Genomic DNA, 42,152 nt, shown 5'->3' on the forward strand with positions numbered 1-42,152 from the left:
CCGCGTAGGCCATGGGCCGGTCGGTAGATTTGCCGCTTCGGCTGGCAATCCTGCGTGGATTCTGGCCGGACTTTCCATCTCCATTCGATCCCAAAGCACATAGCACCATGCCCTTCGTCCACACCTATCTGCCCCAGTCCACCTCCACTTCCCAGCGCGATGCCGTCGTGCAGGGCATTCACCGGGCCCTGGTGGAGGGCATCGGCATGCCCGAGGACGAACTGTTCAACATGGTGCATCCGTACGCTCCCGGGCAGTTCGCGTTCAGCCGCAGTTTCAACGGGATGGCGCGTTCGGATGCGGTGGTGGTGGTCGAGATCACCATGCGGCGCGGGCGCAGCGATGCGATGAAGAAGGCCTTGTATGCGGCCATTGCGCGCAATCTGCATGAAGGGGCGGGGGTTGCGCCGGCCGACGTGTTCATCTTCATGCATGAGAACGACTACTCGGACTGGTCCGTGGGCCACGGGCGCTTCGCCATGGGCCTGGTGCAGCAGGTGGGCGCACCCGCCTGATCCGCACAACACCGCTGCAATGAAAAACGGGCCGCGATGGCCCGTTGTTCATGGCGTGGCGGCGGCTCTCAGCTGGTGCGCTGGCCGGTCTGGATCATCTTCATGGCCGAGGTGATCAGGCTGGAGACTTCGGTCATGTTGCTGGGCACGATCAGCGTGGTGGTGGCGTCAGAGGCGACCTGGCCATAGGCCTCGACGGCCTTTTCGGCGACCTTGAGCTGCACGGCCTGCTCGCCACCGGGCTGGCGGATGGCGTTGGCCACGCGTTCGATGGCCTGGGCCGTGGCGTCTGCGACCGCCTTGATGGATTCGGCCTCGCCCTGGGCCTTGTTGATGACGGCCTGCTTCTCGCCTTCGGAGCGGGCGATGAAGGCTTCGCGCTCGCCCGTGGCGATGTTGATCTGTTCCTGGCGGCGGCCTTCGGAGGCTGCGATCAGGGCGCGCTTTTCGCGCTCGGCCGTGATCTGGGCCTGCATGGAGCGCAGGATTTCGGCCGGCGGCGTCAGGTCCTTGATTTCATAGCGCAGCACCTTCACGCCCCAGTTGAGCGCGGCCTCGTCGATGGCGGAGACCACCTGGGCGTTGATCATGTCGCGCTCCTCGAAGGTCTTGTCCAGTTCGAGCTTGCCGATCACGGAACGCAGCGAGGTCTGGGCCAGCTGGGTGACGGCCATGATGTAGTTGGACGAGCCGTAGCTGGCGCGCATGGGATCGGTGACCTGGAAGTAGAGGATGCCATCCACCTGCAGCTGGGTGTTGTCGCGCGTGATGCAGACCTGGCTGGGCACGTCCAGCGGGATTTCCTTGAGGCTGTGCTTGTAGGCCACGCGGTCCACGAAGGGCACGAGGAAGTTCAGGCCGGGCGTGAGCGTGCCGGCGTACTTGCCGAGGCGTTCCTTGACCCAGGCGTGCTGCTGGGGCACGACCTTGATGGACCGTGCGATGAAGATGGCCGCGATGACCAGAATGACGATGGCGATTTCCATGGTGTCTCCAGGCCCCGGAGGGGCGTTCGGTGAAACAAGAGGGCGGCGGGACGGCTGGCGGATGGTGCCTGCCACTATGCCCGATGCAGATGCCCGCGCCGTGAAGCGCGGGCGTGGGGATGGGCAATCAGAGTTTGTCCACCAGCAGCCGGTTGCCGACGACCTCGGCCACGCGGTGCATGCCGGCAGAGGGCAGGTTGCCCGGACGGCTGATCACGGTCCATTGGGCTCCGCGGTAGCGGACCTGGGCCGTGCCGTCGGAGTTCCATTGCTCGACCATGACGGATTCGCCGACATCGAGGTTGACGTCGCGGTTGCTGGAGGCGGGCTGGCGGCTGGGCAGGCGCCGGCGCACCAGGTAGCAGGCCAGTACGAAGGCGCTGCCGAGCACGGCGGCAATGACGAGCTGGGCAATGGGCGCCAGGCCCATGTGGGCGCACAGCGCGCCGACGATGGCGCCCAGTGCCAGCATCAGCAGATAGAAGCTGCCGGTCAGCAATTCGGCGATGACCAATGCGCCGGCGACGAGCCACCAGATGGTGGAATATTCCATTCCCAGACTCCCTGTTTATGACGGTTGCTTGTGTTTAGTGCACCACATTCTGGGTGAAAAGCCGCACGCTTCAAAGGCGCAATAAGGATATTCCTTACACTTCGCGCCTGTTTCGTTTTTTAGGCCCGCTCAGGTTACGGAGGCTGCCCCCATGAAGTTTCGCTTTCCCATCGTCATCATCGACGAGGACTACCGTTCCGAGAACACCTCGGGCCTGGGCATCCGCGCCCTGGCACAGGCCATCGAGCAAGAAGGTTTCGAGGTGCTGGGGGTGACCAGCTACGGCGACCTGTCGCAGTTCGCGCAGCAGCAAAGCCGGGCCAGTGCCTTCATCCTGTCCATCGATGACGAGGAGTTCTCGCTGGGTGGCGAAAGCGATCCCGTGATCCACAGCCTGCGCAGCTTCATCGGCGAAGTGCGCCGCAAGAACGCCGATGTGCCGATCTACATCTACGGCGAGACCAAGACCAGCCGCCACCTGCCCAACGACATCCTGCGCGAGCTGCACGGCTTCATCCACATGTTCGAGGACACGCCGGAGTTCGTGGCCAAGCACATCATCCGCGAGGCCAAGAGCTACCTGGAAGGCGTGCAGCCGCCGTTCTTCAAGGCGCTGCTGGACTATGCGGAAGACGGCTCCTACAGCTGGCACTGCCCCGGACACTCGGGCGGCGTGGCCTTCCTCAAGAGCCCCGTGGGCCAGATGTACCACCAGTTCTACGGCGAGAACATGCTGCGCGCCGACGTGTGCAACGCGGTGGAGGAACTGGGCCAATTGCTGGACCACAACGGCGCCATCGGCGAGAGCGAGCGCAATGCCGCGCGCATCTTCAATGCCGATCACTGCTACTTCGTGACCAACGGCACGTCCACGTCGAACAAGATCGTCTGGCACCACGCCGTGGCGCCCGGCGACGTGGTCGTGGTGGACCGCAACTGCCACAAGTCCATCCTGCACTCCATCATCATGACGGGTGCGATTCCGGTGTTCCTCAAGCCCACGCGCAACCACTTCGGCATCATCGGCCCGATCCCGCAAAGCGAGTTCTCGGTGGAGTCCATCCAGGCCAAGATCGCGGCCAATCCGCTGCTCAAGGGCGTGGATGCCAAGACGGTCAAGCCCCGCGTGCTGACGCTGACGCAGTCCACCTACGACGGCGTGCTCTACAACACCGAGACCATCAAGAGCATGCTGGACGGCTATGTGGCCAACCTGCACTTCGATGAAGCCTGGCTGCCGCACGCTGCCTTCCACCCGTTCTATGGCAGCTACCACGCCATGGGCAAGAAGCGCGCGCGCCCCAAGCACTCGGTGGTGTATGCCACGCAGTCCATCCACAAGCTGCTGGCCGGCATCAGCCAGGCATCGCATGTGCTGGTGCAGGACAGCCAGACCGAAAAGCTGGACCACCACCTGTTCAACGAGGCGTACCTGATGCACACCTCGACCAGCCCCCAGTACAGCATCATCGCCAGCTGCGACGTGGCCGCCGCGATGATGGAGCCGCCCGGCGGCACGGCCCTGGTGGAAGAGTCGATTCTGGAGGCGCTGGACTTCCGCCGTGCCATGCGCAAGGTCGAAGACGAGTTCGGCGACGACGACTGGTGGTTCGAGGTCTGGGGTCCCGAGAAGCTGGCCGATGAAGGCGTCGGCTCGGCCCAGGACTGGATCATCCGCGGCCAGGACGCGGCGCCCAAGCGCTCCAAGGCCAAGAACGGCAAGGAGTTCGACAACTGGCACGGCTTTGGCGAGCTGGCCGACGGCTTCAACATGCTGGATCCGATCAAGTCCACCATCGTGACGCCGGGCCTGGACCTGGACGGCGATTTCTCGGACACGGGCATCCCGGCCTCCATCGTGACCAAGTACCTGGCCGAGCACGGCGTGGTGGTGGAGAAGACGGGCCTGTACTCGTTCTTCATCATGTTCACCATCGGCATCACCAAGGGCCGCTGGAACACCATGCTGACGGCGCTGCAGCAGTTCAAGGACGACTACGACCGCAACCAGCCGCTGGCACGCATCCTGCCCGAGTTCTGCCAGCAGCACCGCCGCTACGAGCGCATGGGCCTGCGCGACCTGTGCCAGCACGTGCACGAGCTGTACGCCAAGTACGACATCGCCCGCCTGACGACCGAGATGTATCTGTCGGACCTCAAGCCCGCGATGAAGCCCAGCGATGCCTACGCCCACATCGCGCACCGCAAGACCGAGCGCGTGGAGATCGACCACCTGGAAGGCCGCATCACCGTGGGCCTGGTCACGCCGTACCCGCCCGGCATTCCGCTGCTGATCCCCGGCGAGGTGTTCAACCGCAAGATCGTGGATTACCTGCTGTTCGCGCGTGAGTTCGCCAAGGAGTGCCCTGGCTTCGAGACCGACATTCACGGCCTGGTGGAGCTGGAGGACGCAGACGGCGAGGTGCGCTACTACGCCGACTGCGTGGCCCAGGCCGCTCCTGCCCGCAAGGCGCCGGCTGCCGGCAAGTCTGCGGCCGGAAAATCTGCAGCGGCCAAGGCTGCGGCCAAGCCGGCTGCCAAGGCTGCGGCAAAGCCCGCTGCCAAAAAGGCCGTGAAGGCTGCTGCCGTCAAGGCGCCGGCCAAGCGCCCCGCAGCGGCCCGCAAGGCCGGGTCGGCGCCGGAAGTCGGCACGGCTGCCAAGCCGGTGCGTGGCCGCAAGATGGTGCAGGTGGGCGATGATGGCCCCTTCGGCCGCACGATCTGATCGGCTGGCCGGCTGACGACGGCCCGTCAAAAAGGCGCGGTGCCCGCAAGGGGCGCCGCGCCTTTTTTCTTGCCCGCTGTTTGCCGCTCACTCCAGGCGGATCCTGGCATCGCGGATCAGCGCGGCCCAGTCCGTCTGCTCCTTGAGCAGGTACCGGGCCGCGTCCTGCATGCTGCCGCCCAGGGCCGTGCTGCCCTCGGCCTGCAGTTGCTGCTGCACGGCGGGCTGCTGCAGGGCCGCGTTCACGGCGGTATTCATCTTCTGCACGACGGCGGCCGGCGTGCCCTTGGGCGCGACGATCAGCTTCCAGTCCACGGCCTCGAAGCCTGCATAGCCCGACTCGGCCACTGTGGGCACCTCGGGCAGGATGGGCAGGCGCCTGGCCGAGGTCACGGCCAGGGCGCGCAGCTTGCCGCCCTTGAGCAGCGGATAGACGGCCTGGGGCGTGCCGAACATGTAGTGCGTCTGCTTGCCCAGCAGGTCGGTCACGGCCGGCGCTGCGCCCTTGTAGGGCACGTTGAGCACCTGGATGCCGGCCTTGAAGGCCAGCATCTCGCCGGCCAGGTGGCCCACCGTGCCCGTCGATGCCAGTCCCTGGCGGATGCCGCCCGGGTCGGCCTTGGCGGCCTTGACCAGGTCCTGCACCGATTTCCATGGCGAGTCCTGCGGCACGACCAGCACCGTGGGCTGGGCGGCGACCAGGGCCACGGGGATCAGGTCGGTGCGGGGGTTGAAGGGCATGCTGGGCAGCAGGGCGGGGTTGATGGCGAGGTTGGCGGTCTGGCCCATGCCGAAGGTATAGCCATCCGGCGCGGACTTGGCCACCGCATCCAGGCCGATGTTGCCGCCTGCGCCGGGCTTGTTGTCCACGACCACGGTCCATTGGTTCAGCGTGCCCACGCGCTCGCTGATCTGGCGCGCGACCGCGTCCGTGCCGCCGCCCGGCGTGTAGGGCACGACCATGCGCACGGCGCGCGAGGGCCAGTTGCCGGGCTGGGCCTGGGCCGCCAGGGGGAGCAGGGCGGCAGCCAATGCGGGCAGGGCGCACAGCAGCAACTGGCGGCGCGGGGCGGAACAGGGGCGGGCCTGGGTCAGTGTCTGAGTCCGGTTTTGGGCGGCCGGGTTGCGGTGGATGGCGGGCATGGTGTTGTCTCCGGGAATTTCTGGGAAAAGGCCTCCCCGCCGGGCGCGCGGCAAGCGTCGTCCGGTGTGGGGTGGATGGGGTGCAAGGTTGCAGGGGCGCCGCGCGTCGGGTGGACGGCGGCGGCTTCAGTGGCTCAGCCTGGCATCAATGGGAGGCCTTGGCGTGGCTGTCGGTGGCCTCGCCCTGGGCCAGGGCCAGGGCCTGCTCGCTGCTGTAGCCCAGTGCGGTGAGGATCTCCAGGCTGTGCTCGCCCAGGCGCGGGGGCGACAGGCGCACATCCAGGCGCTTGCCGTCCAGCGTGAAGGGCAGCAGCACGGTCTTGGTCTCGCGGCCATCGGGCAGGGTGATGGGGGCCAGCGAGCCCGTGGCGTTCAGGTGCGGGTCTTGCAGCAGGTCCTGCGGGCGTGCGATGGGGGCGAAGGGCAGGCCGTTCTTCTCGAAGACCTCGGCAATGTGGGCGGCGCTGTGCGGGGCCATCTTCTCGCGCAGCAGCGGCATCAGCCAGCTGCGCGCCAGCACGCGGTCGTTGTTGCTGCCAAGGCGCGGATCGTCGCGCAGCTCGCCCAGGCCGAAGGCATCGCAGAACAGGCGCCAGGCGCCGTCGCTGACCACGGCCAGGAAGATCTGCTCGCCGCCCTGGACCTCGAACACGTCGTAGATGGCCCAGGCCGAGATGCGTGCCGGCATGGGCGCGGCCGGCTTGCCGGTGACGGCGAACTGCATCATGTGCTGGGCGACCAGGAAGATGTTGTTCTCGAACAGTGCGCTTTGCACTTCCTGGCCGCGCCCGGTCTTCTCGCGCTGGGCCAGGGCAGCCATCGCGCCCATGGCGCCGAACATGCCGCCCATGATGTCGTTGACGCTGGCGCCGGCGCGCAGCGGGTCGCCGGGGCGGCCCGTCATGTAGGCCAGGCCACCCATCATCTGCACCACCTCGTCCAGCGCCGTGCGGTGCTCGTAGGGGCCGGGCAGAAAGCCCTTGTGGCTCACGTAGATGAGGCGCTCGAAGCGGTCCTTGAGGCTGTCGTAGTCCAGCCCCAGCTTGCGCATGGTGCCGGGCTTGAAGTTCTCGCAGACCACGTCGGCCGTGGCGATCAGGCGCAGCGCGGCCTGCTTGCCTTCCTCGGTCTGCAGGTCCAGCGTCACGCTCTTCTTGTTGCGGTTGAACAGCGGGAAAAAGCCGGAGCCCGAACCCAGCAGCTTGCGCGTGGCATCGCCGTCGCGGCCGTGGCCCACGGGCTCGACCTTGATGACTTCGGCGCCCAGGTCGGCCAGCATCATGCCGCAGGACGGGCCCATGACCATGTGGGTGAACTCGACCACGCGGATGCCTGCGTAGGGCAGTGGCGTGGCCTGGCCTGCGGCCGTGTCGGGGGAGGTGGGTTGGCTCATGGGAAAACGGTGAATGAATGTATGGGTTGTCGCCGCGGCTCAGGCCGGTGCGTAGGGGTGGGGCGCAAAGCCCTTGGGCAGTCCGGCCAGCGGCGTCATGCCGTGCAGCTCCTCGCCGGGCAGGCCTGCGGCCAGCGGCTGGCGGGCGGCGATCAGGCGATCGATGTCCACGCCGGTGCGGATGCCCATGGCCTCGAACATGAAGACCAGGTCTTCGGTGACCACGTTGCCCGAGGCGCCCGGCGCGTACGGGCAGCCACCCAGGCCGGCCAGCGAGGCATCGAAGGTGCGCGCGCCAGCCTCGTAGGCGGCCAGGCAGTTGGCCAGGCCCAGGCCGCGCGTATTGTGCATGTGGGCCGCGCCTGCCTGTTCGCCCAGCTCGGCGCGCAGCCGTGTGAACAGGCGCCGCACCTGGGCCGGGTTGGCCATGCCCGTGGTGTCGGACAGGCCCGATTCATCGGCGCCGGCTGCCACGCAGGCCAGGGCCAGTGCAATCACTTCGTCCTCGGGCACCAGGCCCTGCAGCGTGCAGCCGAAGGCCGTGGAGATGCCCGCCTCGATCAGGGCATGCGGTGCGATCTCGTCGCGCAGCGCGGCAATGGCCCGCACCTCGTCCACCATCTGCATGGGGGTCTTGCGCACATTGGCCATGGAATGCGCGGGGCTGGCCGATACGGGCAGGGTGACCTTGTGGACGCCGGCGCGCAGCGCAGCCTCGGCACCGCGCAGATTGGGGACCAGGGCCATCACGGTGATGCCGGGCAGCGTGATGGCGTGGGCGACCACCTCGGCCGCGTCGGCCATCTGGGGCAGCAGCTTGGGCGAGACGAAGGAGCCGACCTCGATCTCCTGCAGGCCCGCATGGGCCAGGGCGTCGATCCACGCCAGCTTGTGCGCTGTGGACATGGTGGAGGCCACGGACTGCAGGCCATCGCGCGGGCCGACTTCGCTGATGAGTACGTCAAAACGGTGGGAGGACATGGGCAGGGACATCCGGTGGTGGGTGGCGATGACCGCAGGATTCGCCTGTTGACATCGGTTGCTTGAGTTGTTCTAATAGATAGAACTTGATTCTCTCTATTGAAATATTCCCTGCTGCACGCGCTATCGTCAAGCCTGCGTGCCTGGGGTTTTCCCTTGGGTGCCTTCGATATGCCTCGCAAATCAGTGACGGAATCGGTAGCCGACGAGAACGCCGCGCCGGGCGGCGTGGCTGCGGTGGACCGGGCCTTGAGCCTGCTGGCCGCCTTTCGCGACGGAGATGACGGGCTGACGCTGGCCCAGCTGTCGGAACGCACGCGCCTGTACAAGAGCACCGTGCTGCGGCTGCTGGCTTCGCTGGAGCATGGCGGCTGGGTGCTGCGCATGGATGATGGCCGCTATGCCGTGGGCCCGGCCGTGGCACGGCTGAACACCGTGTATGCCCGGCATTTCTCGCTGGACAGCGTGATCATGCCCGTGCTGCGTACCCTGGTGCAGGCCACGGGCGAGAGTGCGGCCTACCACGTGCGCCAGGGGCAGGACCGGCTGTGCCTGTACCGCGTGGATTCGCCCCATCCCGTGCGCGACCATGCGCGCACCGGCGATCTGCTGCCGCTGGGGCAGGGTGCGGGCGGGCGGGTGCTGTCCGCGTTCGATGCCGAGCTGTACGCCGCATCGCGCGGCGGCAGCCGCACGCAGCTGGCCCGCGTGCGCGCCGATGGCTACTGCGCCATGGTGGGAGACAGGCACCGGGAGATCGCCGGGATTTCTGCCCCGGTCTTCAAGCGCGATGGAGAGTTGGCAGCGGCACTGACACTGACCATGCCAGCCCACCGCTACGAGGAGCGCCACGCCCGCCATGTGCTGGCGGCGGCGCGGGAGCTGGGGCTCTTGCTGCCCTGAGCCAGGCGTGCGCGGTGCGCGGACTCAGCCCAGCGCCGTGTCCAGCACCATCATCAGCACAAAGCCCAGCATGAGGCCGCCCGTGGCAAAGGCCTCGTGGCCCTTGCGGTGCGACTCGGGAATGATCTCGTGGCTGATCACGAAGAGCATGGCGCCTGCCGCAAAGCCCAGGCCCCAGGGAAGCAGCGCGGCCGAGCCGCTGACGATGACTGCGCCCAGCACGGCGCCCAGCGGCTCCACCAGGCCCGATGCCATGCCCAGCGCCACAGCAAAGCTGCGCTTGTAGCCCGCAGCCAGCAGGGCCACGGCGACCACCAGGCCCTCGGGCACATCCTGGATGGCAATGCCTGTGGCCAGCGCATTGGCGCGCAGTCCGTCGTTGCCCGCATAGCCCACGCCGATGGCCAGGCCTTCGGGCAGGTTGTGCAGGGCAATGGCAAAGACGAACAGCCAGGTGCGCTGCAGCTTGCGCGCGCCTTGCGGGTCCAGGCCTTCGCGGCCCTTGATGAAGTGTTCGTGCGGCAGCAGCCGGTCCATGAGCATGAGCGCCGCGCCGCCCAGCAGGATTGCCGTGCCGATGACAGCGCCTGCCGCCCAGCCCCCGCCCCCAAACAGGCCCTGCGTACGCACCGCTTCCAGCCCCGGCAGGATCAGCGAGAAGGCGCAGGCCGCCAGCATGACGCCGGCGCCAAAGCCGAACAAGGTGTCCTGCGTGCGCTCGGACAGGCGCTGGGACAGCATCACGGGAACGGTGCCCAGGGCTGTCGCCAGCGCGGCTGCCGAGCCGCCGGCCAGGGCCTGGAAGACCACCGGATGGTTCTGGGCATAGGCCCAGAACTGGCTGGTGAGCGCCCAGGCGCCGGCCATCATGATGGCCAGGCCGATCCACAGGCGGATGTTGGACCGTACGCTGGTCTTGGAGCGGAAGCGTTGTGGCAGATCCATGCTGGTCGGGAATGGGTTGGGGCGTTGGCGGGCAGGCTTGGCCGATCAGCCGCGGGCTGCGGCGTAGCGGCGGGCCACTTCGGTCCAGCTGACTACGTTGTAGAACGCCGCGATGTATTCGGGGCGGCGATTCTGGTACTTGAGGTAGTAGGCGTGTTCCCACACGTCCAGGCCCAGGATGGGGGTGGCTCCGGAGCCGATGCCGGCCATCAGCGGGCTGTCCTGGTTGCCGCTGCTTTCCACGGCAAGCTTGCCGTCCTTGCCCACCACGAGCCACGCCCAGCCGCTGCCAAAGCGCGTGAGCGCGGCCTGGGTGAAGGTGGCCTTGAAGGCATCGAAGCCCCCCAGCTCCCTGTCGATGGCCTGGGCCAGCTCGCCCGAGGGGGCGCCTCCGCCACCCTGGTCTGCCGGGGCCATCACGGTCCAGAACAGGCTGTGGTTGGCATGGCCGCCGCCGTTGTTGCGCACGGCGCCGCGCACGCCTTCGGGCAGCAGGGACAGGTCGGCGATCAGCTGCTCCACGGGCTGGCTGCCGTGCGGCGTGTCCTTGAGTGCGGCATTCAGGTTGTTCACATAGGCCTGATGGTGCTTGGTGTAGTGGATCTCCATGGTCTGCGCATCGATATGGGGCTCCAGCGCGTCGTAGGCGTAGTTCAGGGGAGGCAGGGTGTAGTTGCTCATGTGGTTTCTTTCAGGGACTACGGGGGAAATCGGTGCGTCGTAAGGCGTGTGGGGGGGCGAGACCTGCAGTCAGTGCGCCAGCCGCGAGGGCAGGGCCGTTGCCGCGATGTCGAAGACCCGGGACGAGGCCTGCAGTGCCGCATCGATGGGGGCTTGAACGGGAGAGGGCAGGCTGAGGTCAGGGGTTGCTTGCATCTCTGCTGGCTCCGAGGGTTTCAGAGATTCCTTGATATTGATCTGAGAATTGTATTATTCATGAGAATCATTCTCATTCAAAACAAAAATGACCTCAGTCAAGCCGATGTGTATTTCCTTGCGCGTGCAGGCAGGACCCGCAGTCGTGGGTTCCGGGCGAAAAAAAGCCCCGCAGGCGGCAATGCCTGCGGGGCCGGTCGGGTGGCGGTGGCCGCTTAGACCTGGTCGGCCGACAGGCCTGCAGTCTGGCTGAAGCCGCCGTCCACGTAGGTGATCTCGGCCGTCACGCCCGAGGCCAGGTCGGACAGCAGGAAGGCGGCCACATTGCCCACATCCTCGATGGTCACGTTGCGGCGCAGCGGCGATGCATCGGCCACGCGGCCCAGCAGCTTGCCGAAGTCCTTGATGCCCGATGCGGCCAGCGTCTTGATGGGACCGGCCGAGATGCCGTTGGCGCGGATGGCGCGGCCGTCTGCCGTGCGGCCCACGGCCTCGGCCAGGTAGCGCACCGAGGCTTCCAGCGATGCCTTGGCCAGGCCCATGGTGTTGTAGTTGGGGATGGAGCGCAACGCGCCCAGGTACGACAGCGTCAGCAGCGAGGACTTGTCATTGAGGTAAGGCAGGGCCGCCTTGGCCATCGCGGGGAAGCTGTAGGCGCTGATGTCGTGCGCGATCTTGAAGCCCTCGCGCGACAGGCCTTCCAGGAAGTTGCCGGCGATGGCCTCGCGCGGCGCGAAGCCGATGCTGTGCACGAAGCCGTCGAACTTGCCCCAGGTGGCGCCCAGGTCGGCGAACAGCTTGTCGATCTGGGCGTCGTCGGCCACGTCGCAGTCGAAGATCAGCTTGGAGTCGAATTCGGCGGCGAACTCGGTGATGCGGTCCTTGAAGCGCTCGCCCACATAGCTGAACGCCAGCTCCGCGCCCTGTGCGTGGCAGGCCTTGGCGATGCCGTAGGCGATGGAGCGGTTGGACAGAACGCCCGTGATCAGCAGTTTTTTACCGGCGAGAAAGCCCATTGTTGTTCTCCAGAGGAAGTGAGTGGAAGTGCGCAGCAGCTGGCGGCGAAGGCGGGGCCCCGCGTCAGCGTTTGCCAGCGGGCGGCTGGCTGCGTGGTGCAGAATTGTCGCATGCGCCATTGGATGATTTCTTCGCTGCTGCTGGCCTCGGCGTGTGTGCCGGCGTGGGGCTCGCATGCCTATGCCCTGTGGGGAGAGCCCCGCTATGCCGAGGGCTTCAGCCATTTCGACTATGTCAACGCCAAGGCCCCCAAGGGCGGCGAGCTGCGCCTGGTGAGCAACCTGCGCATCTCCACCTTTGACAAGTACAACCCGTTCACCATCAAGGGATCGTCTCCGGCCTATCTGGCCGAACTGATGTTCGACACCCTGCTGTGGCCCTCGCTGGACGAGACCGCCACGGGCTACGGACTGCTGGCAGAGGATGTGCAGGCTGCCCCCGACGGCCTGTCGGCCACGTTCCGGCTGCGGCCGCAAGCGCGCTTTCACAACGGCAAGCCCGTGCTGGCTGCCGATGTCAAGTTCAGCTATGACACGCTGGTGGGGCCGCACGCATTGCCTGGCTACCGATCGCTGTTCTTCGATGTGGCGGGGGTCGACGTGCTGGATGAACGCACGGTGCGCTTTCGCTTCAAGCAGCCGAACCGGGAACTGCCGCTGGTTGTGGGCGCCATTCCCGTCTTCAGCCGCGACTGGGGCATGGAAAACGGCAAGCCCAAGCCCTTCGACCAGGTGGTGACGGATACGCCCATCGGCAGTGGGCCCTACAGGATAGGACCTGTGCGCTTCGGCAAGGACATCACCTATGTGCGCGACCCGGACTACTGGGGGCGCGATCTGCCCGCGCGCGTGGGCACGGCCAATTTCGACCGCATCTCCGTCAAGATCTACCGCGACAACACGGCGAAGCTGGAAGCGCTGAAGGCCGGCGAGTTCGACCTGATGCGTTTTTACAGCGCCGGCGACTGGGCGCGGCGCCTGTACGGCAAGCGCTTCGACCGGGGCGAGCTGGTCAAGGGCGAATTCAGCAACAAGCTGCCCTCGGGGTTCCAGAGCTATGTGCTCAATACCCGGCGCCCTTTGCTGCAGGACGTGCGCGTTCGCCGTGCGCTGGACCTGGCCCTGGACTACGAATGGATGAACCGGCAGATGTTCTACGGCTCCTACCAGCGCGTGCGCGGGCTGTTCGGCAACACGGCCTGCGAGACCCATGGCGAGCCCTCGCCAGAGGAGCTGGCGCTCATGGAGCCCCTGCGCAAGAGCATTCCGCCGGAGGCTTTCGGCCCCATGGCCGAGCCGCCGCGCACCGATGGCAACAACTCGCTGCGTGCCAACCTGCGCCAGGCGCGGCAATTGCTGGCCGATGCCGGCTGGACCATTCAGGATGGCGTGCTGCGCAATGCGCGGGGCCAGGCCATGGAGCTGGAGTACCTGGACAGCAGCGAGTCGGGCATACGCCAGGTCTCGCCCTGGATACGCAATCTGGAAAAGCTGGGCATACGGCTGCGCTTTCGCTCGGCGGACTTTGCGCTGTACCAGCAGCGCGTGGAGAAGTTCGACTACGACATCATCTCCATTGCCTACCAGGGCACGAACAACCCGGGCCAGGAATTCGCCGACCTGTTCGGCAGTCGGGCGGCGGACACGGACGGCTCGGGCAATTTTCCCGGAGTCAAGAATCCCGCCGTCGATGCCTTGATCCGGCGCATGACCGAGGCCAAGACCGAGGCGCAGCTGTTGCCCGCGTGCCACGCACTGGAGCGTGTCATCGCGCATGGACACTACCTGATTCCGCAGTGGAGCGCGGGAACGCACCGCATGGTCTACGACTCCTGGCGGCTGGTGCGGCCCGCCGTGGTTCCCGCCTACGCGAAGGGCGAGAGCTGGGCCATGGATACCTGGTGGGCCCGCATGCCGGTGCTGACCGCGCCGCCTCCATGAGCGGGCGCTGCCGCCGCATCGTTGCGATCCGTTGCATGATGGGCACGCTCCCGGGCCGGGGTGCCCCCCGGCAATCGACATAATGCAGGACTTCTTATGTGGGCCTACATACTCAAACGCTTGCTGCTGATGGTGCCGACCCTGCTGGGCGTGCTGCTGCTGACCTTCGTGGTCGTGCAGTTCGTGCCCGGTGGCCCGGTGGAGCAGTACCTTGCCGAAGCCAAGGCCAGCGTGGGCCGTGGCGGCGAAGGCGGTGGCCTGGCCTACCGTGGCAACCAGGGGGTGGACCCCCAGCGCATAGAGCAGATCAAGGCACTCTACGGCTTTGACAAGCCGGCCCATGAGCGCTTCTTCCAGATGCTCGGGCAGTTCGCGCGGTTCGACCTGGGGCGCAGTTTCTTTCAGAACAAGGATGTCTGGCAGCTGATCAAGGAGAAGCTGCCGGTCTCGGCCAGCCTGGGCCTGTGGACCTTTTTCATCAGCTACCTCGTGGCCGTGCCCCTGGGCATTGCCAAGGCCGTGCGTGCCGGCTCGCGTTTCGACTTCTTCACCACGCTGCTGATCCTGGTGGGCTATGCGATTCCGGGCTTTGTGCTGGGCGTGGCGCTGCTGGTGATCTTCGGCGGGCAGCTGCAATGGTTTCCGCTGCGCGGGCTGACCTCGGCCAACTGGGATGAGCTGTCCTGGGGCGCGCGCATCGTGGACTATCTATGGCATATCGCGCTGCCGGTCACGGCCATGGTGGCGGGCAGCTTCGCCATCACCGCCATGCTCACCAAGAATGCCTTTCTGGAAGAGATCCGCAAGCAATATGTGCTGACAGCCCGCGCCAAGGGCCTGTCGGAGCGGCAGGTGCTTTATCGGCATGTGCTGCGCAATGCGCTGATTCCCATCGTCACCGGCTTTCCGGCCGCCTTCATCGGTGCCTTCTTCACGGGCTCGCTGCTGATAGAAACGCTGTTCTCGCTGGACGGCCTGGGCCTGCTCAGCTATGACAGCGTGATACGGCGCGACTATCCCGTGGTGCTGGGCACGCTGTACCTGTTCACGCTGATCGGCCTGGTGACCAAGCTGGTCAGCGATCTTTGTTATGTGTGGGTGGATCCGCGTGTACGGTTTGACTAGGTACCTTCCGAGCCGCTTCGCGGCTTGCCCGGTATGCACGGCGCCCTGTATCGCGGGGGGCGGACGGGCGGCGCGTGGCGCCGGGCTTCGTTTCCTGGAGCGACATGGACACTGAAATGCAATCCGTTGTGGTTTCTGGAACGGGGCTGCCAGGGGCTGGGGCGCCTGCACCGATGGCGGCGGCGGCGGTTTCGCCGGCGCGGCGGGCCTGGCTGCGGTTCAGGCGCAATCGGCTGGGATATTGGAGCCTGGTCGCTTTTTGCGTGATGGTGGTGCTGAGCCTGGGCGCCGAGCTGATCAGCAACGACCGGCCCCTGGTGGTGCGCTACGAAGGCCAGACCTACTGGCCGCTGTGGAACGATTATTCCGAGAAGACCTTCGGCGGCGACTTCGAGACGGCGGCCGACTATCTGGATCCCTACATCCGGGATCGCCTGAGCCAGGGTGGCAACTGGGCGCTGTACACGCTCAATCCCTACGGGCCGCAGGCGCTCAACTACTTTGCGAGCTTGCCCAATCCGGCGCCGCCCTCGCGCGAGAACCTGCTGGGCACGGACGATCGCGGGCGCGATCTGCTTGCGCAACTGATCTACGGCTTTCGCGTGAGCGTGCTGTTTGCGCTGGCGCTGACGGCCTCCGGCGTGGTGCTGGGCGTGGTGACGGGGGCCATCCAGGGCTTTTTCGGCGGCAGGACCGATCTGGCGTTTCAGCGCTTCATCGAGATCTGGGGCTCCATGCCCGAGCTGTATCTGCTGATCATCTTCAGCGCGGTGCTGGCGCCCAGCGTCTCGCTGCTGCTGGTGCTGCTGTCGCTGTTCGGCTGGATGGGGCTGTCGGACTATGTGCGGGCCGAATTCCTGCGCAACCGCCAGCTCGACTACGTGAAGTCGGCGCGTGCGCTGGGCGTGGGCAATGGCGCGCTGATCTGGCGCCATCTGCTGCCCAACAGCATGACGCCCGTGGTCACCTTTTTGCCGTTTCGCATGAGTGCAGCCATCCTGGCGCTGACTTCGCTTGATTTCCTGGGCCTGGGCGTTCCGCCCGATACGCCCAGCCTGGGCGAGTTGCTGAGCCAGGGCAAGAACAGCATCGATGCCTGGTGGATCTCGCTGTCCACCTTTGCGGTGCTGGTGGTGACGCTGCTGCTGCTGACCTTCATGGGCGATGCGCTGCGCGATGCGCTGGACCCGCGCAAGGCCGCTGCCACCGATGCAGCCCCGGCCGTTGATGCGAAGGACGCCGCATGAACGCAGAGCAGCCGGCAATGGACATGCCTTCCGCCCCCGGTCGCGGCCGGACGCTGCTGTCTGTGCGCAACCTGCGCGTGCGCTTTGGCAGCAAGGACGTGGTGCACGGCGTGAGCTTCGATCTGGCGGCCGGTGAGAAGCTGGCGCTGGTGGGTGAGTCCGGTTCGGGCAAGACCATCACGGCGCTGTCCCTGCTGCGGCTGGCCGGTGACGCCCAGCTGGGCGGGCAGGCGCTTTTCGACGGCCGCGACCTCCTGCGCCTGCCCGAGCGCGAGATGCGGGCCGTGCGCGGCGGCGACGTAGCCATGATCTTCCAGGAGCCCATGACGGCGCTCAATCCGCTGATGACCGTGGGCGAACAGGTGGGCGAGGTGCTGCGCCTCAAGCAGGGGCTGACGCGGGCGCAGTCCCTGGCCCAGGCGGCCGAACTGCTGGCGACCACGGGCATTGCCGAGCCCGTGCGCCGTGCCCGCGCCTTTCCGCATCAGCTCAGCGGCGGCCAGCGTCAGCGCGCCATGATCGCCATGGCACTGGCCAGCAGCCCGCGCCTGCTGCTGGCCGATGAGCCGACCACGGCGCTCGACGTCACGCTGCGCGGACAGATCCTGCAATTGCTCGATGACCTGCAACGCCAGACCGGCATGGCCGTGCTGATGATCACCCACGACCTGCACCTGGTGCGGCGCTTTGCCGATCGCGTGGCGGTGATGGAGCGCGGGCAGCTGGTGGAGCAGGGCGAGGTGCCGGCGGTCATGGCAGCTCCGCGCCATGCCTACACGCGCAAGCTGCTGGCCAGTGTGCCGCGCCGCGATCTGGTCGAGGCGCAGGCCGGTACACCGGGGGCGGCTCCCGAGCCGCTGGTCCATGCGCAGGGCCTCAAGGTCAGCTACCCGGTGCCGTTGACGGGCGTGCGCGGCTGGTTTGGCCAGGGGCGTTTTGTTGCCGTGCAGTCCGCCGACCTGGACCTGATGCCCGGGCGCACCGTGGGTGTGGTCGGGGAGTCGGGCTCGGGCAAGTCCACGCTGGCCCAGGCCGTGCTGGGCCTGCTGCCGCATGAAGGCCAACTGCGCATCGCTGGCCAGGCCTGGAGGCAGCCGGCCACGCGCAACTCGCCGGCCAATCTTGCGCTGCGGCGCAAGGTGCAAGTGGTGTTCCAGGACCCGTATTCATCGCTGTCGCCACGGCTGACGCTGGAGCAGATTGTTGGCGAGGGCCTGCGCGTGCACGCCCCGGCGCTCACGGGGCGGCAGCGCCGTGACCGTGTCGTGGACATGCTGTCTGCCGTCGGGCTGACGGATGAGCAGTTCCCCGGTCTGCTCGATCGCTATCCGCATGAGTTCTCCGGGGGCCAGCGCCAGCGTATCGCCATTGCGCGTGCCCTGGTGCTGGAGCCTGAAGTGCTGGTGCTTGACGAGCCCACCAGTGCGCTGGATGTGACCATTCAGCAGCAGGTGCTGGGCCTGCTGCAGCGGCTGCAGCGCGAACGTGGCCTGGCCTATCTGCTCATCACGCACGATGTGGACGTGATCCGCGCCATGGCCCATGACGTGGTGGTGATGAAGGATGGCGCCATCGTCGAATCCGGCCCCGTGGCCCAGGTGCTGGGCGCGCCGCGTGAGTCCTATACCCAGCGGCTGGTGGAGGCTGCTGGCTTTTCGGGTGACGGCATGCCCGAAGGGTTCTGAGTTCGCCGGCCTGCCGCCGGGCCGCTACCAGCTGCCCGTGGGATTGACACCGTCCTGAAGAATCCACTGCACCTTGTCCACGGGCACGCCCAGCAGCCGGGCCTGGGCCAGCAGGCGCGCTGCCACGCCATCGGGCAGTTCAGGGGTGCGCGAAAGAATCCAGAAATAGCGCAGGTCCGAGCCGACCACCATGGCCCAGCGGTAGTCGGCATCCAGGGCCACCACGTTGTAGCCGCCGTAGAACGGTCCGAAGAACGAGACCTTGAGCGCCGCAACGCCGGGTCCATGCACCGTGCGGGCCTTGCCTTCAGCGGACTTCCAGCGCCGGCGGCCTGCGTCGTAGCCCCGGTTCAGCACATGCACGCTTCCATCGGGAAGCGGCGTGTATTCGGCCTGGGTGCGCTCCAGGCCTTTTTCGAAGCGGTGGTCTATGCGGGCCACCTCGTACCAGCGGCCCATGTAGCGCTGGATGTCCCAGCCGCGTACGGGCTCCACTGTGGCAGGAATGGGCGGGTTGCGCAGGCCCTTCCAAAGCAAGGCGGCTGCAGCGGCCCCGACGGCAAGCCCAGCCAGGCCTGCCGCGGGCCGAACCCAGGCAGGGCGGGGTGTGGACGGGGTGGTGACTTCTGTGCGTGGTTGGCGGGGTGACATCGTGCGGAACTCCGTGTTCAGGCAGGAGCGCATGCCAGGGGCATCATGTGCGCTTGGCAGCGTGCTCCTACTTTAGGACAGAACGCCGGGCCGCGGTGTAGGCCGGCGCTGCCGGAACTGCGGCTGTGCGGGCTGCGCAACGCAGGAACTTTCCCTATGCCGGAGCAGGCCATGTGTTTTTTTATGCGCGGGCCTGCAGGTCTATGGCCTAATTGCGCGTTCTCATTTTTTTGAAGAAGGAAATGCCATGGGCAACAAGATCGTTACCGAAGCCGACCGCAAGTTCACTCCCCAGCCTCCCCTGCCCAACGGCGTCACCCTGCCGACGCCCGGCCGTGGCCAGCGCGTGAGCCGCGCCCGTGGCGCCCACACCCATACCAAGAAGAACCCCGGCAAGCGTCACCGCTGAGCACGGCTGGCCGCATGCATGACTGCTGCGGCCGCGTTCCGAAAGCAAGAGCCCTCGAAAGAGGGCTTTTGCTTTTGGGGCGAATGCGCTCAGTGCTGCAGTGCCTGGAGCTTGCGGCGCAGCATCTGCACTTCCTCGATCAGGTCCGCCGTCAGCGCGGCCAGTTGAGGGTCGGCATCGAAGCTGTGCTCCAGATGGGCTATGCGGCGCGCACGCACCAGCATGTGGCTGCTGAAGCGCCACTGTGCCTGCGCGTCGGCCGCGTCGCCGGCCGGCTCGTTCTCGCAGTACAGCACCCCGGTCTGCACGCGCTCCACCACCCAGGCGGTGTTGCGCTGGCAGTGGCGGGCGAGATCCTGCAGGTCCAGAGCGCCTTCGCCCAGCAGTTCTGCGGGCTCGTAGAAGGGATACAGCGGCGTGCTCATCGCGTGGCTCCTTGGCCCGCTGCGTGCTGGCGGGCATCGAACGAAGGAAAGGCCTGGGCCAGTGCTGTATAGGCCTGGCGCTGGGCGTCGGTCTTGGGCTCGGGCAGGGCGATGCCCAGCACCAGGTACAGGTCGCCCGGCGTGGCGGCTGGCAAGCCCTTGCCCTTGATGCGCAGCTTGCGGCCAGCGCGGCTGCCCGCGGGCACGCTGACCTCGAATTCACCGGCAATGGTGGCCACGCGGACCGGGCCGCCCAGTGCGGCTTCCCAGGGAGCCAGGGACACGGGCTGGTAGACATCCTTGCCCTCGGCCCACCAGCGCGGGTCGTGGCGCAGGTGCACTTCCAGCAGCAGATCGCCTGCCGGACCGTTGCCCAGGCCCGGGCCCCCCTGGCCTGCCAGACGGATCATCTGGCCTTCGCGCACCCCCTTGGGAATGCTGACCTGCAATTCCTTGTCCCGCGCCACCGGCCGCCCGTCCTCATCCAGCACCGTGCTGCGCAGGTGCAGGCTGCGCTGGGCGCCGTGGTAGCTGTCCAGCAGGTCCAGCTCGATGCTGGCGTGCTGGTCCTGCCCCCGCAGGTCGGGTGGAGGTCGGTGCTGCCCGCCGCCCGCATGGCGCGCGCGGGCGCCCTGGCCGAACATCTGCGAGAAGAATTCGCTGAAATCCGCATCGCCGTCCGGCATGGCGCCATCGCCGCTGCGAAAGTGGAAGTCCTGACCTTCCCAGTCCGGTGGCGGCTGGAATCCGCCGGCGCCTGCGCTGCGGCGGGGCGCATCGGCCAGCGCGTCGTAGGCGGCACGCTTTTCGGGATCGGACAGCACGGCGTTGGCTTCATTGATCTCGGCCATGCGTTGCGAGGCATCCGCTTCCTTGCTGATGTCCGGGTGGTACTTGCGCGCCAGCTTGCGGTAGGCCTTCTTGATCTCGTCAGCACTGGCCTGCCGGTCCACGGCCAGGATGCGGTAGTAGTCCTTGTATTCCATGAATTTCCGTCCTCCAGCCCTTGCGGGCGATGTTCTGGACAAGCCAGAAGCCAGCATAGCCCGGTCATGGCAGGGTCTCAACCGATGGGCCTTTTCCTGCTGGACTGGCATCTTGTGACGGGTTTACTACATTCGCGCGTCGGCAGGACGCAAAAGGAGGCGTCGGACATGGCACATGGCAGGCGATGGCGGTACGGGACAGGGCTTTCAGGCGTCAAGGGGGCAAGGAGCGTGCTGGGCGCATGGCTGGCGGCCTGTGCATGCGGCGTGATGGCGCAGTCCGCCCAGCCGGCACCGGGCGTGCCGATGGCGGACCTGCCCCCCGCCGTGGTCAGTGCGCCTCTGCCCGATGTGGGCTCCATGGCGTCCAGGGTGCTGGCCTGCACGGCCTGCCATGGTCCCGAGGGACGGGCCACACCCAGCGGCTACTTTCCTCGCATTGCGGGCAAGCCTGCGGGCTATCTTTACCGCCAGCTCAAGAATTTCCAGCAGGGGCGCCGCAGCTATCCGGCCATGAACCGGCTGATCGAATTCATGTCGGACGACTATCTGCGCCAGATCGCCGTGCATTTCGCAAGCCTTGAGCTGCCCTATGCGTCGCCCGTGCCGGCGCAGCTGCCGCCCGCCGACCTCGCGCGTGGCGAGCAGCTGGTGCTGCAGGGCGACGCGCAGCGGGGCCTGCCCGCCTGTGCTGCCTGCCATGGCCAGCGGCTCATGGGCGCGGGCGACGATATCCCGGGTCTGCTGGGCCTGTCACGCGACTATCTCAACAGCCAGATCGGCGCCTGGCGCTCGGGCCAGCGTCAGGCGGCCGCTCCCGATTGCATGGACCAGGTGGCCAAGGCGCTGACGCCGCAGGAAGTCGTGGCCGTCACGGCATGGCTGTCGTCGCGGCCTGCATCGGCGACGCCGGGAGGACATGAGGCCTTGGCGCGCTCCTTGCCGCTGCGCTGCGGTGCGGTGGCCGCTGTGGGCGGTCAGGAGGGCAGGCCATGAGTATCCAAGTGGAAAATCCGGCCAGCGCGAGCGTACGCGGGCGGTGGCCCCTGCTGGCTCTTGTGGTCCTGGTCCTGGTGGGGCTGCTGCTGGTCTGGCTCAACCTGCGGGGGGAGCAGGGGGTTCATGCCTATGGCCACGGCGGCTGGTCGGGATCGACCGAAACACAGGCCGCCCTGGTCGAGCGCGGCGCCTACCTTGCGCGGGTAGGCAACTGCGCTGGCTGCCACACGGCGGCGGGCGGTGCCGAATATGCGGGCGGGCGGGGCTTGCCCACCGCGTTCGGCACGCTGTACACCAGCAATCTCACCTCCGACAAGGAGACGGGCTTGGGACTGTGGTCGGCGCAGGACTTCTGGCGTGCGCTGCACAACGGGCGCTCGCGCGAAGGGCGCCTGCTGTATCCCGCCTTCCCGTATGACAGCTACACCCGCGTGACGCGCGCCGATTCGGACGCCTTGTTCGCCTATCTGCAAAGCCTGCCCGCCGTGCGCGCGCAGACGCCGCCGCATGCGCTGGACTTTCCCTATGGCTGGCAGGGGTCGCTGGCCGTCTGGCGGGCGCTGTTCTTCTCGCCGAAGGATTGGCAGGACCAGCCAGGGAAGGCCCCGGCCTGGAATCGCGGCGCCTATCTTGCCCAGGGGCTGGGCCATTGCGCGGCCTGCCATGCGCCGCGCAATGGCCTGGGTGCCTCCGGCCAGGCCATGTCCGGCGGCTTTGTGGCAGGGCAGTCCTGGTATGCGCCTTCGCTGCTCGATCCCGGCGAGGCGGGTGTGCGTGCCGGCCAGGAGTCCGCCTGGGTGCAGTTGCTGCAGACGGGGTCCGGCCCTTCAGGCTCGGCACTGGGCCCCATGGCCGAAGTCGTGGCGCGCAGCACCCAGCACTGGCAGCCAAAGGATCTGCAGGCGCTGGCTTCCTATCTGCAGGAGCAGGGCGCTGCTGCCCCATCTGCCGGCACAGACGGGCACGGCGCCATCAAGGCTGTGCAGCCCGGGCAGATGGCCTTGGGGCGGGCCGTGTACGAACGGCAGTGCGCGGTCTGCCATGGTGCGCAGGGCCAGGGAACACCGGGCGCGTTTCCTGCGCTGGCCGGCAATGCCTCCGTGACCATGGCCGAGCCGCGCAACCTGCTGCTGGTGCTGCTGGACGGTGGCTATCCCCCGTCCACGCGGCAACAGCCGCAGCCGCATGGCATGCCGCCCTTTGGCCATGTGCTGTCTGACGCACAGGTGGCCGCCGTGGCCAGCTATGTGCGCAATGCCTGGGGCAACAAGGCGGCGGAAATCGGTACCATGGAGGTTTATCGCGCCCGGGAAGGGCGTGGTTTCTGAGAGGTTTTCCATGGATTCAATGGCCGGCAAGCTGCCGGACGACAGCGCGGCAGCCAGCCCCTGGTGGGTGGTTTGCCTGTGTGCGCAATGGTGCGGCGTTTGTAACCAGTACCGGAGCGCGTTTGCGGAGCTGGCCACCCAGTTCCCGCAGATGCACTTCGTCTGGCTTGATGTCGAGGACCGCGAGGATGTGGCCGGGGACCTGGACATCGAAACCTTTCCCTCTGTGCTGATCGCTGACGGCGAGCGCGCGCGCTTTCTGGGGCCGGTGCTGCCCCAGCCGGGCGTTGTGGCGCGCATGCTGCAGTCATTGGCCCAGGACCCTGGCGCGGCCCCGGCCGACCCCGCCGAAGCGCAGGCCCTTTTGCGGCGGCTTCAGTCGGCGCAGGCGCTTGAGCGCGTGGGCGCCTGAGCATCCGGCGGAGGGGTGTCCGCCCTGGCCTGGGCTGCCTTGCGCAGTGCCTGCCAGCGCCTGTTTTTGTACGGCGCGAACTTGGCCTGGAGGTCGTTTGCGGATACAATGGCATATTCACGACCAAACGGGCGGGTACCAACCGCCCTTTTTTTTGGGCGATCTTCGGGCGACCTTAGGGATTGCCATGGGGCTCGGCGCTGTTGGGACATGGCTGCTGCCAAGGTTCCAGGGGCGTTCCGGGTCTTTTGTGTTTGCAGGATTGAATTTAATTACACGTGGCACTACAGCAAATCGTTGAACAAACCGTGACAGGTCTGGGCTATGACCTGGTGGAAATAGAACGCTCGGCAGGCGGGCTGTTGCGCGTCACAATTGATTTGCCTTGGCAGCCCCCGGTGGAGGGCGAGCCGGTGGTGCCGGAGCAGTTCGTGACAGTCGAGGACTGCGAGAAGATCACGCGCCAGCTGCAGTTCGCGCTGGAGGTCGATGGCACGGATTACACGCGCCTCGAGGTCTCCTCCCCGGGCATCGACCGCCCCCTGCGGCATGAGCAGGACTTCATCCGCTTTGTCGGGGAAGTCATCGACCTGACCCTCAAGGAGCCCATCGGCGCTGCCGCTGAAGGGCAGGTCAGCGCCAATCGCAAGAAATTCCGCGGCACGCTGGAGCGTGCCGAAGGTGGTGGCTGGCAGATCGTCTGGAGCGACGAGCCACCCGCCAAGCCTGGCCAGAGGGTCAGCAAGAAGCGTGTTCCCGCGCCCCTGCAGGCGCTGGGTTTCACGCTGGAGGAGCTGCGCGAGGCGCGTCTGGCTCCCCTTGTGGATTTCAAGGGGCGTTCTGCCAAGCCGGTCTGATCGGAGCGGGCAGGGTACGTCGAATCATTGGGGCAGAAGGGCATTGCCATCCCCTTTCTGCGTGATTGAAATAGGAGAGTCGTCGCATGAATCGCGAATTGTTGATGTTGGTAGAAGCCATTTCGCGCGAAAAGAACGTGGAGCGCGATTTGGTGTTCGGTGCAGTGGAATCGGCCCTGGCCCAAGCCACGAAGAAGCTGTACCAAGGTGAAGTGGACATCCGCGTGGCCATCGATCGCGACAGCGGTAACTACGACACCTTCCGCCGCTGGCTGGTGGTGCCCGATGATGCGGGCCTGCAAAACCCCGATGCCGAAGAAATGCTGATGGACGCACAGGACCGCGTCCCCGGCATCTCCGAAGGCGAGTACATCGAGGAAGAGATCGAGTCGGTGCCCATCGGCCGCATCGGTGCGATGGCGGCCAAGCAGGTCATCCTGCAAAAGATCCGCGATGCCGAGCGCGAAATGCTGCTCAACGAGTTCCTGTCGCGCGGCGACCGGATCTTCACGGGCACGGTCAAGCGCATGGACAAGGGCGACATCATCGTCGAGGCCGGCCGTGTCGAAGGACGCCTGCGCCGCAGCGAAATGATCCCCAAGGAAAACCTGCGCAACGGCGACCGCGTGCGGGCCATGATCATGGAAGTGGACGCCACGCTGCGCGGCGCGCCCATCATCCTGTCGCGTTCGGCGCCGGAGTTCATGGTCGAGCTGTTCCGCAACGAAGTGCCCGAGATCGAGCAGGGCCTGCTGGAGATCAAGAGCTGCGCTCGCGATGCCGGCAGCCGCGCCAAGATCGCCGTGCTCAGCCATGACAAGCGTGTCGATCCCATCGGCACCTGTGTCGGCGTGCGGGGCACCCGCGTCAACGCCGTCACCAATGAATTGGCTGGCGAGCGCGTGGACATCGTGCTGTGGTCCGAGGACCCCGCACAGTTCGTGATCGGTGCGCTGGCTCCGGCCAATGTGTCGTCCATCGTTGTGGACGAGGAAAAGCACGCCATGGACGTGGTGGTTGACGAGGAAAACCTCGCCATCGCCATCGGCCGTGGCGGCCAGAACGTTCGCCTGGCTTCCGAGCTTACCGGCTGGAAGATCAACATCATGGACGCGGCTGAGTCTGCGCAAAAGCAGGCGGACGAGTCTGCCGTTGCGCGCCAGCTGTTCATGGAAAAGCTCGATGTGGACGAGGAAATCGCCAACATCCTCATCGAGGAAGGTTTCGAGACCCTGGAAGAAGTGGCCTACGTGCCGCTGCAGGAAATGCTCGAAATCGAGGCGTTCGACGAAGAGACGGTGAACGAGCTGCGCACCCGTGCGAAGGATGCCCTGCTGACGCAGGAAATCGCGCACGAGGAAAACGTGGGCAAGGTGTCGCAGGATCTGCTGACGCTCGAGGGAATGACTCCGGAGATCGTGGACAAGCTGGCCGAGGCCAATGTGCACACTCGCGACGATCTGGCCGATCTGGCCATCGATGAGTTGACCGAGCTGACCGGGCAGACCGAGGAAGAAGCGAAGGCTTTGATCATGAAGGCGCGTGAGCACTGGTTCACCGAAGGGCAAGAGTAAGGTCAGGGAGGTTCAGAGCATTTATGTCCAGTAATACGGTTGCCGAGTTTGCAAAAGAGCTCAACAAGACCCCTGACACGTTGCTGCAGCAGCTCAAGGCTGCAGGCGTCGCCAAGGACAACGCATCGGATGCGTTGACCGACGGCGACAAGCAGCAACTGCTCAGCCATCTGCAGGCCAGCCACGGAAGTGGCGCCAAGAAGATCACGCTGACCAAACGGTCCACCAGCGAGATCAAGCAGGCCGATTCGTCGGGCCGCGCCCGCACCATCCAGGTGGAAGTGCGCAAGAAGCGCACCTTCGTCAAGCGCGACGAGGCCGCCGAAGGCGCCTCCGATCCCGCTGCCGTTGCGGCTGCCCAGGAGCAGCGCGCGGCGTCGGAGCGCGAATCTCAGGAATTGGTGCGCCGCGAAGGGGAAGCACGTCGCCAGGCCGAAATGATCGGCCGGGAGGAGGAAGAATTGGCACAGCAACGCCGTGAGCGCGAAGAGCGCGAGCTAGTCCAACAGCGCGAGCGCGAAGCCGAAGAGCGCGCAGCCGCCTATGCGGCTGCCGAAGCCGCAAAGATTGTCGAGGCCAACCGCGCTAAGCAGGAAGCCTCGCGCGAGCAGGCTGCCGGCCAGATAGCGCGCGCCGAAGCCCAGCTCGCGGCACGCGCCAAGGCCGAGGAAGAGTCCAAGGCCCGTGCGGCCGAGGAAGCCGAACGCGCCAAGGATCTGGAAGACCGCCGCCGCAAGGCGCTGGCCGAAGCCGAAGCCATTCGCGCCATGATGGCTGCGCCCAAGAAGGTGCTCGTGGCCAAGAAGCCCGAAGAGCCCAAGCCCGTGGCAAAGCCTGCAGCGCCTGCTGCCGCCGATGCCAAGAAGACCACGCTGCACAAGCCCGCTGGCACGACCGCCGGCGGAGCCGGTGCGCGCGCGCCTGCCGGCGCCGGCAAGGAAGTCAAGTCCGCCAAGCTCTCCTCGAGCTGGGCCGGCGATGGCAAGAAGAAGGAAATCAAGACCCGTGGCGACAGCTCCGGTGGCGTGGGCGGCCGTTCCAACTGGCGCGGCGGCCCGCGTGGCGGGCGTCGTGGCAATGACCGCAATGACGGACAGCACCAGAGCGCGGCAACGGAATTCCGTGCCATTGAAGTGCACGTGCCCGAGACCATCACCGTGGCCGAGCTGGCGCACAAGATGTCGGTCAAGGCATCCGAGCTGATCAAGGTGCTGATGAAGATGGGCCAGATGGTCACCATCAACCAGCCCCTGGACCAGGACACGGCCATGATCGTGGTCGAGGAAATGGGCCACACCGCCAAGGTCGCTGCGCTGGACGATCCCGAAGCCTTCACGGCCGAGGAAGTGTCCCAGCAGGAAGCTGCCCAGGAGTCGCGCGCCCCCGTGGTCACCGTCATGGGCCACGTGGACCACGGCAAGACCTCGCTGCTGGACTACATCCGCCGCACCAAGGTTGCGTCGGGCGAAGCCGGCGGCATCACCCAGCACATCGGTGCCTACCATGTGACGACGCCCCGCGGCATCGTCACCTTCCTGGACACCCCGGGCCACGAGGCCTTCACGGCCATGCGTGCCCGTGGTGCACAGGCCACCGACATCGTCATCCTGGTGTGTGCTGCCGACGACGGCGTGATGCCCCAGACCAAGGAAGCCATCAAGCACGCGAAGGCGGCGGGTGTGCCCATCGTGGTTGCCATCACCAAGGCCGACAAGCCCGATGCCAACCTCGACCGCGTCAAGCAAGGCCTGGTGGCCGAGCAGGTGGTGCCTGAAGAGTACGGCGGCGAGTCCCCGTTCATCGCCGTGTCGTCCAAGACCGGCCAGGGCATCGACGAGCTGCTGGAACAGGTCCTGCTGCAGGCCGAAGTGCTGGAGCTGACCGCTCCCGTGGAAGCCGCTGCCAAGGGTCTGGTCATCGAAGCGCAGCTGGACAAGGGCCGCGGCCCCGTGGCCACGGTGCTGGTGCAGTCCGGCACGCTGAAGGTGGGCGACGTGGTGCTGGCAGGCCAGACCTACGGCCGCGTGCGCGCCATGCTGGACGAAGACGGCAAGCAGACCAAGTCCGCTGGCCCCTCCATCCCGGTGGAAATCCAGGGTCTGTCCGACGTGCCCCAGGCCGGCGACGACTTCATGGTGCTGCAGGACGAGCGCCGCGCCCGCGAAATCGCGACCTACCGCGCCGGCAAGTTCCGCAACACCAAGCTGGCCCGCCAGCAGGCTGCCAAGCTCGAGAACATGTTCGCCGAAATGGGTGCGGGCGAGGTCCAGACCCTGCCCATCATCGTCAAGGCCGATATGCAGGGCTCGCAGGAAGCACTGGGCGCATCGCTGCTCAAGCTCTCCACCGAAGAGATCCGCGTGCAGCTGGTCTACTCGGGCGTGGGCGGCATCAGCGAGTCCGACGTGAACCTGGCGCTGGCCTCCAAGGCCATCATCATCGGCTTCAACGTCCGGGCCGATGCCCAGGCGCGCAAGACGGCCGAGAGCAACGATGTGGACCTGCGCTACTACAACATCATCTACGACGCCGTCGAAGAGGTGAAGGCAGCGATGTCCGGCATGCTGGCTCCCGAGCGCAAGGAAGAGATCATCGGCATGGCCGAGATCCGTACCGTGTTCGTGGCGTCGAAGATCGGCACCGTGGCTGGCTCGTACATCACGCAAGGCCAGGTTACGCGCAATGCGCATTTCCGCCTGCTGCGCGAGAACGTGGTCATCTACACGGGCGAGATCGAATCGCTCAAGCGCCTGAAGGACGACGTCAAGGAAGTCAAGGAAGGCTTCGAGTGCGGTATCAAGCTCAAGAACTACAACGACATTCGCGAAGGCGACGTGCTCGAAGTGTTCGAGATCAAGGAAATCGCGCGCTCGCTGTAATTCGACATGGCAACACGCAAGTCCGCTGCGCCGAACCGCAGCTTCAAAGTCTCCGACCAGATCCAGCGGGATCTGGCGGAGCTGATCGCACGCGAGTTGAAGGACCCGCGCGTGGGCATGGTGACGCTGCAAAGCGTGGAGGTGACTCCGGACTATGCCCACGCCAAGGTCTACTTCAGCCTGCTGATCGGCGATCCGCAGGAGACGCAGGACGCCCTGAACCAGGCCGCAGGCTTCCTGCGCAACGGCCTGTTCAAGCGCCTGCACATCCATACCGTGCCCACGCTGCACTTCATCTACGACCGCACCACCGAGCGTGCGGCCGACATGAACGCCTTGATCGCCAAGGCCGTCTCCTCGCGCGGGAAGGAAGAGTAGCCCCATGAACGCGCCACGCACAAGGGTGCAGCGGCGCCCTGTGCATGGGGTGTTGCTGCTCGACAAACCGCTGGAGCTGTCCAGCAACGACGCCTTGCAGAAGGTCAAGTGGTTGCTGCGCGCCGAAAAGGCCGGACACACCGGCACGCTGGACCCGTTGGCCACCGGCGTGCTGCCGCTGTGCTTCGGTGCGGCGACCAAGTTCAGCCAGTTGCAGCTTGAAGCTGCCAAGACCTACGAGGCGATTGCGCGCCTGGGCCAGACCACGACCACGGCCGATGCCGAGGGCGAGGTGCTGCGCGAGCGCGCCGTTGACTTCGCCGCCCTCACGGCCGAGCGATTGGCCGCCGTGCAGGCGCAGTTCACGGGTGCGATCCGCCAGGTGCCACCCATGTACAGCGCCCTCAAGAAGGACGGCAAGGCTCTCTATGAATATGCGCGTGCCGGCATCGAAGTCGAGCGTCCGGCGCGCGAAGTGACAATCCACGCACTGGAGCTTTCGCTGACGCAAGACAGCCAAGGCCAGCCGGCGATCCGGATGCTGGTGACCTGCAGCAAGGGCACCTATATCCGCACGCTGGCGGAGGACGTGGGAGAGGCCCTGGGCTGCGGCGCGCACCTGCGCGCGCTGCGCCGTATCGACACCGGCGGGCTGGGTGTCGAGCGCTGTATCTCGCTGGAGGCGCTGGCCGCCATGGGCGAGGACGAGCGTCTGCAGCAGTTGCAGCCTGTCGATGCCTTGCTGGCCAGCCACACGGCTGTCACGCTGGGCGAGCAAGATGCGGCCCGTTTTCTCACGGGCCTGCCCCGCAAGGGCGCTTGGGCCGATGCCGAGGCGGTGGCTGTGTATGGCGAAAACCCCCAGGCTCTGCTGGGGGTGGGGCGCGTGGTGCGTGGGGAACTCATCCCCGCCCGCCTGCTCAGTTCACTGGAAATTCAACAGATTTTGGAAGACACGCCGCGCCCATGACGCAGCGGCAATGGGAAAACACTATGAGCAAACAAATCCGCAATATCGCGATCATCGCCCACGTGGACCACGGCAAAACCACCATGGTGGACCAGCTGCTGCGCCAATCCGGAACCTTCGCCGAACACGAGAAAGTCGTGGACACGGTGATGGACAACAACGCCATCGAACGCGAGCGTGGCATCACCATCCTGGCCAAGAACTGCGCCGTGAGCTGGAACGACACGCACATCAACATCCTCGACACGCCCGGCCACGCGGACTTCGGCGGTGAAGTGGAGCGTGCCCTGTCCATGGTCGACGGCGTGGTGCTGCTGATCGACGCGCAGGAAGGCCCCATGCCCCAGACGCGCTTCGTGACCAAGAAGGCACTGGCCCTGGGCCTGAAGCCCATCCTCGTGGTCAACAAGGTGGACAAGCCCGGTGCGCGTCCCGACTACGTGGTCAACGCCGCGTTCGACCTGTTCGACAAGCTGGGTGCCACCGACGAGCAGCTGGACTTCCCCGTGGTGTACGCCTCGGGCATCAACGGCTGGACCTCGCTGGAAGAAGGCGCTCCGGGCGAGCAGTGGGGCCCCGACATGTCGGCCCTGTTCGACACCATCCTGAAGCACGTGCCTTCGGTCAAGGGCGATCCCGCCGCTCCGCTGCAAATGCAGATCTCGGCGCTGGACTACTCCACCTTCGTGGGCCGCATCGGCGTGGGCCGCATCACCTCCGGCACGCTCAAGCCTTCGACCGACGTGCTGGTCATGGAAGGTCCTGACGGCAAGAGCTACAAGGGCCGCATCAACCAGGTGCTGAAGTTCCAGGGCATCGACCGCGTGCAGGTGACCGAAGCCGGCCCCAGCGACATCGTGCTGGTCAACGGTATCGCCGACCTGGGCATGGGCGTCACGCTGACCGACCCGCTGAACCCCCGGCCGCTGCCGATGCTCAAGATCGACGAGCCCACGCTGACCATGAACTTCTGCGTCAACACCTCGCCGCTGGCGGGCCGTGAAGGCAAGTTCGTGACCAGCCGCCAGATCTGGGACCGCCTGCAAAAGGAACTGCGTTCCAACGTGGCCCTGCGTGTCAAGGAAACCGACGAAGACGGCATCTTCGAAGTGTCGGGCCGCGGCGAACTGCACCTGACCATCCTGCTGGAAGAAATGCGCCGTGAAGGCTACGAGCTGGCCGTGTCCAAGCCCCGCGTGGTCTACCGCGACGTGGACGGCGTGCGCCACGAGCCCATCGAGCTGGTGACGGCCGACATCGAGGAAGGCCACCAGGGTGGCGTGATGCAGGCCCTGGGCGAGCGCAAGGGCGAGCTGGTCAACATGGAACCCGATGGCCGCGGCCGCGTGCGCCTGGAATACCGCATTCCTGCGCGTGGCCTGATCGGCTTCACCAACGAATTCCTGAACCTGACCCGTGGTTCCGGCCTGATCTCCAACATCTTCGACAGCTACGAGCCGCACAAGGGCGAAATCGGCGGCCGCAAGAACGGTGTGCTGATCTCCATGGACGAAGGCGAAATCTTCACCTACGCCCTGGGCAAGCTGGACGACCGTGGCCGCATGTTCGTCAAGGCCAACGATCCCGTGTACGAAGGCATGATCATCGGCATCCACAGCCGTGACAACGACCTGGTGGTCAACGCCACGCGTACCAAGCAGCTGACCAACTTCCGCGTGTCCGGCAAGGAAGATGCCATCAAGATCACGCCCCCGATCGACCTGTCGCTGGAATACGCGGTGGAATTCATCGAGGACGACGAGCTGGTGGAAATCACCCCCAAGAGCATCCGCGTGCGCAAGCGCCACCTGTCCGAGAACGAGCGCAAGCGCGCTTCGCGCGCAGGCGCATAAGCGCCGTGGCGCCGAGGGCGCGCGCAAGCCAGCCGGCTTCGTCGCCCTGATTGTCAAAGGCCGCATCCGCGGCCTTTGTCTTTTCTGCGGCGGCTTCTGCCACGCCGTCCGCCAGGCCGTCCGTCAGGCGTTCAGCCGCAGCAGCAATTCGCGCAGGCGCTGGCCGGCCGCTGCGCTCTGGTGCGGGTTGAGCGCCAGGGCCAGGCCGATGGAGGGCAGGGTCCCGGCGTCTTGCAGCGTGCGGAACACCACGCCCGGCGTGCTGCCCTTGGCCACGACGGCCGGCACCAGGGCCACGCCCAGGCCCGCGCCCACCAGGCTGACCAGGGTCTGGGCCTGCACCGCATGCTGCTTGACCTGGGGCATGAAGCCCGCGTTCTGGCAGGCCAGCACCACCAGCGCATGCAGGCCGGGCACTTCGCTGGGGCGGTAGTTGACGAAGGGCTGGTCGGCCAGATCCCGCAGCCGCAAGGCGGGCCGCTGCAGCAGCGGGTTGCCTTCGGGCAGCACGGCCACCAGTTCGTCCTTTTCCACGGGCGTGATGGACAGCTCGGTGGCCTGCGTCACAGGGTAGCGCAGCAGGCCGGCATCGAAATCGCCGCTGGCCACCTGCGCGCAGATCTCGCGCGTGGTCGATTCGGTCAGCACCAGGTCGATCAGCGGATATTCGCTGCGAAAGGCCTGCACCAGCCGTGGAATCAGCGAGAACGTGGCCGAGCCTATGAAGCCTATGTGCAGCCGGCCGCGCTCGCCGCTGGCCGTGGCCTGCGAGACCTCCTGCACCTGGCGCGCATGGTGCAGTGCCAGCTCGGCACTTTCCAGGGCCGCCCGGCCTGCCTCGGTCAGCTCCGTGCCCCGGCGGTCGCGCTGGAACAGCTGCACGCCCAGGCTGTCTTCGAGCCGGCGGATGGATTGGGACAGCGGCGGCTGCGACATGTGCAGCTGCTCGGCCGCCTGCCGGTAGTTGAGCGTGCGGGCCAGGATGACGAAGTGACGCAGTTGGCGCAGGTCCATTGATATCCACCGTGTATCAGCGATGCTGAATTAAGTCTTAGACGCGACTTCAAAGATATCAAATACTGGCTCCCTGAAGCAACATGGAGACCACAGTGCAGGCTGCGTTGACAGGGATTCGGGTGCTGGATCTGTCCAGCGTGGTGTTCGGGCCGCTGGCCAGCCAGGTGCTGGCCGACTATGGCGCCGAAGTCATCAAGATCGAGCCGCCGGCCGGCGACTCCACGCGCCACACCGGCCCGGCCGTGGAGCCCGGCATGGCAGCCATGTTCATGGGCACCAACCGCAGCAAGAAGAGCGTGGTGCTCGATCTCAAGCAGGACGAGGCGCGCCAGGCCCTGCATGCGCTGCTGGCCACGGCCGATGTGTTCATGCACAGCATGCGCCCGCAGAAGCTGGCCCCGCTGGGCCTGGACCCCGACACGCTGCGCGAGCGCTATCCGCGCCTGGTCTACGCAGGCCTGCATGGCTTTGGCGAGGACGGCCCCTATGCGGGCATGCCCGCCTACGACGACGTCATCCAGGGCATGAGCGGCCTGGCCGACCTGATGGAGCGCCAGACGGGCGAGGCGCGCTACCTGCCCACCATCGCGGCCGACAAGACCTGCGCCCTGGTGGCCGCGCATGCCGTGCTGGCGGCGCTGTTCCAGCGCGAGCGCAGCGGCCACGGCTGCTTTGTCGAAGTGCCCATGTACGAGACCATGGTGGGCTTCAACCTGGTCGAGCATTTCTACGGCATGCACTTCAGCCCCGCGCTCAGCGGCGCAGGCTACCCGCGCGTGATGGCGCCCTGGCGCAAGCCCTACCGAACGCTGGACGGCCACGTCTGCATGATGCCGTACACCGATGCGCACTGGCAGCGCTTCTTCGCCGCCGTGGGCCAGCCGCAGCTGGCCCTGGATGCGCGCTTTGCCAGCCAGGCCAGCCGCACGGCCCACATTGCCGAGCTGCTGGAGACCGCAGGCGAGCATGTGGCCCTGCACGGCACCCAGTACTGGCTCGATACCTGCCAGCGCCTGGAGATTCCCGCCGCCCCGGTGGCGCGCATGGATGAGCTTCCCGCCGATCCGCATCTGCAGGCCACGAAGTTCTTCGTGCCGCTGCACGACCCCGCCATGGGCACCGTGCACCTGCCTCGCTCCTCCGTGCGCATGGATGGCCTGCAGGTGCCCATGGGCATGCCCCCGCGCCTGGGTGAGCACACGGCGGCGCTGCTGGCCCAGGCGGGCTGGAGCGCCGAGCGCATCGCCGGCCTGCAGACCACGCAACAGGAGACATGAGATGACAGTGAACACCCCGCAGCCCCACCCTGGCGCCGCCTGGAACGCCGTGCCCCGCATGGGCCAGGGCTTTTTCTGGCAGGACCTGCAGGTCGGCCAGCAACTGCGCACCTTCCGCCGCACCGTGACCGAATCCGACCTGGTCGCCTTCATCAATGCCACGGGCATGCTGGAGGCCATCTTCATCGAGGAGGGCTACGACGGCGGCGCCATTGCCGGCCGCCCCGTGCCGGGCGCCATGACCTATGCGCTGATCGAAGGCTTCATCCTGCAAAGCATGATCCAGGGCACGGGCCTGGCCATGCTGGAGCTGCACCAGAAGATCCTCGGCCCCGTGCTGGTGGGCGACACCATCGAGGCGCTGGTCGAGGTCACCGCCATCAGGCCCACCTCCAAGGGCAACCGCGCCGTCGTCACCTCGCGCATCGAGGTCTTCAACCAGGGCCACCAGAAGGTCATGGAATACACGGCCGTGCGCCTGCTGGCAGGGCGCAGCTAGGCGGACAAAAGAATTCCCATAACGACACCAGGAGACAACAGCATGGACAAGAAAGGCAACAAGGCCGCAGGCAGACAAGGGCGGCGCAGGGTGCTGGCCGCCGTGGCGGCCTGCATGGCAGCCGCAGCGGCAGTGCCGGGAGCGGCCCTGGCACAGCAGCCCTGGCCCAGCAAGCCCATCACGCTGGTCGTGCCTTTCCCGCCGGGCGGGCCCACCGACCTGGTGGCGCGCGTGCTGGCCCAGCAGGTCGGCCAGCAACTGGGCCAGACCGTGATCGTGGACAACCGGCCCGGCGCCAACGGCAACATCGGCAACGCCCTGGTGGCCAAGGCCGCGCCCGATGGCTACACCGTGCTCTACAACACCTCGTCCATTGCGCTGAGCCCGTCGCTCTACAAGAAGATGAGCTACGACGTGAACAAGGACCTGATGCCCGTGGCGCTGACGGCCGTGGTGCCGCTGGGCCTGGTGGTCAACCCCAAGCTGCCGGTGAAGAACGTGCAGGAGTTCGTGCGCCATGCCAGGGACAAGGCGGGCCAGCTGTCCTATGGTTCGGCCGGCAACGGCAATGTCACGCACCTGGCGGTCTTCCAGGTCGTGCAGCACTACCAGATCGAGGCCAGCCACGTGCCCTACAAGGGCAGCGCGCCGGCCGACGTGGATCTGGTGGCCGGGCAGATCGACTTCATGACCGACACCATCAACTCCGTCGCACCCTTCATCAAGGAGGGACGGCTCAAGCTGCTGGCCGTGAGTTCCTCCAAGCGCCTGCCCAACTTCCCCGATGTACCCACGCTGGCCGAAAGCGGCATGTCCGGCTTCGAGGCCGGGGCCTGGCAGGGCGTGATGGTGCCCGCTAAGACGCCAGCCGCCATCATCCAGCGGCTCAACCAGGAGCTGATGCGCGCGCTCAAGGACCCGGGCGTGGTCGAGAAGCTGCAGCTGCAGGGCGCCGAAGGCCTGGGCTCCTCGCCCGAGGAATACGGCGCCTACATCCGCAGCGAGATCAAGCGCTGGGCCGGCGTGGTCAAGAGCACGGGCGTCTCTCTGGACTGAGTGCGCTGCGGTGCGCGGCGGCTGCCCGCCCTGTCGTGCACTTGCGCAAATTGGCACCTGTTTGTCAGGGGTGGGCGCGGATTTTCAGCTATGGTTGCGGCTCATCGCCCCGGGCTGCCGGGGCAGGGCATGCATAGCAACAAGGAGCAAGATATGACGGGAGCTGCCGGCGAAGTCCTCAGCGAAGTGCGGGGCCGCATTGGCATGATCACCTTGAACCGGGCCAAGGCGCTGAACGCGCTGTCGCTGGGCATGGTGCGCGATCTGCTGGCCACCCTGCTGGCCTGGCAAAAGGACGATCAGGTGCTGGCCGTGGCCATCCGCGGCATGGGCAAGGAAGGGGCCTTCGGCGCCTTCTGCGCGGGCGGCGACATCCGTTTTCTGCACGGCGCAGGCAGCACGGGCAATCCGCAGCTGGAGGACTTCTTCACCGAGGAGTACGCGCTCAACCACCTGATCCACACCTTCGGCAAGCCCTACATCGCCTTCATGGACGGCATCGTCATGGGCGGCGGCATGGGCATCAGCCAGGGCGGCACGCTGCGCATCGTCACCGAGCGTACCAAGATGGCCATGCCCGAGACGGCCATCGGCCTGTTCCCCGATGTGGGTGGCGGCTACTTCCTATCGCGCTGCCCCGGTCACGCGGGTGAGTGGCTGGCGCTGACGGGCGACGTGATCGGCGCGGCCGACGCGCTGGACTTCGGCCTGGCCGATGGCTATCTGCCCTCGGACCAGCAGCCTGCGCTGTGGGATGCCCTGGCCGCCGGCAGCTTTGCCGATGCAGCGGCCGTCGAGGCGCTGGTGAAGTCGAAGTTCACGGCCCCGGCCAAGCCAGCGGCCCAGCCCCGCGCCGAGATCGACCGCGTGTTTGCCCTGCCCACGGTGGCTGCCATGGTGCAGGCACTGGAAGCGGCGGATGGCGAGTGGGCGCAGCACACGGCAGCCACGCTGCGCAAGCGCTCGCCGCTGATGCTGCACGTGGTGCTGGAGCAGATTCGCCGCGCACGCGGCATGACGCTGGCCCAGGACCTGCGCATGGAGCGCGACATGGTGCGCCACTGCTTTTACCTGCGCCCCGGCCAGAGCGAGACCATCGAAGGCATTCGCGCCCTGGCCGTGGACAAGGACCACCAACCGCGCTGGAACCCCGCGCGCATCGAAGACGTGCAGGACGCGCAATGGCGTGCCTTCTTCGACAGCCCCTGGCCAGTGCACTCGCACCCGCTGGCGGCGCTGGACTGATCGCGCGGCGGTTGCTCAAACCTCCAAGGGTTCAAAAGGCTATCCGGCACCGCGCCGGATGGCCTTTTTTTCGGTTCAGCGATCAGCGGGCTCCATGCGGCAGGAATGGCCTGCCAGCAGCCGTACCGCGTCGTCAATGCGCGGGCCCGGATCCCATTCGGGCACGGGCGGCGTCAGGCCCAGGGCCATCTGCCGCAGCGGCTCGGCAATGGCCATGGACAGCAACAGGTCGCAGATGACATCGGGCTGCTCTGCCCTGAGCAACCCCTTCGCGCACTGGCGCCGCAGCCAGTCCACCAGCATGCCGCGGCCGCGCTCTATGCCGTTGCGCTGGTAGACCTCCAGCAACTCGGGCTTGGCGGGGAAATCGGTGGTGAGCAGGCGGAACATCCCCACCGCCTCGGCCGACAGCACGCGCGCGGCAATCACGCGCAGGATCTCGGCCAGCGCCGGAGCCACCTCTGAGGCCGACTGCGCATCGGCCGACAGGGCGGGGCGGAAACCGTCGGTCCAGCTGCGCACCACCAGGGCCACCAGATCCTCGCGGTTGGCGGCAAAGCGGTAGAGCGTCTTCTTGGCCAGCCCCGCGCGCCTGGCCACGGCTTCCATGGTGGTGGCGGCATAGCCTTCGTTGAGCAAGAGCCAGGTGGCGGCGGCCAGGGCGGCATCGTTGGCCTCGTGCTCGGGCCGGGCCGGCCGCCCGCGCGGCCTGGGGGCCGCAGGAGTGATTTCGGATTCCATTGGATTTCTTGTCGTTCCGTTCGGTGTTGTGCAGGGTCGTGCCTGGTTGTGCAGCATTTTGTTACCCGGCCGGGATTATCCGATTGTTTGGAAACGATGTGCGTTTCTTTAATATAAGATGGCTTTTCCTCATCAACCCAGGAACGGAAAACACCCATGAACTCCCATGCCTTCGAGCCCGACATTTCCCGCATCGACGAGCTGCTGCACATCACGCCGCTGCGGCTGGAGACGGGAATCCAGCGCCTGCCCAGCGGCTGTCTGGTGGTGGCCTGCCGCACCGACCTGCACGGCTGCAGCGGCCGCATGCTGGACTGGTGGTTCAAGTTCTTCGAGACCACGCAGCACATCAAGTGGTGGCATCCGCATGACCACATCGCGCATCGTGGCTGGGATGCGCAATGGAAGAAGGGCGAGAGCTATATCGGCGCGTCCATCGAAGCGGTGGAGTCCCTGGCCGATATTCCGCCCGTGGCGGCCAGGCTCAAGTTCCACGATCCGCGCGAGCTGTTCGACCCTGCGCAGCTGGAGCTGGCCTTTGCCGAAAAACGCGCATCGGCCGCCGTGTATGCGCGTATCGGCTTCGGCGAGCATGTGCAGCTGGATGCCAGCGGGGACCCCATGGACGGGCAGATGGTGCACCTGGCGCGTGACACGCCTTTTGGCTGCGTGCTGCGCAGCCGCTTTTTGCTGGGCCAGTCCTGCGCTGACCCGGCGGCCGAGCTGCCGGACGCGCTGGGCCTGGGCCTGCTGCGCCACTGCTACACGGAGTTCACCTACCTGTCGCGCTTCCTGCCCTCGCTGTACTACGGCGAACATGGCAACGGCGAGGCGGCGCCGCTGCCCTGGTAGCCGTGGCCCCAGGCTTCAAAGCTGCTGGTGCACGGCCGTGGCCAGCTGCAGCAGCCGGTTGCGCGGCAGGGCGCCGCTGAGCGCATAGCCAAAGCCCTGGTCCACCCAGTAGAAGCTGGGCACGGGGCCGTCGCTGCTGAAGCGAAAGGCGGTCTCGCCACGCGTGGCCGGGTCCTCCAGCGCGCCCAGATACAGGGTGATGCGCTCGCCGGCCGCATCCTGGTACATGAACTGGGCGCGTGCGCCGCTGTCGCCGGGCAGCAGCCGGCCGCCCACCAGCTCATAGCCCAGTTCCGTGAGGGCTGGCAGCTTCAGCGGCCGGCCCAGCCGCTTGGAAAGCCATTGCAGCAAATGGGCCTGTTGCGCTGCCTCGACCTCGACCGGGTGGCGCTGCTCGGGCTGGTAGACCGCGTGGGCGACTGCTGCCTGATGGGCGAAGCGGGCAGGTGCGGCAGCGGCCAGCGTGTCCGCCGTTGAGGGTGCCGCAGGCGCTGCCTGCTGCCCGTGCACCAGCCAGCCCAGGCCGAAGGCCAGCAGCCAGCCTGCGGCCATGCCGCCCCAGCGCCACCATTGCTGCTGGCGCTGTTGCAGGCCCTGCAGCTGCTCGGCGGCGGCGCGCATTTCATCGGGCATGGGCGGTTCGCTGCGGGCGCCGTGCAGGGCGCGCAGCAGCTGCCGCTGGCGCTGCCATTGCTCCACGCGTGCTGCGCTGTCTGCATCCAGCTGCTCGCGCAGCGCCTGTGCCTGTGGGGCCGGCAGGCGGTCATCGACCAGGGCATGCAGCTGCTCGTCGGGGATGGCCGTGGCAGCCGAGACACAGGAGGAGGGGGAGGAGGGGGCGGGGGCAGTCATGGCGGCCTCGTCATTTGAGCCGGCGCAGCGACGGGGCTGCGGCTTGGGGTGCAGCAGTCTGGGCGGGCGAAGCTGCGGGCGGTGCCTCCATCAGCTCGCGCAACCGGGAGCGTGCGCGCGACAGGCGCGACATCACGGTGCCCAGGGGCAGCTGCAGCACGCGCGCCGTGTCGGCATAGCTCATGTCCTCCACGCTGACCAGCAGCAGCACGGCCCGCTGCTCGGCGGGCAGGCGCTGCAGGCAGCGCTCCAGGTCCAGGGCAGCGTCGCTGCTGTCCTCGGGCGCTGCCAGGGACTCGGACAGGCTGTCGATGTCCAGCCACTGCCCTCGTGCGGCAGAGCGCCGCTGGTTCAGGTAGAGGTTGTGCATCAGGGTGAACAGCCAGGCGCGCAGATCGCCATCGGAGCGCCACAGCAGCCATTTGCGGCAGGCGCGTTCCAGCGTGTCCTGCACCAGGTCGTCGGCTGCCCAGGCATCGCCTGCCAGCAGCCGCGCGTAGCGGCGCAGGCCGGGCAGGTGCTCCAGGATCTGGCTGCGGTCCATGGGCGGGTCCGATCGCGCAGGGGGCCGGACTCAGGGGCGTGCGGTATGCCAGACGCCCATGACGCCGTCGCCCGTGGTATCGCCGGCCTTGCCGTCCTTCACCCAGTAGTACAGGGGCTTGCCCTTGTAGGCGATCTGGCTGCTGCCATCGTCGCGCTGGATCACGCTGTAGTTGCCGCCAGAGGGCGCCTGCTTGCCCATCAGGGGCGGCCAGTTGGTCGCGCAGGGGCCATTGCAGACGGACTTGCCACTGCCGGCCGTGTCCTTGTCGAAGGTATAGAGCGTCATGCCGTTGGCGCCGACCAGAATGCCGTTTTGCACGCTGACCGCACTGGGCGGCGTCTGGCCAGAGGCGTTGGCCGCAGGCGCGGAATAGCAGCCTGCCAGGGCCAATGTCAGGGCTGCCGTGAAGGCACAGGTACCAAGTTTCATGCCGAGCTTCTTCATCGCTGTCTCCGGTGCTTGCCGGCGCGCGAAATTGCGGCCGGACACTGCAATGAACACTGGGCCGTGCCGGTTTATTCCGCAGCAGTGCAAAAAAAGCTGCGGATGCCCGTCAACGGTTGAAGCTCTTCATGGCGCGCTCGACCTCGCGCTTGCCTTCGCGGTCCTTGATCACGTCGCGCTTGTCGTGCTCGGCCTTGCCCTTGGCCAGGGCAATGTCGCATTTGACATAGCCGTTCTTCCAGTGAAGGTTGATGGGCACCAGGGTGAAGCCCTTTTGCTCCACCTTGCCGATCAGGCGCAGGATGTCGTCCTTCTTGAGCAGCAGTTTCTTGATGCGCGCCGCGTCGGGGTTGACGTGGGTGGAGGCGGTCTTGAGCGGGTTGATCTGGCAGCCGAGCAGGAACAGCTCGCCGTCCTTGACGATGACGTAGCCGTCCGTCAACTGCACCTTGCCGCTGCGCAGTGCCTTCACTTCCCAGCCGTGCAGCACGATGCCGGCCTCGAAGCGTTCCTCGAAGAAGTAGTTGAATGCGGCTTTTTTGTTGTCGGCGATGCGCGACTGTGTTTCAGGTTTCTTGGCCATGGAGTAATAGATGCGGCGAAAACCTGGAGATGAAAGGTCTCCCTACAATACTGGATTGCCGTCTTCCCGCCGTGCGGGATTTTAGTTTCGCCTTGCCGTCATTGTGACAGCCGGCTGTGCCATGGCGGCGCTGCCGGTGTTTTGCATGCCGTGCAGCCCGCCCCATTCATGAAAAAAGTCAACAAGTCCGTCCTGATCTGGTACAGCCCCCAAGAAATGTTTGCCCTGGTGACGGACGTGGCCCACTATGCCGACTTCCTTCCCTGGTGCGATCAGGCCAGGGTGCTGGAGCAGGACGAGCAGGGCATGACGGCCGAGGTGGGCATTGCATTCGGCGGCATGCGCAAGTCCTTCGTCACGCGCAACACGCACAGCGTGCTCGACGATGGCGGGCGCCAGGTCAGCATCCGCCTGATCAAGGGGCCGTTCTCGCGGCTGGAGGGCCACTGGATGTTCCGCCCCGTGGGCGACGGATCGCAGCGCGCCTGCCGTGTCGAACTGCAACTGGACTACGGTTTCGACAACATGGCCCTTGCCGCCGTGGTCGGCCCGGTGTTCGACCGCATTGCAGGCTCCATGGTCGATGCCTTCATCAAGCGTGCCGAGCAGGTCTATGGCTGAGCCCCAGCCCGCTGTGCGCATCACGCTGGCCTGCAGTGCGCGCGCCGGCGAAGTCGTCGAGCTGTTTCTGCAATTGCCGGCCGGTGCCACGATTGCCGATGCGGTGGCGGCGGCGGGCGGCTGGCAGGCGCTGGGCTTTGCGCAGGCCGGGCCGGCAGGCCTGTGGGGCCGCAGCGCGCCTTTGACGCAAGCCCTGCGCGACGGTGACCGAGTGGAGCTGTACCGGCCCTTGACCGTGGACCCCAAGGTGGCGCGCCGCGAGCGTTTCGCACGCCAGGGCGCTCGGGCCACGGGGCTGTTCCAGCGCCAGAGGCCTGGAGCCAAGGCCGGCTACTGAGCCGGCCCGGATTCGGCGATCAGCGCATTGCGCCGCAATCGGAGGCGATGATGGCGTCGGCGCGCTTGAGTTCCGCATCGCGCGTGGCGTCGTCCATGAAGCCGCGCTCGCCCTGCTCATTCGTGTAGCCCAGCAGGCGGCCCGAAGACAGCGCGGTCTTGGACTGCTTGGCGCGTGCGCAGTTGTCCTGGCGCTGCTTGGCAATCCGTTCCTTTTCCGCCTTGGCCTTGGCGGCCTCCTGGGCTTCGGCCTTGCGCTTTTGCTCTTCCAGGGCCTTGTCGGTGCCTGCGGACTTGGTGTCCTTGGCGGCTGCAGCAGGTACGCGG

42 protein-coding genes and 1 pseudogene are annotated in these 42,152 nt (G+C 66.6%); 24 read left to right on the forward strand and 19 right to left on the reverse strand.

Going from position 1 to position 42,152, the window contains the following annotated elements; genetic code table 11:
* Positions 1-107 precede the first annotated feature (107 nt).
* Positions 108-515 carry a tautomerase family protein gene (locus tag L995_RS16450; protein WP_047472670.1) on the forward strand — a complete coding sequence of 136 codons (408 nt, stop codon included), beginning with the start codon at positions 108-110 and terminating at the stop codon, positions 513-515.
* A 68-nt stretch (positions 516-583) separates the two neighbouring features.
* Here the strand turns inward: L995_RS16450 and L995_RS16455 are convergent, their stop codons facing one another.
* Both L995_RS16455 and L995_RS16460 read right to left on the reverse strand, forming a co-directional pair.
* Entirely contained in the window at positions 584-1,501 is a 918-nt protein-coding gene (locus tag L995_RS16455; RefSeq protein WP_016448907.1) for an SPFH domain-containing protein, read from the reverse strand.
* Positions 1,502-1,628: 127 nt separating this feature from the next.
* Complete coding sequence (locus L995_RS16460) at positions 1,629-2,054, reverse strand: NfeD family protein (protein ID WP_016448906.1); 426 nt, start codon at positions 2,052-2,054, stop codon at positions 1,629-1,631.
* A gap of 151 nt (positions 2,055-2,205) precedes the next feature.
* Here L995_RS16460 and L995_RS16465 point away from each other — a divergent pair, with 151 nt between their 5' ends.
* Entirely contained in the window at positions 2,206-4,779 is a 2,574-nt protein-coding gene (locus L995_RS16465) for an arginine/lysine/ornithine decarboxylase (RefSeq protein ID WP_047472671.1), read from the forward strand.
* An 87-nt stretch (positions 4,780-4,866) separates the two neighbouring features.
* Here L995_RS16465 and L995_RS16470 read toward each other — a convergent pair whose 3' ends face one another.
* The 3 genes from L995_RS16470 to L995_RS16480 all read right to left on the reverse strand — a co-directional run bounded on the left by L995_RS16470 (position 4,867) and on the right by L995_RS16480 (position 8,308).
* Positions 4,867-5,922, reverse strand: coding sequence for a Bug family tripartite tricarboxylate transporter substrate binding protein (locus tag L995_RS16470; RefSeq protein WP_017403993.1), 1,056 nt, complete (start codon positions 5,920-5,922; stop codon positions 4,867-4,869).
* A 145-nt stretch (positions 5,923-6,067) separates the two neighbouring features.
* Positions 6,068-7,315: a CaiB/BaiF CoA transferase family protein gene (locus tag L995_RS16475; protein WP_047472672.1), complete on the reverse strand. Its 1,248-nt coding sequence runs from the start codon at positions 7,313-7,315 to the stop codon at positions 6,068-6,070.
* A 39-nt stretch (positions 7,316-7,354) separates the two neighbouring features.
* Positions 7,355-8,308: a hydroxymethylglutaryl-CoA lyase gene (locus tag L995_RS16480; protein ID WP_047472673.1), complete on the reverse strand. Its 954-nt coding sequence runs from the start codon at positions 8,306-8,308 to the stop codon at positions 7,355-7,357.
* Positions 8,309-8,467: 159 nt separating this feature from the next.
* On the opposite strand from L995_RS16480, the gene L995_RS16485 reads away from it, so the two are divergent.
* Complete coding sequence (locus L995_RS16485; protein ID WP_047472675.1) at positions 8,468-9,199, forward strand: IclR family transcriptional regulator; 732 nt, start codon at positions 8,468-8,470, stop codon at positions 9,197-9,199.
* A 24-nt stretch (positions 9,200-9,223) separates the two neighbouring features.
* Here L995_RS16485 and L995_RS16490 read toward each other — a convergent pair whose 3' ends face one another.
* The 4 genes from L995_RS16490 to fabI form a co-directional block, all read right to left on the reverse strand.
* Positions 9,224-10,144, reverse strand: coding sequence for a ZIP family metal transporter (locus L995_RS16490; protein ID WP_016448900.1), 921 nt, complete (start codon positions 10,142-10,144; stop codon positions 9,224-9,226).
* Between the two features lie 45 nt (positions 10,145-10,189).
* Positions 10,190-10,825, reverse strand: coding sequence for a superoxide dismutase (locus L995_RS16495; protein ID WP_047472676.1), 636 nt, complete (start codon positions 10,823-10,825; stop codon positions 10,190-10,192).
* A gap of 69 nt (positions 10,826-10,894) precedes the next feature.
* Positions 10,895-11,020: a hypothetical protein gene (locus L995_RS34685; RefSeq protein ID WP_269431527.1), complete on the reverse strand. Its 126-nt coding sequence runs from the start codon at positions 11,018-11,020 to the stop codon at positions 10,895-10,897.
* A 215-nt stretch (positions 11,021-11,235) separates the two neighbouring features.
* Positions 11,236-12,036 (reverse strand): enoyl-ACP reductase FabI, encoded by an 801-nt coding sequence (gene fabI / locus L995_RS16500; protein WP_016448897.1) that lies wholly within the window; start codon positions 12,034-12,036, stop codon positions 11,236-11,238.
* Between the two features lie 123 nt (positions 12,037-12,159).
* Between fabI and L995_RS16505 the strand changes: the two genes are divergently transcribed.
* The 4 genes from L995_RS16505 (at position 12,160) to L995_RS16520 (ending at position 18,034) form a co-directional block, all read left to right on the forward strand.
* A complete protein-coding gene (locus tag L995_RS16505) occupies positions 12,160-13,977 on the forward strand; it encodes an extracellular solute-binding protein (RefSeq protein ID WP_016448896.1) in 1,818 nt (605 codons plus the stop codon).
* A gap of 96 nt (positions 13,978-14,073) precedes the next feature.
* The gene (locus L995_RS16510; RefSeq protein WP_016448895.1) at positions 14,074-15,102 is read left to right on the forward strand and encodes a microcin C ABC transporter permease YejB; all 1,029 of its coding nucleotides are present in this window, start codon (positions 14,074-14,076) and stop codon (positions 15,100-15,102) included.
* Between the two features lie 173 nt (positions 15,103-15,275).
* Complete coding sequence (locus tag L995_RS16515) at positions 15,276-16,349, forward strand: ABC transporter permease (protein WP_082001570.1); 1,074 nt, start codon at positions 15,276-15,278, stop codon at positions 16,347-16,349.
* Positions 16,346-18,034, forward strand: coding sequence for an ABC transporter ATP-binding protein (locus L995_RS16520; protein WP_046240372.1), 1,689 nt, complete (start codon positions 16,346-16,348; stop codon positions 18,032-18,034). The genes L995_RS16515 and L995_RS16520 overlap by 4 nt, the downstream gene beginning before the upstream one ends.
* A 24-nt stretch (positions 18,035-18,058) precedes the next feature.
* On the opposite strand, the gene L995_RS16525 is transcribed toward L995_RS16520, so the two are convergent.
* Positions 18,059-18,685, reverse strand: a complete 627-nt coding sequence (locus L995_RS16525) for a lipocalin family protein (protein WP_016448892.1) — start codon at positions 18,683-18,685, stop codon at positions 18,059-18,061.
* A gap of 247 nt (positions 18,686-18,932) precedes the next feature.
* On the opposite strand from L995_RS16525, the gene L995_RS33865 reads away from it, so the two are divergent.
* Positions 18,933-19,094 carry a hypothetical protein gene (locus L995_RS33865; RefSeq protein ID WP_012204826.1) on the forward strand — a complete coding sequence of 54 codons (162 nt, stop codon included), beginning with the start codon at positions 18,933-18,935 and terminating at the stop codon, positions 19,092-19,094.
* A gap of 89 nt (positions 19,095-19,183) precedes the next feature.
* On the opposite strand, the gene L995_RS16530 is transcribed toward L995_RS33865, so the two are convergent.
* On the reverse strand, positions 19,184-19,519 hold the full coding sequence (locus tag L995_RS16530) for a MerR family transcriptional regulator (RefSeq protein ID WP_047217228.1): 336 nt from the start codon (positions 19,517-19,519) through the stop codon (positions 19,184-19,186).
* Entirely contained in the window at positions 19,516-20,505 is a 990-nt protein-coding gene (locus L995_RS16535) for a DnaJ C-terminal domain-containing protein (RefSeq protein ID WP_047472677.1), read from the reverse strand. The genes L995_RS16530 and L995_RS16535 overlap by 4 nt, the downstream gene beginning before the upstream one ends.
* Before the next feature lie 168 nt (positions 20,506-20,673).
* On the opposite strand from L995_RS16535, the gene L995_RS16540 reads away from it, so the two are divergent.
* From L995_RS16540 to typA, 9 genes are all read left to right on the forward strand, one after another.
* Entirely contained in the window at positions 20,674-21,501 is an 828-nt protein-coding gene (locus L995_RS16540) for a c-type cytochrome (protein ID WP_047472678.1), read from the forward strand.
* Entirely contained in the window at positions 21,498-22,832 is a 1,335-nt protein-coding gene (locus L995_RS16545) for a c-type cytochrome (RefSeq protein ID WP_047472679.1), read from the forward strand. The genes L995_RS16540 and L995_RS16545 overlap by 4 nt, the downstream gene beginning before the upstream one ends.
* 10 nt (positions 22,833-22,842) lie before the next feature.
* Positions 22,843-23,244 (forward strand): thioredoxin family protein, encoded by a 402-nt coding sequence (locus L995_RS16550; RefSeq protein ID WP_016452383.1) that lies wholly within the window; start codon positions 22,843-22,845, stop codon positions 23,242-23,244.
* A 278-nt stretch (positions 23,245-23,522) separates the two neighbouring features.
* A complete protein-coding gene (rimP, locus tag L995_RS16555; protein ID WP_047472680.1) occupies positions 23,523-24,101 on the forward strand; it encodes a ribosome maturation factor RimP in 579 nt (192 codons plus the stop codon).
* An 86-nt stretch (positions 24,102-24,187) separates the two neighbouring features.
* Positions 24,188-25,675 carry a transcription termination factor NusA gene (gene nusA, locus L995_RS16560; protein ID WP_016448885.1) on the forward strand — a complete coding sequence of 496 codons (1,488 nt, stop codon included), beginning with the start codon at positions 24,188-24,190 and terminating at the stop codon, positions 25,673-25,675.
* 23 nt (positions 25,676-25,698) lie between these two features.
* Positions 25,699-28,554, forward strand: a complete 2,856-nt coding sequence (gene infB, locus L995_RS16565; protein ID WP_016448884.1) for a translation initiation factor IF-2 — start codon at positions 25,699-25,701, stop codon at positions 28,552-28,554.
* A gap of 6 nt (positions 28,555-28,560) precedes the next feature.
* Positions 28,561-28,932, forward strand: coding sequence for a 30S ribosome-binding factor RbfA (gene rbfA / locus L995_RS16570; RefSeq protein ID WP_016448883.1), 372 nt, complete (start codon positions 28,561-28,563; stop codon positions 28,930-28,932).
* A 4-nt stretch (positions 28,933-28,936) separates the two neighbouring features.
* Positions 28,937-29,902, forward strand: a complete 966-nt coding sequence (gene truB, locus L995_RS16575) for a tRNA pseudouridine(55) synthase TruB (protein ID WP_047472681.1) — start codon at positions 28,937-28,939, stop codon at positions 29,900-29,902.
* A 23-nt stretch (positions 29,903-29,925) separates the two neighbouring features.
* Positions 29,926-31,755, forward strand: coding sequence for a translational GTPase TypA (typA, locus tag L995_RS16580; protein ID WP_026062109.1), 1,830 nt, complete (start codon positions 29,926-29,928; stop codon positions 31,753-31,755).
* Positions 31,756-31,878: 123 nt separating this feature from the next.
* Here the strand turns inward: typA and L995_RS16585 are convergent, their stop codons facing one another.
* On the reverse strand, positions 31,879-32,769 hold the full coding sequence (locus tag L995_RS16585; RefSeq protein WP_047472682.1) for a LysR family transcriptional regulator: 891 nt from the start codon (positions 32,767-32,769) through the stop codon (positions 31,879-31,881).
* Positions 32,770-32,852: 83 nt separating this feature from the next.
* Between L995_RS16585 and L995_RS16590 the strand changes: the two genes are divergently transcribed.
* The 4 genes from L995_RS16590 (at position 32,853) to L995_RS16605 (ending at position 36,849) form a co-directional block, all read left to right on the forward strand.
* A complete protein-coding gene (locus L995_RS16590; RefSeq protein WP_047472683.1) occupies positions 32,853-34,049 on the forward strand; it encodes a CaiB/BaiF CoA transferase family protein in 1,197 nt (398 codons plus the stop codon).
* A 1-nt stretch (position 34,050) separates the two neighbouring features.
* Entirely contained in the window at positions 34,051-34,548 is a 498-nt protein-coding gene (locus tag L995_RS16595; protein ID WP_047472684.1) for a MaoC family dehydratase, read from the forward strand.
* A gap of 42 nt (positions 34,549-34,590) precedes the next feature.
* Complete coding sequence (locus tag L995_RS16600; protein ID WP_047472685.1) at positions 34,591-35,604, forward strand: Bug family tripartite tricarboxylate transporter substrate binding protein; 1,014 nt, start codon at positions 34,591-34,593, stop codon at positions 35,602-35,604.
* A 153-nt stretch (positions 35,605-35,757) separates the two neighbouring features.
* Entirely contained in the window at positions 35,758-36,849 is a 1,092-nt protein-coding gene (locus L995_RS16605) for an enoyl-CoA hydratase/isomerase family protein (RefSeq protein ID WP_016448876.1), read from the forward strand.
* A 75-nt stretch (positions 36,850-36,924) separates the two neighbouring features.
* Here the strand turns inward: L995_RS16605 and L995_RS16610 are convergent, their stop codons facing one another.
* The gene (locus L995_RS16610) at positions 36,925-37,590 is read right to left on the reverse strand and encodes a TetR/AcrR family transcriptional regulator (RefSeq protein WP_046240364.1); all 666 of its coding nucleotides are present in this window, start codon (positions 37,588-37,590) and stop codon (positions 36,925-36,927) included.
* Between the two features lie 156 nt (positions 37,591-37,746).
* Here L995_RS16610 and L995_RS16615 point away from each other — a divergent pair, with 156 nt between their 5' ends.
* Positions 37,747-38,442, forward strand: a complete 696-nt coding sequence (locus L995_RS16615; protein WP_012204844.1) for a DAPG hydrolase family protein — start codon at positions 37,747-37,749, stop codon at positions 38,440-38,442.
* Between the two features lie 15 nt (positions 38,443-38,457).
* Here the strand turns inward: L995_RS16615 and L995_RS16620 are convergent, their stop codons facing one another.
* The 4 genes from L995_RS16620 to smpB all read right to left on the reverse strand — a co-directional run bounded on the left by L995_RS16620 (position 38,458) and on the right by smpB (position 40,868).
* Positions 38,458-39,294 (reverse strand): anti-sigma factor family protein, encoded by an 837-nt coding sequence (locus L995_RS16620; RefSeq protein WP_046240363.1) that lies wholly within the window; start codon positions 39,292-39,294, stop codon positions 38,458-38,460.
* Between the two features lie 10 nt (positions 39,295-39,304).
* Positions 39,305-39,838 carry an RNA polymerase sigma factor gene (locus L995_RS16625; RefSeq protein WP_016448872.1) on the reverse strand — a complete coding sequence of 178 codons (534 nt, stop codon included), beginning with the start codon at positions 39,836-39,838 and terminating at the stop codon, positions 39,305-39,307.
* 30 nt (positions 39,839-39,868) lie between these two features.
* Complete coding sequence (locus L995_RS16630) at positions 39,869-40,285, reverse strand: hypothetical protein (protein ID WP_016448871.1); 417 nt, start codon at positions 40,283-40,285, stop codon at positions 39,869-39,871.
* Positions 40,286-40,394: 109 nt separating this feature from the next.
* Positions 40,395-40,868 (reverse strand): SsrA-binding protein SmpB, encoded by a 474-nt coding sequence (gene smpB, locus L995_RS16635; protein ID WP_016448870.1) that lies wholly within the window; start codon positions 40,866-40,868, stop codon positions 40,395-40,397.
* A 168-nt stretch (positions 40,869-41,036) separates the two neighbouring features.
* On the opposite strand from smpB, the gene L995_RS16640 reads away from it, so the two are divergent.
* Together L995_RS16640 and L995_RS16645 are read left to right on the forward strand one after the other, a co-directional pair.
* Positions 41,037-41,489, forward strand: coding sequence for a type II toxin-antitoxin system RatA family toxin (locus L995_RS16640; RefSeq protein ID WP_016452375.1), 453 nt, complete (start codon positions 41,037-41,039; stop codon positions 41,487-41,489).
* A complete protein-coding gene (locus L995_RS16645; protein ID WP_016448868.1) occupies positions 41,482-41,826 on the forward strand; it encodes an RnfH family protein in 345 nt (114 codons plus the stop codon). Before L995_RS16640 ends, L995_RS16645 begins: the two co-directional genes overlap by 8 nt.
* A gap of 19 nt (positions 41,827-41,845) precedes the next feature.
* Here L995_RS16645 and L995_RS16650 read toward each other — a convergent pair.
* Positions 41,846-42,152 (reverse strand): annotated as a pseudogene (locus L995_RS16650) (DUF4124 domain-containing protein); the annotation flags it as partial.

The sequence above is a fragment of the Delftia sp. ZNC0008 genome, assembly GCF_000799035.1.
Lineage (GTDB): Bacteria > Pseudomonadota > Gammaproteobacteria > Burkholderiales > Burkholderiaceae_C > Comamonas > Comamonas tsuruhatensis.

Bases quoted from the DNA above. Each gene is read 5' to 3' on its own strand.
- L995_RS16450 (WP_047472670.1), top strand. From the start codon at position 108: ATGCCCTTCGTCCACACCTATCTGCCCCAGTCCACCTCCACTTCCCAG.
- L995_RS16455 (WP_016448907.1), bottom strand. From the start codon at position 1,501: ATGGAAATCGCCATCGTCATTCTGGTCATCGCGGCCATCTTCATCGCA.
- L995_RS16460 (WP_016448906.1), bottom strand. From the start codon at position 2,054: ATGGAATATTCCACCATCTGGTGGCTCGTCGCCGGCGCATTGGTCATC.
- L995_RS16465 (WP_047472671.1), top strand. From the start codon at position 2,206: ATGAAGTTTCGCTTTCCCATCGTCATCATCGACGAGGACTACCGTTCC.
- L995_RS16470 (WP_017403993.1), bottom strand. From the start codon at position 5,922: ATGCCCGCCATCCACCGCAACCCGGCCGCCCAAAACCGGACTCAGACA.
- L995_RS16475 (WP_047472672.1), bottom strand. From the start codon at position 7,315: ATGAGCCAACCCACCTCCCCCGACACGGCCGCAGGCCAGGCCACGCCA.
- L995_RS16480 (WP_047472673.1), bottom strand. From the start codon at position 8,308: ATGTCCCTGCCCATGTCCTCCCACCGTTTTGACGTACTCATCAGCGAA.
- L995_RS16485 (WP_047472675.1), top strand. From the start codon at position 8,468: ATGCCTCGCAAATCAGTGACGGAATCGGTAGCCGACGAGAACGCCGCG.
- L995_RS16490 (WP_016448900.1), bottom strand. From the start codon at position 10,144: ATGGATCTGCCACAACGCTTCCGCTCCAAGACCAGCGTACGGTCCAAC.
- L995_RS16495 (WP_047472676.1), bottom strand. From the start codon at position 10,825: ATGAGCAACTACACCCTGCCTCCCCTGAACTACGCCTACGACGCGCTG.
- L995_RS34685 (WP_269431527.1), bottom strand. From the start codon at position 11,020: ATGCAAGCAACCCCTGACCTCAGCCTGCCCTCTCCCGTTCAAGCCCCC.
- fabI (WP_016448897.1), bottom strand. From the start codon at position 12,036: ATGGGCTTTCTCGCCGGTAAAAAACTGCTGATCACGGGCGTTCTGTCC.
- L995_RS16505 (WP_016448896.1), top strand. From the start codon at position 12,160: ATGATTTCTTCGCTGCTGCTGGCCTCGGCGTGTGTGCCGGCGTGGGGC.
- L995_RS16510 (WP_016448895.1), top strand. From the start codon at position 14,074: ATGTGGGCCTACATACTCAAACGCTTGCTGCTGATGGTGCCGACCCTG.
- L995_RS16515 (WP_082001570.1), top strand. From the start codon at position 15,276: ATGGCGGCGGCGGCGGTTTCGCCGGCGCGGCGGGCCTGGCTGCGGTTC.
- L995_RS16520 (WP_046240372.1), top strand. From the start codon at position 16,346: ATGAACGCAGAGCAGCCGGCAATGGACATGCCTTCCGCCCCCGGTCGC.
- L995_RS16525 (WP_016448892.1), bottom strand. From the start codon at position 18,685: ATGTCACCCCGCCAACCACGCACAGAAGTCACCACCCCGTCCACACCC.
- L995_RS33865 (WP_012204826.1), top strand. From the start codon at position 18,933: ATGGGCAACAAGATCGTTACCGAAGCCGACCGCAAGTTCACTCCCCAG.
- L995_RS16530 (WP_047217228.1), bottom strand. From the start codon at position 19,519: ATGAGCACGCCGCTGTATCCCTTCTACGAGCCCGCAGAACTGCTGGGC.
- L995_RS16535 (WP_047472677.1), bottom strand. From the start codon at position 20,505: ATGGAATACAAGGACTACTACCGCATCCTGGCCGTGGACCGGCAGGCC.
- L995_RS16540 (WP_047472678.1), top strand. From the start codon at position 20,674: ATGGCACATGGCAGGCGATGGCGGTACGGGACAGGGCTTTCAGGCGTC.
- L995_RS16545 (WP_047472679.1), top strand. From the start codon at position 21,498: ATGAGTATCCAAGTGGAAAATCCGGCCAGCGCGAGCGTACGCGGGCGG.
- L995_RS16550 (WP_016452383.1), top strand. From the start codon at position 22,843: ATGGATTCAATGGCCGGCAAGCTGCCGGACGACAGCGCGGCAGCCAGC.
- nusA (WP_016448885.1), top strand. From the start codon at position 24,188: ATGAATCGCGAATTGTTGATGTTGGTAGAAGCCATTTCGCGCGAAAAG.
- infB (WP_016448884.1), top strand. From the start codon at position 25,699: ATGTCCAGTAATACGGTTGCCGAGTTTGCAAAAGAGCTCAACAAGACC.
- rbfA (WP_016448883.1), top strand. From the start codon at position 28,561: ATGGCAACACGCAAGTCCGCTGCGCCGAACCGCAGCTTCAAAGTCTCC.
- truB (WP_047472681.1), top strand. From the start codon at position 28,937: ATGAACGCGCCACGCACAAGGGTGCAGCGGCGCCCTGTGCATGGGGTG.
- typA (WP_026062109.1), top strand. From the start codon at position 29,926: ATGAGCAAACAAATCCGCAATATCGCGATCATCGCCCACGTGGACCAC.
- L995_RS16585 (WP_047472682.1), bottom strand. From the start codon at position 32,769: ATGGACCTGCGCCAACTGCGTCACTTCGTCATCCTGGCCCGCACGCTC.
- L995_RS16590 (WP_047472683.1), top strand. From the start codon at position 32,853: ATGGAGACCACAGTGCAGGCTGCGTTGACAGGGATTCGGGTGCTGGAT.
- L995_RS16595 (WP_047472684.1), top strand. From the start codon at position 34,051: ATGACAGTGAACACCCCGCAGCCCCACCCTGGCGCCGCCTGGAACGCC.
- L995_RS16600 (WP_047472685.1), top strand. From the start codon at position 34,591: ATGGACAAGAAAGGCAACAAGGCCGCAGGCAGACAAGGGCGGCGCAGG.
- L995_RS16605 (WP_016448876.1), top strand. From the start codon at position 35,758: ATGACGGGAGCTGCCGGCGAAGTCCTCAGCGAAGTGCGGGGCCGCATT.
- L995_RS16610 (WP_046240364.1), bottom strand. From the start codon at position 37,590: ATGGAATCCGAAATCACTCCTGCGGCCCCCAGGCCGCGCGGGCGGCCG.
- L995_RS16615 (WP_012204844.1), top strand. From the start codon at position 37,747: ATGAACTCCCATGCCTTCGAGCCCGACATTTCCCGCATCGACGAGCTG.
- L995_RS16620 (WP_046240363.1), bottom strand. From the start codon at position 39,294: ATGACTGCCCCCGCCCCCTCCTCCCCCTCCTCCTGTGTCTCGGCTGCC.
- L995_RS16625 (WP_016448872.1), bottom strand. From the start codon at position 39,838: ATGGACCGCAGCCAGATCCTGGAGCACCTGCCCGGCCTGCGCCGCTAC.
- L995_RS16630 (WP_016448871.1), bottom strand. From the start codon at position 40,285: ATGAAGAAGCTCGGCATGAAACTTGGTACCTGTGCCTTCACGGCAGCC.
- smpB (WP_016448870.1), bottom strand. From the start codon at position 40,868: ATGGCCAAGAAACCTGAAACACAGTCGCGCATCGCCGACAACAAAAAA.
- L995_RS16640 (WP_016452375.1), top strand. From the start codon at position 41,037: ATGAAAAAAGTCAACAAGTCCGTCCTGATCTGGTACAGCCCCCAAGAA.
- L995_RS16645 (WP_016448868.1), top strand. From the start codon at position 41,482: ATGGCTGAGCCCCAGCCCGCTGTGCGCATCACGCTGGCCTGCAGTGCG.